This is a genomic window from Streptomyces pimonensis (assembly GCF_041380215.1).
Classification (GTDB): Bacteria; Actinomycetota; Actinomycetes; order Streptomycetales; family Streptomycetaceae; genus Streptomyces; species Streptomyces pimonensis.
The window spans coordinates 1-57671 of the sequence record NZ_JAHWZY010000026.1; the positions used below are offsets into that span (position 1 = coordinate 1).

Sequence of the window (57671 nt, forward strand, 5' to 3'; positions counted from 1 at the left end):
ACGGCGCGGAACCGCCTCCTCGGCGATGGCCTCCGCGGCTTCGGGCGCGGCCTTCAGGACTTCGGAGGCGGTCCCCGGGGCTTCGGCGGTCGCCGTCGGCGAGGTCACGCTGCGGGTCGCGCGACGCCGGGTACGGCGCGGGGCCGTGTCCTCGGACGTGGCGACGGCGGGCTGCTCGGGAGCCGGAGCGGCCTCGGGCGCGGCGGGCGACGCCGGCACGACGGTCTCGGCGGCCTCCGCCGACTCCGGTGCCCCGGCCGGCGCGGCCGCGCGGCGGACCACACGGCGGCGCCGGGGCGCGGCCGGGGTCTCGACGGGCTCGGCCTCCTTCTCGGTCTCGGCCTCGACGCCGTCCTGCTCCACGGGCTCATCGGGCCCGGGAGCCTCCGCGGCCGGTATGGCCGGCGCGACGGTCTCCGCCGTCGTGTCGGCCGCCCCGGCGGGCGGGCCCGCCGGGCGGGACGCGGCACGCCGCCGCCTCGGCGGCAGGGTGTCGCTGGGAGTCTTCAGTTCGGAACCCTCGGTGGGCTCGGTCGGTTCGAGCATGCGGGCGTTTCTCCCGTCAGGCTCCCGGGCGCCGCACCTGGTCCGGCGAAGCCGGTGACGTCCGCGGCTCGCGCAGTGCGCGATCGCCGCCGTCCGGGGCGCGGGCGCCGCACGGGAGCACTCTGTGTCCTGTCTCGCCGGTTCCGTACGCCGAATGCGCACGGCCTGGCGAAAGTCTTCTGGTCGGTGCGCTGCCCCACCCAGGTGGCTCCCGAGTTCGTGGGCGGCGCTTACGACGTCCGTCCCTTCGCGGGACCTTCCTTACGCCGACGCCGTCGCGGCGGCAGTGGCGCCGGCCGGTTGCGGCTCGGTCGCTGCTGCCTCGCGGTCGGGCGCGAGCGGGTCGGTCACCGTGCCGGTCTCTTCATCGAGCAGCCCCTGCGCCAGCCTGGTCACCGCTGCGGGGACCGGCGGCGCCAGGTCGGCCACGGCGCGGAGACCGGACAGGACGTCGTCGGGTCGTACGGCAGGCGTCACGTGCCGAACAACCAGCCGCAGTATCGCACAGGGGTGGTCGGTCGGCCTATCGGCCGACGACGAGTGCGTTTCCGCGCTCTCCAGCCCCACGACCGCCGAGCGGGCGTCGAAGGTGCGGACGCCGTTCTTGGTCCGGCGCTGGACCTCGACGGTCCCGGCCGCGTTGAAGGCGTCCACCGCACGGCGGGCGTCCTCGGGCCCGACGCCGTCCAGCCGCAGCTCCCACACGGAGGCCGTCAGCCGGTCGGCGAGACCCGATGTGCGGGCCTCGACCGCCTCGACGATGTCGAGCCCGGCAGGCATCGACTCGTCGAGCAGGACCCGGAGCCGCTCGGGGTCACGCGGCTCGGTGAGCGCGATCTCCAGATACTCCGCCTCACTGCCCGTGCCGGTGGGTGCGGCATTGGCGTACGACACCTTCGGGTGCGGTGTGAACCCCGCCGAGTACGCCATCGGCACCTCGGCACGGCGCAGCGCACGCTCGAAGGCGCGCTGGAAGTCACGGTGGCTGGTGAACCGGAGGCGGCCGCGCTTGGTGTAACGCAGTCGGATGCGCTGCACCGCGGGTGCGGGCGGCGGGCCTTCGGGCTGTCGCTTGCCCAGTGTCGTTCAGTCCTTCGTGAGAGCGGTCGTACTGCTACCAAGAGTACGTGCCCGCGGTCCGTTGGGTTCCCGTCGGTGCGTGAGCTGCGGTTCCCTCTCCGTACCGACCTGTTCGCCGAGCAGCGTCCGCCGGAGGCCGGCGCGTGCCCGCCGCACCGACGCGCGGGCGGCGGCGAGGGCCTGCCGGGTGACCCGGCCCACCGCGCGGGCGGCGTCCCCGAGAGGCCGCGGCACCACGTCGCACACCACATGCCCCACCGGGGGCAGCACCCTTCGGTACGCCCACCGCACCGGCTCCACGAACACCCACCGGAGGAGCGTCCCCAGACACCGCCCGGCGGCGAGTGGAACGTACCCGGCGACGCGCCAGGCATGCCCGAGGGCGTCCCCGCCCCCGCACGACGACCGCGAGCGCACGTCCCACGGGCGCCGGCACCCGGCGCCATACCGCGAGCGCGGGCAGCACCAGCACCAGCACCAGCACCACGATCCGCACGGGGACGCGGACCCCCACGACGAGACAGCCCGCGACCGCGGACGCGGCGGCGGGCGGGCCGGCTTCCCGAGAACCATGCCTGCGAAGACGCGGGTACGGCCCGTCCGCATCCCACGTCCGAGACGTCGCTCACCTCATACGCTGAACACCGATAGGACATAAGAATTCCGCGACTTATATAAAACAATTTTCTCTGCGGGCGTTCACTCATTCGCCACGCATCCCAGCACAACAGCCGCCGTTAGTCGCTATATGACGAAGGCAAGCATGCCCGGGCTCATCAGGCCCGACGGGGGGAATTCATGGAAATCCGGCCTCGCCGGCCGCCGGATCGGCGAGGCCGGCTGACATGAATCACGAACGCTACGACCCTCTCGTCTACGCGGAATCCATGGAATCGTCCGTACCGCACTGGGACCCGGCCGAGGAACTCGCCTATCTGCTCCAGGAAGCCCGCAGCGAGGAACCCTCCGGGGTCACCGTGCCGCAGCCCCGCGAAGAGGTCCCGGTCACCGCTCCCCCGGCCGGCAGCCCCCTGGGCAACCTGCAGGAGATCACGGCGGAACTGCCGCCCCTGCGCGCCGCGCCACGCGGCCACCGCAAACCCCCACGCCAACGCCCCGACGCGCTGCGCCTCGCCAGCTACACCACCGCCGCCCTGACAGCGGTCACCGTGTCGATGGTCAGCGTCCTCAGCGGCGTCGTCACCTACGACCCCCTGCTCCTCGTCACCACGGCCCACAGCAGCGGCAGTTCCTCCGCCTGGTGGCCCGTGCTGGTCTACGGCCCCTGGCTGGCGGGCTCGTTGTCCGTCCTCCGCGCGGCACTGCACCAACGGCGCGCCCTGCACTCGTGGTTCGTCGTCCTCTCCTTCTCGTTCTTCGCCGTCATGCTCTGCGTGGCCCAGGCCCCCCGGACGATCACCGACACAGCCGCCGCGGCTCTTCCGGGCGTGGCCGCCCTGGCCTGCTTCCAGCAACTCGTCCGCCAGATCACCCTCACCCGCCCGCCCCGCCGCGCCGCTCCCCGCCATCGCGTACGCCAGTACGGCCGTGACCTCCGGTGACCCCGGTGACACGCCGAAGCCCCCTCCGTGTGCGGAGGGGGCTTCGGCGTTCGTCACCGCTCAGGAAGCGGGTGCCGCGTTCTTGACCGTCAACGGCAGCAGCTTCTTGCCGGTGGGGCCGATCTGGATGGCCGTGTCCATCTGCGGGCACACGCCGCAGTCGAAGCACGGGGTCCAGCGGCAGTCCTCGACCTCCGTCTCGTCGAGGGCGTCCTGCCAGTCCTCCCAGAGCCAGTCCTTGTCGAGGCCGGAGTCGAGGTGGTCCCAGGGGAGGACCTCCTCGTAGGTGCGCTCGCGGGTGGTGTACCAGTCGACGTCCACGCCGAACTGTGCGAGGGCCTTGTCGGCGCAGTCCATCCAGCGGTCGTACGAGAAGTGCTCACGCCAGCCGTCGAAGCGGCCGCCGTCCTCGTAGACCGCGCGGATGACCGCGCCGACGCGGCGGTCGCCGCGCGAGAGCAGGCCCTCGACGATGCCGGGCTTGCCGTCGTGGTAGCGGAAGCCGATGGAACGGCCGTACTTCTTGTCGCCGCGGATCCTGTCGCGGAGCTTGGCGAGGCGTTCGTCCGTCTGCTCGGCGGAGAGCTGCGGAGCCCACTGGAACGGGGTGTGCGGCTTGGGGACGAAGCCGCCGATGGAGACCGTGCAGCGGATGTCGTTGGAGCCGGAGACCTCCCGGCCCTTGGCGATCACGCGGGTGGCCATGTCGGCGATCTGGAGGACGTCGTCGTCGGTCTCGGTGGGCAGGCCGCACATGAAGTACAGCTTCACCTGGCGCCAGCCGTTGCCGTAGGCCGTGGCGACGGTCCGGATGAGGTCGTCCTCGGAGACCATCTTGTTGATGACCTTGCGGATGCGCTCCGAGCCGCCCTCCGGGGCGAAGGTGAGGCCCGAGCGCCGGCCGTTGCGGGTCAGCTCGTTCGCCAGGTCGATGTTGAAGGCGTCGACGCGGGTGGAAGGGAGGGAGAGGCCGATCCTGTCCTCCTCGTAGCGGTCGGCGAGGCCCTTGGCGATGTCGCCGATCTCCGAGTGGTCCGCTGAGGAGAGGGAGAGCAGGCCGACCTCCTCGAAGCCCGTGGCCTTCAGGCCCTTGTCGACCATCTCGCCGATACCGGTGATCGAGCGCTCCCGGACCGGGCGGGTGATCATGCCGGCCTGGCAGAAGCGGCAGCCCCGGGTGCAGCCGCGGAAGATCTCCACGGACATGCGCTCGTGGACGGTCTCCGCGAGCGGGACGAGGGGCTGCTTGGGGTAGGGCCACTCGTCGAGGTCCATCACCGTGTGCTTGGAGACGCGCCACGGGACGCCCGACCTGTTCGGTACGACGCGGGCGATGCGGCCGTCGGGGAGGTACTCGACGTCGTAGAAGCCGGGGACGTACACCCCGCCGGTCCTCGCCAGGCGGAAGAGGAGTTCCTCGCGGCCGCCGGGGCGGCCCTCCTGCTTCCAGGCTCGGACGATCCGCGTGACCTCCAGGACGGCCTGCTCGCCGTCGCCGATGACCGCGCAGTCGATGAAGTCGGCGATCGGCTCGGGGTTGAAGGCGGCGTGGCCGCCGGCCATGACGATCGGGTCGTCGAGGCCGCGGTCCTTGGCCTCCAGCGGGATGCCGGCCAGGTCCAGGGCGGTGAGCATGTTGGTGTAGCCGAGCTCGGTGGAGAAGCTCAGGCCGAACACGTCGAAGGCCTTCACCGGGCGGTGGCTGTCGACCGTGAACTGCGGGACGTGGTGCTCCCGCATCAGCGCCTCGAGGTCCGGCCAGACGCTGTAGGTGCGCTCGGCGAGGACGCCGTCCTGTTCGTTGAGGACCTCGTAGAGGATCATGACACCCTGGTTGGGCAGTCCGACCTCGTAGGCGTCGGGGTACATGAGCGCCCAGCGGACGTCGCAGCTGTCCCACGGTTTGACCGTGGAGTTGAGCTCTCCGCCGACGTACTGGATCGGCTTCTGCACATGCGGGAGCAGAGCTTCGAGCTGCGGGAACACAGACTCGGCGGCTTCGGCAGGCATCTCGCGAACCTTTGTGTGCTGAGTGGGGTGACCATTCAGCGTAACGCGGCCGGAGGGGTGTTCCCTACGTCGTCCAGGGCCGGAGGCCCTTGGTGATCGCCTTCCAGGCTTCGGGGAGGGCGGCCTCGACGAGTTCCGCGCGGCGTTCCTCGCGGGCGTGGAGGACGCCGTAGGTGAAGGCGCTCTCGCCCGCGGCGTGGGCGACGGCGGCGAGCTCGCGGAGGGTCTTGCGGGCCATGACGCTGTCCTGGTGGTCGCCGAACAGGTCCTGGAGCGACTTCATGGCCTTGGTGAGGTCGTCCGCCGGTCGGCCGAGCGCGGGGGCGGCGGCCTCGGCGGCGTAGCGGGTGCGCTTGGTCTTCTTGCGGGCCTCGTGCAGGGCGACGTCGCGGTCGGTGCCGGGCGGGAGGTCCAGGGCGCGGGTGACCAGGCCGGTCAGTTTGTCGAGGTCCTTGCGCACGGCTTTGGTGAGGGCCTTCTCCGGTGCGGCTCCGGCCTTCTTGCGCAGGGGCGGGTCGGTGAGCAGGGCGTCCAGGGAGTCGAGGAGGGCGAGGTGGCGGCGGGAGTCGAGGATGCCGGTGAGGTGGCCGTGGGCGCCGGTGTGGCGGGCCTCGGCCCAGGTGGTGAGGCGGTGGCCGACGGGGCCGGCGACGAGGGGGGCGGGCAGGTCGGCGAGGGACGAGCGGAGGCGTTCGGCGAGCACTTCCTGGTCGCGGTCCAGGCCCAGCTCGGCGGCCAGCCATTTCAGGTCGTCGCCGATGGGGTCGGTCACCTCGCGGTCGAGGATGGTGCGGAAGGAGCGGAAGGTGCTGCGCAGGCGGCGGGTGGCGACTCTCATGCGGTGCACGGAGTCGGGGACGTCCTGGCGTACGGCGGGGTCGAGTTCGACGAGGGCGTCGCGCTGGGCGCGGACGTAGGCGAGGACGTGGTCGCCGGCGGTGACGGGTTTCCCGTCCGCCCTCGGCCGGTGTTTCCGCCGCGGGGCGGCCTCCGGTGCGGTGGCGGATGCGGCTGTCGCGGTCGTCGCGCTGTCCGGTGTCGTATCGGCCAGTGCCCTGGCGAGTTTGGAGGCGGACTTCGAGGGGCGTATGCCGGCTTTGCGCAGGCGTTTCTCGACCTTGTCGAGGAAGGCGGGGTCGCCGTCGTCGGCGAGTTCGACCTCGATCTCGGTCCACCGGGCGGTGCCGCCGTCGTCGGTGAGGCGTTCGGCGTGGACGGTGTCGACGCCGACCTCGGCGAGCAGTCGGCCGTCGGCGTCCACCAGATGGCGTACGTCGCGGTCGGAGCGCAGCCGGACGACGGGCAGCAGTGCGCTGCCGCGGACACGGGAGCGCACGAGGGCGGCGAGTTCGTCCGGGAGGGTGTCGCGGAGTGGGGCGTGGATCTCGTCGCGCACTCCGGGGGCGACGGGGAACTTCAGGTGCCAGCCGGCGTCGGAACCGCCGGTGCGGCGGCGCAGGGTGACGGAGGACGCGGCGAGGCGTTGGTCGGCGGTGTCGTGGTAGGTGGCGTCGAGGTGGGTGACGCCCTTGTCGACGACGGTCGCCACGCCGGGGACGCGCGTCAGGTCGGGCAGTTCGCTGTCGTCGGACTCGTACTTTCGCTCGATTTCACGCTTGGTATCCGCCATGAGGTGCGTCTATCCGTCATGCGTGGATCTAGTCGTCACGGGCGCGCAGCGGCGGTGGGCCGCCGCTGCGCGCCCGTGACGGTTCACGCGGACATCGGCCGTTGCATCCGGATGGACTGCAGCAGGCCCACGGCGAGCCAGACGGCGAACATGGAGGAGCCTCCGTAGGAGACGAACGGCAGGGGCAGACCGGTGACGGGCATGATGCCGAGGGTCATGCCGATGTTCTCGAAGGCCTGGAAGGCGAACCAGGCGACGACGCCGGCGGCGACGATCGTGCCGTACAGGTCGGTGGTGTCGCGGGCGATGCGGCAGGCGCGCCAGAGGATGACGCCGAGCAGGCCGATGATCAGTGCGCCACCGACGAAGCCGAGTTCCTCGCCGGCGACGGTGAAGACGAAGTCGGTCTGCTGTTCGGGGACGAACTGGCCGGTGGTCTGGGAGCCCTGGAAGAGGCCGGAGCCGGTGAGCCCGCCGGAGCCGATGGCGATGCGGGCCTGGTTGGTGTTGTAGCCGACGCCGGCGGGGTCGAGCTCGGGGTTGGCGAAGGCGGCGAAGCGGTTGATCTGGTACTCGTCGAGGATTCCGAGCTGCCAGACGGTGACCGCGCCGATCGCTCCGGCGCCGAGCAGGCCGAAGGTCCAGCGGTTGGAGGCGCCGGAGGCGAGCAGCACGCCGAGCACGATGATGACCATGACCATGACCGACCCGAGGTCGGGCATGAGCATCACGATCAGCATGGGGACGACGGCCAGCCCGAGGGCCTGGAGGACCGTGCGGTGATCGGGGTAGGGCTTGTCGCCGGCGTCGACGCGTGCGGCGAGCAGCATCGCCATCCCCAGGATGATCGTGACCTTCACGAACTCGGAGGGCTGGAGGGAGAAGCCGCCGGGGAGCTTGATCCAGGAGTGGGCGCCGTTGATGGTGGAGCCCAGCGGGGTGAGCACCAGCAGGATCAGGAAGACGGAGGCGCCGTACAGCAGGGGTACGGCCGTGCGCAGGGTGCGGTGGCCGAGCCAGAGGACGCCGATCATCAGGGCGAGTCCGATGCCGGTGTTGAGCCAGTGCCGGACCAGGAAGTAGTAGGGGTCGCCCTGGTTGAGTTCGGTGCGGTTGCGGGTGGCCGAGTAGACCAGGAGCGAGCCCAGCAGGGACAGGGCGAGCGCCGAGAGCAGTATCGGCCAGTCGAGGCGGCGGGCCGGGGAGTCGCGGGCGAAGACCCGTGTCCAGCCGGCCCGCTCCGGTCCGTATCCGGAGACCTGGAAGCTGTTGACGCCGCCGGTCATGACGCCGTCCCCCGTGCTCCGGTACGGCCGCACCGGTGGCGTGCGCGGCAGCGGGGGCGGGTGTCGCCGCGTCGTGGTCCGCCGCCGCCCCGCCGTCGCTCGCGGCGGCGGGTGTCGCGGTTGGTGTTCTCCGGTGAGGGGACCGTGCCGGTCTGCTGGAGGTCGGCCGGGTCGCCCTGCGGGGTGGTGGCCTGTGCGCCGGGCGAGGGGGTCGCCCGGTCCTTGGCGGGGTCCTTGGAGATCTTCGGGGACGTGATGGTGCCGTCCGCGCGGACCTTGGGGAGGTTCTTCTGCGGCGTGGACAGCAGCGCCTTCTTCTTGTCGATCTCGCCGTCCTCGGAGACGCCGTACAGGGCGTTGTAGATGTTGCGCACGGCGGGGCCCGAGGCTCCGGAGCCCGTACCGCCCTGGGAGATCGTCATGACGATCGAGTAGTCCTTGGTGTACGTGGCGAACCACGAGGTGGTCTGCTTGCCGTGGACCTCGGCGGTACCGGTCTTGGCGTGCATCGGGATCTCGTCCTGCGGCCAGCCCTCGAACCGCCATGCGGCCGTACCGCGGGTGGCGACTCCTTCGAGGGCCTCGTCTATCTGGCTGAGCGTCTTCTTCGTCATCGGCAGCTTGGCGTGCGCCTGGGGCTCGATCTCCGTGACCGTCTTGCCGTCGGGACTGATGACGGCCTTGCCGACGGTGGGTTCGTAGAGGGTGCCGCCGTTGGAGAGGGCCGCGTAGACGGTGGCCATCTGGATGGGGGTGACGAGCGTGTCGCCCTGGCCGATGGAGTAGTTGACGGAGTCACCCGCGCGCAGCCGGTTGCCTTCGAGGCAGTTCTCGTAGGCGATCTTCTCGGCGTAGGTGCCGTCCTTCTTCCCGTACTTGCACCAGGCGTCCTTGTTGGCCGTCCAGTAGTCGAGCTTCCACTGGCGGTCGGGGACGCGGCCGGTGACCTCGTTGGGCAGGTCGATGCCGGTCTCGGCGCCGAGGCCGAACTGGTGGGCCGTCTTGTAGAACCAGTCGTTGGCGTCCTTCTTCGGCTTGTTGCCGCCGTCGCGCTTCCACTCCTCGTGGGAGAGGGCGTAGAAGACGGTGTCGCAGGACACCTCCAGGGCGCGGCCGAGGCTGATCGCGCCGTGGTCCTGGGACTCGAAGTTCTTGAAGACCTGTCCGCCGATGGAGTACGAGCTGGAGCAGTCGTAGGGGCCTTCGAAGGAGTAGCCGGCGTTGATCGCGGCGGCCGTGGGGATGACCTTGAAGATGGAGCCGGGGGCCGACTGGCCCTGGATGGCGCGGTTGAGCAGCGGGTAGTTGGACTTCTTGCCAGTAAGGGCGGCGTAGTCCTTGGCGGAGATGCCGCCGACCCAGGCGTTGGGGTCGTAGGTCGGGTTGGAGGCCATGGCGACGACACGGCCGGTCTTGGCCTCCATGACGACGACGGCCCCGGAGTCGGCCTCGTAGTTGCGGTTGGTGTTGCGGTCGTGCTGCTTGCGGGCTTCCTTCATCGCCTCGTTCAGCTCGTACTCGGCGATGCGCTGGACGCGCGCGTCGATGCTGGTGACGAGGTTGGCGCCGGGCTCGGCGGGGTCGGACTCGGCCTCGCCGATGACGCGGCCGAGGTTGTCGACCTCGTAGCGGGTGACGCCGGCCTTGCCGCGCAGCTGCTTGTCGTACTGGCGCTCCAGGCCGGAGCGGCCGACCATGTCGGAGCGCAGGTAGGGCGAGCTGGTGTCCTGGGCCTTGGTGATCTCCTCGTCGGTGACGGGTGAGAGGTAACCGAGGACCTGGGCGGTGTTGGCCTTGCCGGGGCTCGGGTAGCGTCGCAGGGCCTGCGGCTCGGCGGTGATGCCGGGGAAGTCCTCGGCGCGCTCACGGATCTGCAGGGCCTGTTTGGCGGTGGCCTCGTCGGTGATGGGGATGGGCTGGTACGGCGAGCCGTTCCAGCAGGGCTGGGGGGTCTCGGCGTCGCAGAGGCGGACCTTCCGGAGGACTTCCTCGGCCTCCATGCCGAGGACTCCGGCGAGTTTGGTGAGGACCGCCTTGCCGTCGTCCTTCATCTTCAGCAGGTCGGTGCGGGAGGCGGAGACGACCAGGCGGGTCTCGTTGTCGGCGAGGGGCACTCCGCGGGCGTCCAGGATGGAGCCGCGGACCGCGGGCTGGACGACCTGCTGGACGTGGTTGCCGGAGGCCTCCTTGGCGTACTGGTCGCCCTCGCGGATCTGGAGGTACCACAGGCGCCCGCCGAGGGTGCCGAGGAGGGAGATGACGAGGACCTGGATGACGACGAGCCGGATCTGGACCCGCGGGCTGCGGCCGGTCTCGGGGATGTTGGTCACGCGGTTTCCTCCTCTCTCAGAGCGCGTACGCGGATGCGGATACGAGTGGTGAACGGCCGGGCCGTGGGCCCGCGTTCCGTCGTCGTTCACTCGTTCCGGTGAAGTTGTGCGAGGTCACAGGCGCTTGACCCCCTTGATGCGTCCGGCACGGGCCACCCGGGCACGGGCCGCCTTGACCCGCAGTCCGTTGCGCTGCCCTCCGATGCGCAGTCCGGTGCCGCCGGAGAGCCAGCCGGAGGCGACGTCGCCGGACTTGGCGGGGTTGGTCTCGGCGAGCGGGTCGTTCTCGGCGCGCCGGGCCAGGGCCATGACGCCGGGGACGACGAACGGCGCGAGCAGCAGGTCGTACAGAGCGGCGGTGAACAGCAGTCCGCCCAGGCCGACATGGCGGGCGTCGGTGTCGCCGACGAGGGCGCCGACACCGGCGTAGAGCAGGGTGGAGCCGACGGCGGCGGCGACGACCACGACCATCGGGCCGGTCGCCGACCTCACCTGGCCGTTCTCGGGCTTGACGAGTCCGGCGAGGTAGCCGATGACGCACAGCACGAGGGCGTACCGCCCGGCGGCGTGGTCGGCGGGCGGGGCGAGGTCGGCGAGGAGTCCGGCGGCGAAGCCGACGAGGGCGCCGCCGACGTGGCCGTAGACCAGGGCGAGGCCCAGGACGGTGAGCAGCAGCAGGTCGGGGACGGCGCCCGGGAGGTGGAGCCGGGCGAGGACGCTCACCTGGACCACCAGGGCGACGACGATCAGCGAGCTGGAGAGCAGGATCCGGTTGACGCGCATGGTGTGACAGCTCCTACTGCTCTTGCTGGTTCAGGCCGTCGGCAGAGGCGGGGGGCGTGACGGTCACCGTCACGGTCGGCGTGGGGGCCGGCTTCGGCTTCTTGGGCAGCACCGTGTCGCGCGGGTCCTTCTCGGGGGCCTGGACGACGACGCCGACCACGTCGAGCTTGCTGAAGCTGACGAACGGCGTGACGGAGAGGGTGCGGGTGAGACCGCCGCCGGAGGGGTCGACGCGGGAGACGACGCCGACGGGAACGCCGGGCACGAACGGCTTGTCCGCCTGGGAGCCGAAGGTGACCAGACGGTCGCCCTTCTTGATCTCGGCCTTGCCGTTGAGGAGTTCGACGCGCAGCGGACGGTCGCCCTGGCCGGAGGCGAAGCCGAGCTCGTCGGTGGTCTCCATACGGGTGCCGACGGTGAAGTCGGGGTCGGTGGCGAGCAGCACGGTGGCGGTGTCGGGGCCGACGGTGGTGACGCGGCCGACGAGTCCGTCGCCGTTGAGGACGGTCATGTCGCGCTCGATGCCGTCGTCGGCTCCGGCGTCGATGGTGATGGTCCAGGAGAAGCCCTGGGCCGCTCCTATGGCGATGACCTGGGCGCCCTTGATGCCGTACTGGCCCTGGCCGGAGATCTTCAGCAGGCCGTCGAGCTGCTTGAGGCGGCTGCGGCTGCGGTCGTCGCTGCCGAGTTCGGCCTTGAGCGCGGTGTTCTCCCGCTCCAGCTCGGCGAGCCGGTCGTGCCGGTCGCCGGACTCGCGGACGGCGGAGACGGCGTTGCCGATCGGGTCGACCGCGCCGGACAAGCCGTTCTCGATCGGGCCGAAGACGGTCGCCGCGGCCTGTCGGGCACCGTCGACCGGTGAGTCCTCCCCGCCACGGATGTCCACCGTGATCAGTGCGAACGCGATGGCGATCAGCAGCACCAGGAGCAGCCGGCTCTCTCGTGTGTCCCTCACGTGCGGCGGCCGTGCCTTCCTCGTCGAGAACGGGTATGAGGTGGGGGTCTGTTCAGGTGTGGTGAAGGCGCTTCGAACGGTGTTTCGAGGCGTGGTGAGGAGATTATGCCTCTATATCAACGATCCGCCGTACGGAGGGTGTTCATCCCGTACGGCGGAACCGAAGCGTCACGTCATCTGCGCGGCTGGGCGTCGAGCACCTGCTGAAGCGCCTCGAACTCCTCGACGCACTTGCCGGAACCGAGCGCCACGCTGTCCAGCGGGTCCTCGGCGATGTGGATCGGCATGCCCGTCTCCCGGCGCAGCCGCTCGTCGAGGCCGCGCAGCAGGGCCCCGCCGCCGGTCAGCACGATTCCCCGGTCCATGATGTCGCCCGACAGCTCCGGCGGGCACTTGTCGAGGGTCGTCTTGACGGCGTCCACGATGGCGTTGACCGGCTCCTCGATCGCCTTGCGCACTTCGGTGGCGGAGATCACCACGGTCTTCGGCAGTCCGGAGACGAGGTCCCGGCCGCGGATCTCGGTGTGCTCGTCGGTGTCCAGGTCGTACGCCGAACCGATCGTGATCTTGATCTGTTCGGCCGTCCGCTCACCCAGCAGGAGGGAGTACTCCTTCTTGATGTGCTGGATGATCGCGTTGTCCAGCTCGTCACCCGCGACGCGGATGGACTGGGCGGTGACGATGCCGCCGAGGGAGATGACCGCGACTTCCGTGGTACCGCCGCCGATGTCCACCACCATGTTGCCGGTGGCCTCGTGGACCGGCAGTCCGGAGCCGATGGCGGCGGCCATGGGCTCCTCGATGATGTGCACCTGGCGAGCGCCGGCCTGGGACGACGCCTCGATGACGGCGCGGCGCTCGACGCCGGTGATGCCCGAGGGCACACAGACGACGACCCGCGGACGAGCCAGGTACCGCCGCTTGTGGATCTTCAGGATGAAGTAGCGGAGCATCCGCTCGGTGATCTCGAAGTCGGCGATGACACCGTCCTTCAGCGGACGCACGGCGACGATGTTGCCGGGCGTGCGCCCGATCATCTTCTTCGCCTCGGAGCCGACCGCGAGGATGCCACCGGTGTTGGTGTTGATCGCGACGACGGAGGGTTCGTTGAGTACGATCCCACGACCCCTGACGTACACCAGCGTGTTGGCGGTCCCGAGGTCGACAGCCATGTCACGGCCGATGAACGACATTGAGTTCCCCATCAGGATTCGTCTGGCCTCCCCACGAGCTTTTCAGGGCTTTCCGGGTCGGCGAGGTGGGTGCGGTGACGTGAATGATTCCATCGTAGACGCGCCTTCGCGAGCACCGCGCGAGGGTCCTTCGTCATTGTCATCAGATGGCGTCATCCCCTGCTTGTGGAGACGACCCATCGGGGGCATCCGTTCCCCCGAACGCCGCGCATACACCAAAAAAGGGCCCGGGGGCAAAGCCCCCAGACCACCCGAGAGACGGCCAAACGCTCCGAACGCGGCCGCGACGTGATCGTTATGCGCGAAGTTACGCGCGATCCGGGAAGAAGATCTTCACCTCGCGCTCGGCGGACTCCTCGGAGTCGGAGGCGTGGATCAGGTTCTCCCGGACGATCACACCGAAGTCGCCGCGGATCGAACCCGGCGCCGCAGCGACCGGGTCGGTGGGGCCCGCCAGTTGGCGCACCCCCTCGATGACCCGCTCGCCCTCGACGATCATCGCCACGACCGGCCCGGAGGCCATGAACCCCACCAGCGGCTCGTAGAACGGCTTGCCCTTGTGCTCGCCGTAGTGCTGCTCCAGCGTGTCCTGGTCCAGGGCGCGCAGCTCCAGTGCGGTGATCTGCCAGCCGGCCTTGCGCTCGATACGGCTGATGATCTCGCCGGTCAGGCCACGACGTACGGCGTCGGGCTTGAGCAGGACGAGGGTGCGCTGGGTCACGACGGAGCTCCTTGTACGTGAAGTGGTGCGGGAGGACGAGGTTACCGGGCGTGTCGGAACATCTGTCACGCAGCGTCAGGCCGGTCCGCCTGCGCGGCGAAACGGGCCTTCGCTTCGTCCACCTTTCGCCCGAAGTGCACCGACGCCCACCACAGCAGCGCGAAGAGCGCCCCCATGAAGAACATCGTCGGGACGAAGACGCCGGAGACGACGAGGGCGGCCTGCAGCGCCCAGCCGAGTGCCACCCCGCCGGGCCGCGTGATCACCCCGCACAGGGCCACGCACAGGAACATCGCGATGCCGCAGACCGTCCACACCGTGCCGGTGGACAGGTCCGCGTCCTTCATCGCGACCAGCCCGGCGAAACCGATGATGAAGAACTCGCCGATCAGGGTCGACGCACAGAGCGTACGCACGGGATCTCAGCCCCTCCCCAGGAGCAGTCGGGCCTCGCCGACGGTGATGACGGAACCGGTGACGAGCACACCGCCGCCCGCGAACTCGCCCTCCTCCTCGGCCAGCGTGATCGCGGCCTCCAGGGCGTCCGGCAGCCGCGGCTCGACCTGGACGCGGTCCTCGCCGAACACCTCGACGGCGATCGCCGCCAGCTCGTCGGCGTCCATCGCGCGGTGGCTGGTGTTCTGGGTGACGACGACCTCGGCGAAGACCGGCTCGAACGCCTCCAGCAGCCCGCGCACGTCCTTGTCGCCGCTCGCGCCGACGACACCGATGAGCCGGCTGAACTGGAACGCCTCCCCGATCGCCGCGGCCGCCGCCCGCGCGCCCGCGGGGTTGTGGGCGGCGTCCAGGACGACGGTCGGCGAACGCCGTACGACCTCCAGCCGGCCCGGGGAGGCGACGGCGGCGAACGCCTTGCGCACCGTGTCGACGTCGAGCGGCTGGGCGTGCCGGGCGCCGACTCCGAAGAACGCCTCCACCGCGGCGAGCGCCACGGCCGCGTTGTGGGCCTGGTGTTCGCCGTGCAGCGGGAGATACACCTCGGGGTACTCGCCGCCGAGTCCACGCAGCGTCACCAGCTGGCCGCCGACGGCGACCTGCCGGGCCACGACCCCGAACTCCAGGCCCTCCCGGGCCACCGTCGCGTCCACCTCGACGGCCTTCTTCAGCAGCACCTGCGCGGCGTCCACCGGCTGCTGCGCCATGATCACCGTCGCGTCCGGCTTGACGATGCCGGACTTCTCGGTGGCGATCTCGGCGGACGTGGTGCCGAGCCGGTCGGTGTGGTCGAGGTCGATCGGCGTCACCACGGCGACGCCGGCGTCGATCACGTTCGTCGCGTCCCAGGTGCCGCCCATGCCGACCTCGACGACCGCCACGTCCACGGGGGCGTCGGCGAAGGCGGCGTACGCCATGCCGGTGAGCACCTCGAAGAAGGACAGCCGGTACTCCTGCTGGGCGTCGACCATCTCGACGTACGGCTTGACGTCCTGGTACGTCTCGATGAACCGCTCGGCGGAGACCGGGGCCCCGTCGAGGCTGATCCGCTCGGTGATCGACTGGACGTGCGGGGAGGTGTAGCGGCCGGTGCGCAGATCGAAGGCGCCGAGCAGGGCCTCGATCATGCGGGCGGTGGAGGTCTTGCCGTTGGTGCCGGTGATGTGGATCGAGGGGTACGAGCGCTGGGGCTCGCCCAGGACGTCCATCAGCGCGGCGATGCGGGCGACCGAGGGCTCCAGCTTGGTCTCGCCCCAGCGGGTGGCGAGCTCCGCCTCGACCTCGCGCAGGGCCTTGTCGACCTCGGGGTCCTCGGGGCGGGCGGGCACGTCCGCCTGCGGCGGGCCGCCCTGGGTGCGCAGGGTACGGCTGCCGGCCTCGATCACCGCGAGGTCGGGGTCGCGGTCGGTCTCGGCCGCGACGATCTCGTCGAAGGAGCCGCTGTCGTTCGGGGGGAGCTCACTCACGCAGACCAGTCTACGTACCCCGCTTCCACGGCCGGCCGCACCGCCTCCGCGGGCAAGTCGTGCCTCCCCCCGGAGCCGCGAGGGTCCGAGAGGTGCCCCGGGGCGGCGCGGGCGGGCGCGGGCGGGCGCGGCGGCGCCTCGTCGGCGCCGAGCGGCGTGGCCCCGCCCCCCGGGCGGCCGAAGACCCCCGGAGCCGTTCGGCTCCGGGGGTCTTCGGCCGGTCGTTTCACTCATCCGCGCCTGCGGGGTGCCACCGCGCCCGCCCGTGCCGCCCGGGCGGCGCGACTGCCCGCAGCTGTGGTGGGGTCACGCCGGAGGCAGGCGGTCGAGTTGGGACTGGATCCGGGTGATGTCCTCCTCCGCCTTCGCCAGGCGGGTGCGGATCTTGTCGACCACGTGGTCCGGTGCCTTCGACAGGAACGCCTCGTTGCCGAGCTTCGCCGTGGCCTGGGACTTCTCCTTCTCGGCGGCGGCGAGGTCCTTGGCCAGGCGCTTCCGCTCGGCGGCCACGTCGATCACACCGGACAGGTCCAGCGCGACCTCGGCACCCGCGACCGGCAGGGTCGCCGTGGCCGTGAAGGACTCCCCCTCCGGCTGGAGGCGCAGCAGCTGGCGAATGGCCGGCTCGTGCGCGGCGAGCGCCGTCCCGTCGAGCGTCAGGCGGGCCGGGACCCGCTGGCCCGGCTGGAGCCCCTGGTCGGCGCGGAAGCGGCGGACCTCGGTGATCACCGACTGGAGCGTCCCGATATCCCGCTCGGCGTCCGCGTCCCGGAAACCGTTGTCGGACGGCCAGTCGGCGATGACAACCGACTCGCCTCCCGTCAGCGTCGTCCACAGCGTCTCGGTGACGAACGGGACGACCGGGTGGAGGAGCCTGAGCGTGACGTCGAGGACCTCGCCGAGGACCCGCTTGCTGACCTCGGCCGGTTCCCCGCCCGCCTGGAACGTCGTCTTGGACAGCTCGACGTACCAGTCGAAGACCTCGTCCCAGGCGAAGTGGAACAGCGTGTCCGACAGCTTGGCGAACTGGAAGTCGTCGTAGTACGCGTCGACTTCGGCGACGACCGAGTTCAGCCGGGACAGGATCCAGCGGTCGGTCGGCGACATCCTCGACGCCTCCGGCAGCGGTCCCTCGACCGTCGCACCGTTCATCAGCGCGAAGCGCGTCGCGTTCCAGACCTTGTTGGCGAAGTTGCGCGAGCCCTGGACCCAGTCCTCGCCGATCGGCACGTCGACGCCGGGGTTGGCACCACGGGCGAGCGTGAACCTCAGCGCGTCGCTGCCGTACTTGTCCATCCAGTCCAGCGGGTTGACCGCGTTGCCGAAGGACTTCGACATCTTCTTGCCGAACTGGTCGCGGACCATGCCGTGCAGGGCGATGGTGTGGAACGGCGGGGTGCCGTCCATCGCGTACAGGCCGAACATCATCATCCGGGCGACCCAGAAGAAGAGGATGTCGTAGCCGGTGACCAGGACGGAGTTGGGGTAGAACTTCGCGAGCGACTCGGTCCGCTCGGGCCAGCCGAGCGTGGAGAACGGCCACAGCCCCGAGGAGAACCAGGTGTCGAGGACGTCGGTGTCCTGGTGCCAGCCCTCGCCGCTCGGGGCCTCCTCGTCCGGTCCGACGCAGACCACCTCGCCGCTGGGCCCGTACCAGACCGGGATGCGGTGACCCCACCACAACTGCCGCGAGATGCACCAGTCGTGGAGGTTGTCGACCCAGTCGAAGTACCGCTTCTCCATCTCCTGCGGATGGATCCTGACCTTGCCCTCACGGACCGCGTCGCCGGCCGCCTTCGCCAGCGGGCCGACCTTGACCCACCACTGCATGGACAGCCGCGGCTCGATGGTGGTCCTGCAGCGCGAGCAGTGGCCGACCGAGTGGGCGTACGGCCGCTTCTCGGCGACGATCCGGCCCTCGGCGCGCAGCGCGGCGACGATAGCGGAGCGGGCCTCGAGCCGGTCCAGGCCCTGGAAGGGGCCGTGGGCGGTGATGACGGCGTGCTCGTCCATCACGGCGATGGACGGCAGGTCGTGGCGCTGGCCGATCTCGAAGTCGTTCGGGTCGTGCGCCGGGGTGACCTTGACGGCGCCCGTGCCGAACTCGGGGTCGACGTGCTCGTCGGCGACGACCGGGATGGAGCGGTCGGTCAGCGGCAGCTTGATGAGCTTGCCGACCAGGTGCTTGTAGCGCTCGTCCTCGGGGTGGACGGCGACGGCCGTGTCACCGAGCATGGTCTCCGCGCGGGTGGTGGCGACGACGATGGTGTCGTCCCCGTCGCCGTACTTCATGGAGACGAGCTCGCCGTCGTCGTCCTGGTACTCGACCTCGATGTCGGAGATCGCGGTCAGACAGCGCGGGCACCAGTTGATGATGCGCTCGGCGCGGTAGATCAGCCCGTCGTCGTAGAGCCGCTTGAAGACGGTCTGGACGGCCCTCGACAGACCCTCGTCCATGGTGAAGCGCTCACGCGACCAGGCGACGCCGTCGCCGAGGCGGCGCATCTGGCCGGAGATCTGGCCGCCGGACTCGCCCTTCCACTGCCAGACGCGCTCGACGAACGCCTCACGGCCGAGGTCGTGGCGGGACTTGCCCTCCTTGGCGAGTTCCCGCTCGACGACGTTCTGCGTGGCGATGCCGGCGTGGTCCATGCCGGGCTGCCACAGCGTCTCGAAGCCCTGCATGCGCTTGCGGCGGGTGAGGGCGTCGATCAGCGTGTGCTCGAACGCGTGCCCGAGGTGCAGGCTGCCGGTGACGTTCGGCGGCGGGATGACGACGGTGTACGGAGGCTTCTCGCTCCCCGCGTCCGCCTCGAAGTAACCGCGCTCTACCCAGCGCTCGTACAGCGGCCCCTCCACATCGGCCGGCGCGTACTGGGTCGGCAGTTCGGTCGTGGGCGCTGGTGGCTCCTGCTGAGCGTTCTCGGTCACGGGGCCCAGTTTAGAGGCGTCACGAGCCTGTCCCGAAACGCGTTTCGTTTGTAACGGTGCGACCCCCACTGGCCTGAACGCATCCCTCCTGGGTCAGGATGTCGGCGACGCGTAAACATCTGGAGGGGGAACTCCGCAATGAGCTACAACCAGCCGGGCCCGTACGGGGGACAGCCCCAGCAGCCGGGGCCGTACGGCCAGCCGGGGCCCTACGGCCAGCCGCCGCAGGCTCCGCAGCCCGGCTACGGACACCCCCAACAGGCTCCCCCGCCCGGACAGCCCGGTTACGGCTACCCGCAGCAGCCCGGCCAGCCGCCGCAGCAGCCCCCCTACGGCCAGGCCCCGTACGGCATGCCGCCCCAGCCCCCCGCCCCGGACGGCGGCGGCAGGAAGGCCGGAATCGTCATCGGCGCGGTCGCGGTCGTCGCGGCCATCGGCGTGGGCGCGTACTTCGTGATCGGCGGGGGCGGCGGCGCGGGCGGCCTGGAGGACGACGGGGCGCACAAGCTGACGACGCCGGCGACCGTGCTCGGCGGCGAGTACAAGAAGGGCGACGCCGCGGACAGCGGCGGATTCGACGAGAGCGACGTCAAGGAAGCCGAGAAGCACGGCGTCAAGGACGCCAAGGACGTCAACGCCGGCTACCAGGCCGGGGACGAGTCCAACCCGCTCGCCATGAAGATGATCAACTTCATGGGGGTCCACGGCGACATCGACGACCCGGAGAAGGTCGTCGACGCCATGTTCGCCGAGATGAGGAAGAACGCCTCCGAGGACGAGGGGGAGGTCGTCGGCAGTCCGAAGAGCTACAAGCCGAGCGACCTGGACGGCGCGGTCCTGAAGTGCCAGGAAACGAAGATCAAGAACAGCGACCCCGGGTCGGGGGACACCGCCGTCGGACCGTCGGAGTTCAGCGTGCCGGTGTGCATCTGGGGTGACCACAGCACGCTGGGCGTCATCATCAACATCGAACTGGCCGATGCCATGGCCGGCAGGGCCACCGACCTGGAGAAGGCCGCCGAGCTGACCGCCAAGTTCCGCAAGGACGTCCGCGTCGAGGCCTGACGTGACGCGTGCACACGCGAAAGGGGCCCCGGCCGATGCCGGGGCCCCTTTCGCGTCGGTGCGGGGCGCCTACGCCGTCTTCTGCTCCCCGGAGCCCCGGCCGCGGGCGTCGCGCGGGATCAGGGTCGGGTTGACGTTGGAGAGGACCACGTCGGCGGTGATGACCACACGGGCGACGTCCTTGCGGGACGGGACCTCGTACATCACGCCCTGGAGGACCTCCTCCATGATGGCGCGCAGGCCGCGGGCGCCGGTCTGGCGCAGGATGGCCTGGTCGGCGATGGCCTCCAGCGCCTCGCGCTCGAAGTCCAGCTCCACGCCGTCGAGTTCGAAGAGGCGCTGGTACTGCTTCACCAGCGCGTTGCGCGGCTCGACGAGGATCTGGAGCAGGGCCTCGCGGTCGAGGTTGTGGACGCTGGTGATGACCGGGAGCCGGCCGATGAACTCGGGGATCATGCCGAACTTGACCAGGTCCTCCGGCATGACCTCCTCGAACTGGTCCTTGGACTCCCTCTCCCGCTTGGAGCGGATCGTCGCGCCGAAGCCGATGCCCTTGGCACCCGCCCGGCCCTCGATGATCTTCTCCAGTCCGGCGAAGGCGCCGCCCACGATGAACAGCACGTTCGTCGTGTCGATCTGGATGAACTCCTGGTGAGGGTGCTTGCGGCCGCCCTGCGGCGGGACGGAGGCCGTGGTGCCCTCGAGGATCTTCAGCAGGGCCTGCTGTACGCCCTCACCGCTGACGTCACGGGTGATCGACGGGTTCTCACTCTTCCGGGCGACCTTGTCGATCTCGTCGATGTAGATGATCCCGGTCTCGGCCTTCTTCACGTCGTAGTCGGCCGCCTGGATCAGCTTCAGCAGGATGTTCTCGACGTCCTCGCCGACGTACCCCGCCTCCGTGAGCGCGGTGGCGTCGGCGATCGCGAACGGGACGTTCAGCATGCGCGCGAGGGTCTGGGCCAGCAGGGTCTTGCCGGAGCCCGTGGGGCCCAGCAGGAGGATGTTGGACTTCGCCAGCTCGATGGCGTCGTCACGGCCCTGGGCGCCGCCGTTCTCGCCGGCCTGGACGCGCTTGTAGTGGTTGTACACGGCGACGGAGAGGGCCTTCTTGGCCGCCTCCTGCCCCACCACGTACCCCTCGAGGAACTCGTAGATCTCGCGGGGCTTGGGCAACTCCTCCCAGCGGACCTCGCTGGTCTCGGCGAGTTCCTCCTCGATGATCTCGTTGCAGAGATCGATGCACTCGTCGCAGATGTACACACCGGGCCCTGCGATGAGCTTCTTGACCTGCTTCTGGCTCTTGCCGCAGAACGAGCACTTGAGCAGATCGCCGCCGTCACCGATGCGTGCCACGGTGTGCTTCCCCTTCGCCTGGGAGACGCGGACGCGGGCGTCCGGCGGCTCCTGGTGCTGCCTTATGTCCGACGGTACCTTGCCGAGCCCCCCGTTCGGGCCCCCCTTGGCACGGTTCACTTTGACGTGGACCGTGCCAAACCGTGCCAAGGGGCGGCAGACGCCACTTCCCGTCCCGCGTCAGCGCAGGCTGGCGTTGTCCATCTTCCGGGTGGTGATGATCTGGTCGATCAGGCCGTACTCCAGCGCGTCCTCGGCCGTGAGGATCTTGTCACGCTCGATGTCCTCGCGGATCTTCTCGATCGGCCGGGTGGAGTGCTTGGCCAGCATGTCCTCGAGCTGCGTACGCATCCGGAGGATCTCGTTGGCGGCGATCTCCAGGTCGGAGACCTGACCGCGGCCGGTCTCGCTGTACGGCTGGTGGATCAGCACGCGCGCGTTCGGCAGCGCCATGCGCTTGCCGGGCGTGCCGGCGGCCAGCAGGACGGCGGCGGCGGAGGCCGCCTGTCCCATGCAGACCGTCTGGACGTCCGGCTTCACGTACTGCATCGTGTCGTAGATCGCCGTGAGCGCGGTGAAGGAGCCGCCGGGGCTGTTGATGTAGACCGAGATGTCCCGGTCGGGGTCCATCGACTCCAGGCACAGCAGCTGCGCCATGACGTCGTTGGCCGAGGCGTCGTCGATCTGGACGCCGAGGAAGATCACTCGCTCCTCGAAGAGCTTCGCGTACGGGTCGTACTCGCGGATGCCCTGGGAGGTGCGCTCGACGAAGCGCGGGATGACGTAGCGGGACTCGGCCGAGGGGCCGGTGTACCGGCCCTCGGAGGCGGCGGGCGTGCGGTCGTGCAGGCCGCTGCCGGGGAAGCTGTTCACGGTGTCTCCTGAAAGGGGCTGAGGCGGTCGGCTGGGGCTGCTGGGGCTTGCTTTCCGGGCCCCCGGGGCCCGGGGGCGTCCACGGGGCCGTGAGGGCCCCGTGAGGCCGCTCAGGCCCCGGTACCGCCGCCGCCCGGCATGCCGGCGGCCGTGGCGATCACGTCGTCGATGAGGCCGTACTCCTTGGCCTCGAAGGCGTCGAACCAGCGGTCGCGGTCGGAGTCGCGGGTGATCTGCTCGACCGACTGGCCGGTGTGCTGGGACGTCAGCTCGGCCATGCGCTTCTTGGTGTGCAGCAGACGCTCGGCGTGGATCTTGATGTCCGAGGCCGAGCCGGCGAGACCGGCGGACGGCTGGTGGATCAGGATCTCGGCGTTCGGCAGCGCGAAGCGCTTGCCGGGGGTGCCGGCGCTCAGCAGGAACTGGCCCATGGAGGCCGCCAGGCCCATGGCGATCGTCACCACGTCGTTCTTGATGTACTGCATGGTGTCGTAGATCGCCATGCCGGCCGTGATGGAGCCGCCGGGGCTGTTGATGTACAGGTAGATGTCCTTGTCCGGGTCGGAGGCAAGGAGCAGCAGCTGTGCGGTGATCTTGTTGGCAATGTCGTCGTCGACCGGCTGGCCGAGGAAGATGATCCGCTCGCCGAGCAGCCGGTTGTAGACCTGGTCGCCGAGGCCACCACCGATGGAGGGCTCGCCGGCGGCGGAGGGCATCAGATTCGTCACGTATCCACCTGCTCGTCTTGCGACGGCGCCGGGCCGTCTCACGTATCCCTGCGGGGGCCCCGGCGGTTCCGCCGTGGTTTCCTGGCTCCCCGTTATTCATGGACCCTAACGCGGTGGCTCCGCCGGAGAATCCCGGTAACGGGGGTGTTCGCCGGGGGCGTAGAGGGGCGCCTGTCCGGTTTACGGGCGGCCGCGGCCCGTGGGCGGCCGCGCACCCACGCGGCGGAGCCGCACACCGGTGCCGCCCCGCGCTCCCGGGAACGCCGTCCCGCCGTACGCCGAAGGGCCCCGGCGTGATCGCCGGGGCCCTCCGTACGCCGGTCAGGTGTGACGCGAGGGTCAGCCCTCGGTCTTCTCCTCGGCCGCGGCCCCGGTGGTCTCGGCCGACTCGGCGGCCTCGTCCTCGGCCTCGTCCTCGAGGTCGACGATCTCGCCGTTGGTGTCCTTGACCGTGGCCTTCTCGACCACGGAGGCCAGGGCCTTGCCGCGGGCGACCTCGCCGACGAGGAGCGGGACCTGGCCCTGCTCGACGACGGCCTGGGCGAACTGGTCGGGGGACATTCCGGAGGAGGAGGCGCGCCGCATGAGGTGCTCGGTGAGCTCCTCCTGGTTGACGTTCAGCTTCTCCTGCTTGACGAGCTCGTCGAGCACGAACTGGGTCTTGATGCCCTTGACCGCGGCCTCGCGGGTCTCGGCCTCGAACTCCTCCTCGGTCTTGCCCTGGATCTCCAGGTACTTCGCGAGGTCGAGGCCCATCTGGCCGAGCTGGTGGTGCTCGAGGTTGTGCTTGCGGGTGTTGATCTCGTCCTCGAGCAGCTTCTCGGGGACCGGGACCTCGACCAGCTCGAGCAGCTTCTCCAGGACGCGCTCCTGGGCCTGCGTGGCCTGGTCGTACTGCTTCATGTTCTCCAGGCGCTTGCGGCTGTCCGCCTTCAGCTCCTCGAGGGTGTCGAACTCGGACGCGAGCTGGGCGAACTCGTCGTCCAGCTCCGGCAGCTCACGGGCGGCGACCTGGGACACCTTGACGGTGACCTCGGCCTCCTTGCCGGCCGCCGAGCCGCCCTTGAGCTCGGAGGTGAAGGTGGCCTCGCCACCGGCCTCCAGGCCCTTCACGGCGTCGTCGATGCCGTCCAGCAGCTCGCCGGAGCCGACGGTGTACGACACGCCGTTCGCGACACCGTCCTCGAGGACCTCGCCGTCGACCTTGGCCTCCAGGTCGAGGGTGACGACGTCGCCGTCCTCGGCTGCACGCTCCACCGGGGAGGTGGAGGCGAAGCGCTCGCGGAGCTGCTCGACCGACTTCTCGACGTCCTCGTCGGTGACCTCGACGGCGTCGACCTCGACCTCGATGCCGGAGTAGTCCGGGATCTCGATGGCCGGGCGGATGTCGACCTCGGCGGTGAAGTTCAGCGTCTCGCCGTCCTTCAGCTCCGTGATGTCGACCTCGGGCTGGCCCAGCGGGCTCAGCTCGGCCTCGTTGACCGCGTCGGTGTAGAACTTCGGGAGGGCGTCGTTGACGGCCTCCTCCAGCACCGCACCGCGGCCGAAGCGCTGGTCGATGACCCGGGCCGGGACCTTGCCCTTGCGGAAGCCCTTCACCGTGACCTGCTGGTTGATCTTCTTGTACGCCGCGTCGAGGCTGTCCTTGAGCTCCTCGAAGGGCACCTCGACAGTGAGCCGAACCCGGGTCGGGTTCAGGGTCTCCACGGCGCTCTTCACGGTTCGGTCTCCTTGTGGCTGACTTCTCGGGTTCTGCCGGACCAGAGAGGCCCGGCCGATTCGCCGCCCGGAGGACTTCAGAGACACACAGGGCGCGCAGTTTGCATAGTAACGGCAGTGGCTACGGCACCCAAAAGGCGATCATCGCTGCATGAGGCAGGTGGCTGGTCGGGGTGGCGGGATTTGAACCCACGGCCTTCCGCTCCCAAAGCGGACGCGCTACCAAGCTGCGCCACACCCCGTCTGGTGCGACACGTAGGGTACATGCACCCGGGCGAAACGGCCGCCGCGTTTCGCGGGCGCGGGGGGCGGGACGGAAACGGGGTGTGCGACGAGGGCGTACGACCCGCTACGATGCCTGTCAGTGCCGCGGCCACCGACGCGCGGCGCGCTCCGTGCGGGCGTAGCTCAATGGTAGAGCCCTAGTCTTCCAAACTAGCTACGCGGGTTCGATTCCCGTCGCCCGCTCTGTACGGCCCAGGGCCAGGTCGGAGGATCGCTCCTCCGACCTGGCCCTGATCGTCTCCCGGGCCCCGCCCGGCCGGTTCCGCTCCTCGACCACCTACGGGCTCGCGGAGGGAAGAGGAGGCCGGGCGGCCGGGGCGGACGGGCCGGGGAGTGGCTCCCGGGCCGGGCCGGATCGTTTCCGCGGGGGCGGGCGGGGTCAGAAGCTGATGGAGTTGATCGTCTCGGCTATCGAGTTCAGGAACCGCTGGATGTCGTCGGCCATGCCGGTGGAGGCGAGGAAGAAGCCGAAGAGGATGGCGACGAGCGCCGGCCCCGCCTTGATGGAGCCGCTTCTCATCAACACCACCAGGATGATCGCCAACAGCAGCACCACAGACAGTGAAATGGCCACAACTGATCACACCCTCGGTCGGTTCCGCTTCCCCGGCCCGGGCGACGCGACCTCGCGCACCCCGCCAGAACCATCGTGCCACCAACACGGCCGCCGTATGCGGCGGCTGACGCATCATCCGTCCCGGTGCGACCGGGCCCGCCCGCACGCGGCCGTCCGCACGGGCCAACCACGCCATGCCGCACGGCAATTCGAAAGAACACCCGCCCAGGAATTCATCCGGATCGTTTCCGCCTCCGCACAATGCGTTCGCGACTGATCCGAATTGCCGCCACGAGCACCCCGACACCCCTTCGGACAATGCGGGAAATGCATATGGAATCTGGACATGTCACCGGAGCCACCTGCCGACCCCGCGCACGGTCCAGTCAGGACCAATCACGACAAATACGTCCTGCGTGACGTCCAAATCCCCTCTCCACGGATCGTGTTGGCCATCACGCCGCTCACGTCGCGAAATTCCCCCGATCCGGAGCACCCGAACCGAATACCGGGTACGACCTCGGGTGTTTTACGAAATCCCGCGGACAACGCTAGGGTGCCTCAGATGTTCCACGCTGCCTCGTCCCCCGCAAGCGCAGCGAGCTCACCGGTCGACTCCCCGGGCCCCCGTCGGGAGGGTCAGTGACGAACTCGCAGCAACCGTACGGCAACCGCAGAACGCCGCTCCCCCCGGCGCAGTCGCCGACGCCCGGAGCGCCGAGCACGGAGTCGGCGTCCAAAGTGCCGAGCCCGAACACGGAGAGCCTGCGCGGCGACCGGTCGGCGCCGTCCGGCAGACAGCGCGACGCGTTCTTCGACAACGCCAAGTACCTGGCGATCGTGCTGGTGGCGGTCGGACACGCGTGGGAGCCCCTCAAGGGCGACAGCCGGGTCCTGGAGGCGGCGTACACGGTCGTGTACTCGTTCCACATGCCGGCCTTCATCATCATCTCCGGCTTCTTCTCGCGCAGCTTCGACATGCGGCCCGACCGGCTGCGCCGGCTGATCACCGGCGTCGCCGTGCCGTACATCGTGTTCGAGACCGCCTACCCCCTGTTCCGGCGGGTCGTCGACGACGCCCCGGAGCAGAAGATCAGCCTGCTCGACCCCTGGTACCTGACCTGGTTCCTGGTCGCGCTGTTCGTGTGGCGGCTGACCACGCCGATCTGGAACGCGGTACGGCACCCGCTGCCGCTGGCCCTCGGCATCGCCATGCTGGCCAGTGCCACCCCCGCCATCGGCGACGACCTCGACCTGCAGCGCGTGCTGCAGTTCCTGCCGTACTTCGTGCTCGGTCTGTGCATGCGGCCGGACCACTTCCACCTGGTGCGCCGCCGGTCGGTGCGGATCGCGGCGGCGCCGGTGTTCGTGGTGGCGCTGGCCTTCGGCTGGTGGGCGGTGCCGCGGATGAACACCGCGTGGTTCTACCACCGTGACGCCGCGCAGGAGCTGGGCGCGCCGTGGTGGGCCGGTCCGGTCATGGTGCTCGCGATGTTCGGCTGCTCGCTGCTGCTGACCGCCTGCTTCTTCGCCTGGGTGCCGGGCCGTCGCACGTGGTTCACGGCGCTCGGCGCGGGCACGCTCTACGGCTATCTGCTGCACGGCTTCGTGGTGAAGGCCGGCGACTACCGGGGCTGGTTCGAGCACCCCGTGCTGCATCGGCCGCTCGGCGAGATCGCCGTGAGCGTCCTGGCGGCGGTCGTGGTGACGCTGCTGTGCACCGCCCCCGTACGGCGGGTGTTCCGGTTCGTGATGGAGCCGAGGATGGAGTGGGCGTTCAAGCGGGACGCCGCGGAAGCGGCCCGCGTACGCGAGCGGCAGGAGAGGAAGGGGACCCGCGAGAAGGTCTCCGTCTAGGAATCGCCCTCCCCCGCCTCGAGACCGAGGAGCGCGCGCATCCGCGCGTACTTCTCGGTCAGCCGTGTGCGGGTCGGCCCGTCCGGTACGGCCAGACGGGCCGGGTCGGCGTTGTGCGCCAGGTCCGCCTCCTTCACCAGCAGCGCGCCGGGCGTGGCGAGGATCCGGGCCGCGTACGTCTCGGGGGACTCCCCGGACCGTCTGGTGACCGCGAGGACGATGTCCTTGGTCCGCCGGGTCAGCGCGGCCTCCTCCAGCCAGCGCTGCGACAGTCCGTCGTCCTCGACGGCGTCGTGCAGCCAGGCCGCCGCGATCTGCTCCTCGTCGCCGCCGCGGGCCCGTACCCCCTCGGCGACGGCCCGGAGGTGTTCGGCGTAGGGCCGGCCCGCCTTGTCGGTCCGGCCGGTGTGCGCGGCGCGGGCGGTGGCCTCGATCTCGGCCAGGGGCAGCGGTGTCGTCCCGGTCATCCGCCCAGTGTGCACGGGTCAGCGGGCCGCCGCGGAGGTCGGGCCCTCCCGGCATATGAGCAACAGGGCCCGGTCGTCGTTGACGTCCTTGGCGACCGCCTCGATGAGGTGCCAGGCGGCTCCGTGGAAGCCGCCGACGACGTAGCGGTCGGCCTCGCCGGTGAGACGGTCGATGCCCTCCACGATGTCCCGGTCGGAGGTCTCCACCAGGCCGTCCGTGAACAGCATCAGCACGTCCCCGGGGCGCAGCGAGCCCTTCACCGAGTCGAACTGGGCGCCGTCGTACACACCGAGCAGCGGGCCGTCGGCCGCCTTCTCCTCCCAGCGTCCGCTGCCCGCGCTGAGCTGGAGGCCCGGCGGGTGCCCGGCGGAGTAGAGCTCGTAGTCGCCTGAGTCCAGGTCGAGCACCAGGTGGATGGAGGTGGCGAAGCCCTCGTCCCAGTCCTGGCGCAGCAGGTAGCCGTTGGCGGCCGGCAGGAAGGCGTGCGGCGGGAGACTGCCGAGGAGGCCGCCGAAGGCGCCCGACAACAGCAGGGCGCGCGAGGCGGCGTCCATGCCCTTGCCGGAGACGTCGGTGAGTACGACCTCCAGGGTGCGCCCGCCGTTGGTGCGGGCCGCGACCACGAAGTCGCCCGAGAAGGACTGTCCGCCCGCCGGACGCAGGGCCATCTCGCGGTGCCAGCCGTCGGGGAGTTCCGGCAGCTTGCTCTGCACCCGGATGCGTTCGCGCAGGTCGAACAGCATGGTGCCGCCGCGCCGCCAGGGCACGCCCACCCGGCTGCGGAACTGGGCGACGAGCAGCCCGAAGAAGCCGCAGGCGGCGACGGTGAGGACCACACCGGGTGTGACGCGGGCCGCGCCCTCGGTGTAGGGGCCGAGCCACACCGACTCCACGATCAGCGCGGTCGCCGCGGCGGCGTACAGGCCGAGCAGGCTCGCCGGGCGCAGCAGCAGGCCGCCGGCGACGATCGGGAGGACCAGAGCGGCGGGCGCGCACCACACGGAGTTGGTGAGCGTCCCGGCCGCGATCAACGGGACGGTGAAAAGCAGTCCGGCGAACGCGACCCAGTCGGAGCCGTCCCCGCGGAAGTAGTCGACGGCGGACCGGCGCATGCCGACGCGGGCCCGGTGCCACTGCTTCTTCAACCGGGCCGTGAACGTGCCGGCCTCCGCGCGCCGCTCTCGTCCTGCTGCCATTAGTTCGGGACCTTATCCATCGGACCGGCCACTTGGCACGGGAGGTCCTGGTTGTCCCCTTGTCGGGGCCGACTTCACAGTCAACTTCACCGGACGCCGTCGTGGGGCCGCACGGGAGAAATTGCCTCGCCCGTCCTGTGCGGCCCTGGTAGGCATGAGCCATGGCGATCGAACAGGTGGACCCCGTAGTCGAGCTTCGAGTGCTACAGCCGGATGAATGGGGCAAGTGGTACGCGAACCTGAGCCGCGCGTTCGGCGGTGCCGAGGAGGCGGACGAGGAACGCGAGCTGTGGAACTCGCTCACCGAGCACGACCGTTCCCTGGGGGCCTGGGCCGGCGACGAGTGCGTGGGGACGGCGGGCGCGTTCTCTTTCCGGCTGACCGTCCCCGGCGGTGACTCCGTGCCGGCCGCGGGCATCACGGGCGTCAGTGTGGCCGCCACGCACCGGCGGCGCGGCGTGCTGAGGACGATGATGCGCCGCCAACTGGACGACGTCCGGTCCTGGGGCGAGCCGCTGGCGGTGCTCACCGCCTCCGAGCCGGCGATCTACGGCCGGTTCGGGTACGGGGCGGCCACCTTCCAGCTGAACGCCGAGATCGACACGAGTCGTACGCGTCTGTCTGTCCCGCCCGGCACGGACGGCGTACGGGTGCGGTACGCGGCCCCCGCCGACGTGCTCGACCGGTGCGAGGCGGTGTACGCCCGGCTCGTGCCGGGCCGGCCGGGGATGCTCGCGCGGCAGCCGGGCTGGGAGCGGCTGGGGACGCTGGACCCGGCGGGCAGCCGGGGCGGGGCGTCGCCGTTGCAGGGCGTCGTCGCCGAACGGGACGGCGAGACCGTCGGGTACGCGTGGTTCCGGGTGAAGGGGGACCACGGTCCGGCGGGGCACGAGGGGTCGGTGGTCCTGAGCGCCCTGGCCGCGCTGGACCCGGCGGCCGAGGCGGCGCTGTGGCGGTTCCTGTTCGGCATCGACCTGACGTCGACGCTGGTGGCGCGCGGCCGGCCGGTCGACGAGGCGTGGCAGTACATGGTGTCGGACATCCGCCGGTGCCGACCGGAGACACAGGACGCGCTGTACGTACGGCTGGTCGATGTCGGGGCGGCGCTCCAGGCGCGGACGTACCGGGCGCCGGTGGACGTCGTGTTCGAGGTGGAGGACGCCTTCTGCCCCTGGAACGCGGGACGTTGGCGGCTGAGCGGGGACGCCAAGGGCGCGTCCTGCGAGCGTACCGACGACCCGGCCGATCTCGCCCTGTCGGTGCGGGAGTTGGGCGCCGCCTATCTGGGCGGTGTGAGCCTCACGGCGCTCGCGGCGGCCGGTCGGGTGGACGAGCTGCGGCGGGGCTCGCTGGCGGAGGCGTCCCTGGCCTTCGGGAGCGATCCGGCGCCGTGGCTGCCGCACGGCTTCTGAGCCTCAGCGGCGCTGGCAGCCGGGGCACCAGAAGAGGTTGCGGGCGGCGAGGTCTGCGGTGCGGATCTCGCCGCCGCAGATGTGGCAGGGCAGGTGGGCCCTGCGGTAGACGTACACCTCGCCGCCGTGGTCGTCGACGCGCGGCGGACGCCCCATCGCTTCCGGGGTGTGTTCCGGGCGGACGGTGTCGATGCGGTTGTTGCGCACGCCTTCGCGCATCAGCGCGACCAGGTCGGCCCAGAGGGAGTCCCACTCGGCCGGGGTGAGGTCCCGGCCCGCGCGGTACGGGTCGATCCGGTGCCGGAAGAGGACCTCGGCGCGGTAGACGTTCCCCACGCCCGCGATGACCTTCTGGTCCATGAGGAGGGCGGCGATCGTCGTGCGGCTGCGGCCGATCCTGCGGTACGCGAGGGACGGGTCGGCGTCCGGGCGGAGCGGGTCGGGGCCGAGGCGGTCGTGGACCGCCTGCTTCTCGCCGTCCGTGATCAGGGCGCAGGTGGTGGGGCCGCGCAGGTCGACGTAGGACGTGGCGTCGGCGAGGCGAAGTCGGACGGTGTCCGTGGGCGGTGGCGCCGGGGCCGGGCCGAAGACGACCTTGCCGAAGAGGCCGAGGTGGATGTGGACCCACTCGGCGGGCTCGGTGTCACCGAAGCCGAGGAACAGGTGCTTTCCGTGGGCGTCGGTGGTGCGCAGCGGCGTGCGGTCGAGGAGGGCGGCGGCGTCGGCGAACTTGCCCTGGGGGCTGGTGACGCGGAGGGGGGCGCCGGCGGCGAAGGCGGCGGCGTAGTCCGCGGCCAGCCGGTGGATGGTGTGGCCTTCCGGCACGGGGGTGTCCTTCCAAGCTCGTGCCCACCGCCCGCCCGGCCCGGGCGGCGGCCCGGCTCGTTCCGGGGGCTCCGCGCCGGACTCCGGCGGGGACCGCGTCTCCCGGGCTCCGTCGGCACCTCGGCGAGCGGACCCGGTGGTGTGCGCCGCGGAGAGGGCGCCCTCCCCCCGAGCCCGTGCGTCGGGAGGAGGGCCCTGACGGCGTTACCGCTGCGGGTGGTGCGGGGGGATGGGCGGAAGGTCGCCCGTCGTCTCGTAGGCGGCGAGCATGTCGATCCGGCGGGTGTGGCGCTCGTCACCGGAGAACGGGGTGCTCAGGAAGGTCTCGACGAACTTCGTCGCCTCGTCCTGGGTGTGCATGCGCGCGCCCACCGCGATCACGTTGGCGTTGTTGTGCTGGCGGCCCAGTGCCGCCGTCTCCTCGCTCCACGCCAGGGCCGCCCGTACGCCCTCGACCTTGTTCGCGGCGATCTGCTCGCCGTTGCCGGAGCCGCCGATCACGATGCCGAGGGCGCCCTCCTCCGCGGCGGTCCGCTCGGCGGCGCGGAGGCAGAAGGGCGGGTAGTCGTCCTGGGCGTCGTAGATGTGCGGGCCGCAGTCGACGGGCTCGTGGCCCGCCGCCTCGAGCCACTGGACGAGGTGGTTCTTGAGTTCGTAGCCCGCATGGTCCGAGCCGAGATACACGCGCATGGTCCGAGTGTGACACGGGGGCAGGCGGGCAGGCGCGTGGGGTCGGCCGACGAGAACGTGAGCAGGGCTGCGCAACCCTGGAGAAGCCCGGGCAAAGATGGAGAACCAAAGGTTCCGCAATCCGTTCGCCTCCGTTTCGCCGGACCGGCTCGCAGACCTCTGCGGAGCGCAGCTCTCCCGGCGCAGAGGAGACCCCGCGGATCGCACTCGCACCCGGTCGAGCCACGACAGCCACCGGCACCTCGCCCGACACCCCGGCCGCCCCGCTGCCCTCGGTACCGACGACCGGCCGGCCCGGGGGACGGACGAACCGCCCGGGCCACCGAACAGTTCGCGGTGCCGGGAGCGGCCGTCGCCTCGATGCCCGCGGCCGGCGCGACCGCGCTGTGGTGGTCGTCCCGGCGGCGGCCCGAGACCCGGCGGGGCCGGCGGCACCACGCGAAGAGGCTCGCCGTCGATGCGACCGGCGAGCCTCTTTCCCACGGACCGTGCGGTCACCGCTTGTCGACGAACTTCCAGGCCGTCGGCAGCACGCCCATCGCCAGGGCCGCCTTCAGGGCGTCGCCGACGAGGAACGGAGTGAGGCCGGCCGCGATCGCGGCGGGGGCGGACATGCCGGTGGCGAGGGCCAGGTAGGGCACGCCGACGGCGTAGATGACCGCCGAGCCGAGCACCATGGTGCCCGCCGTGCGCCAGACGGAGCGGTCGGCGCCGCGACGGGCGAGCGCGCCCACGACGACGGAGGCCAGCAGCATGCCGAGGACGTAGCCGAAGGACGGCATGCCCAGGCCCGACTTGCCCTCCGCGAACCACGGCACGCCGGCCGCACCCACCAGCGCGTACACCGCCAGGGAGGCGAAGCCGCGGCGGGCGCCGAGGGCGGTGCCGACCAGGAGCGCCGCGAAGGTCTGGCCGGTCACCGGCACCGGGGAGCCGGGAACGGGCACCGCGATCTGGGCGGCGAGGCCGGTGAGCGCTGCGCCGCCGAGCACGAGCGCGGCACCCCGGACACGGGAGGCCGGGATGAGGTCCGCGAGGACCTGTCCGGATCGGGCGGACGTGACGGTGGCGGTGCTCATGGGGTCTCCGCGGGGTGAGGGCAGTTGGGGACACCGCGACGCTATACCGGTGTCCACGTGTCGATCACCGTCAGCGGTCGACAAAGGCGTCGCCGCGGACTTGGTGGGCTCCGGACAAAGGGCGGGGAGTCGAGGGACGCGAGGTGACACCGGTCACTGAGGTGACGTGGTTTCGCCAACACGCCGTCCGGGAACAGCGGCTGTGGGGATCCACCAAACGGGCCGGGCGGGCGCGCGGGCGCCGTCTCGTCCGCCGGTCAGGGGACAGCGCGCACCGCACACGGCCACCGGGCGACGACGGCTGCCGGACGCCCCGGAGAGCGGACTGTCACTCTCCGCACAGGACATGTCCACATGCTGGTCGGCCCCTTCGCGCACGCGGGGAGGCCGACCACACTGGGCGCCGTTTTTGCCCTCTCCCGCATTGGACGAGTCGCCCCATGTCCCGCACCACCGTCGAGACGTCTTCCGAGGTGGACGGCGTCTCCCTCGCGCACGGCCTGAAGCAGCGCCATCTGTCGATGATCGCCCTCGGCGGGGTGATCGGCGCCGGGCTGTTCGTCGGCTCCGGGGAGGCCATCGCCGCCGCCGGTCCGTCCGTCGTCGTCGCCTACGCCCTCTCCGGCCTCCTGGTGATGCTGGTGATGCGGATGCTGGGCGAGATGTCCGCCGCGTACCCGTCGTCGGGCTCCTTCTCGGCGCACGCCGAGCGGGCGATCGGCCCCTGGGCGGGGTTCACCGCCGGCTGGTCGTTCTGGGTGCTGCTGTGCACGGCGGTCGGCCTGGAGGGCATCGGGGCCGCGAGGATCGTCACCGGCTGGCTGCCGGGCACGCCCGCGTGGGCGTGGGTGGCGCTGTTCATGGTGGTCTTCTGCGGGACGAACCTGGCGGCGGTGAAGAACTTCGGCGAGTTCGAGTTCTGGTTCGCGGCCCTCAAGGTCGGTGCGATCTCCCTGTTCCTGGTGCTCGGCGTGCTGGCGATCGCCGGTGTGCTGCCGGGTGCGGACTCCCCCGGCGCCTCCCACCTCACCGACTTCCTCCCCAACGGCGGCGAGGGCCTGGTGATCGGCCTGCTCGCCTCCGTCTTCGCCTACGGCGGCCTGGAGACGGTGACCATCGCGGCGGCCGAGTCGCAGGACCCGGTCAACGGCGTGGCGGGCGCGGTCCGTACGGCGATGTGGCGGATCGCGCTGTTCTACGTCGGCTCGATGGCGGTCGTCGTCACCCTGGTCCCGTGGGACTCCCCGGCGGTGGTCGGGGACGGCCCGTACGTCGCCGCCCTGGACCGGCTCGGCATCCCGGGCGCCGGCCGGCTGATGGACGTCGTGATCCTGGTCGCGCTGCTGTCCGCGATGAACGCCAACATCTACGGCGCCTCGCGCATCGGCTACTCGCTGGTGGAGCGCGGGCAGGGCCCGAAGGCGCTCGGCCGGGTGTCGGGCGGGGTGCCGCGGATCGCCGTACTGGCCTCCTCGGCCTTCGGCTTCCTGTGCGTGCTGCTGAGCCACTGGCGGCCGGACGACGTCTTCGCCTGGCTGCTGAACACCGTCGGAGCGGTGATCCTGGTGGTCTGGATCTTCATCGCCGTCTCCCAGCTGCGGCTGCGCCGCCGGCTGGAGCGCGAGGCGCCGGAGCGGCTGAGGGTGCGGATGTGGGCGTTCCCCTGGCTGACCCGGCTGGCGCTGATCGGCATGGCGGCGGTCTTCGTCCTCATGGCCCGGGAGCCGGACACGCGGGTGCAGCTGTACTCGACGGGCGCGATGACGCTGCTCCTGGCGGCCGGGGGATACGCCTGGCAGCGGGCGCGCGCACGCGGCTGACGTGCGCCGCGACGGCCCTCGCGGGAAGGCGCGGGGGCCGTTCCGCGTACCGGGGGGCTCACGGACGGCTCTTTCCGTCGCCGGCGTGCCGTCGCAAGGGTGCCGCAATGAACACTCCACCTCATGATCGCCTTCTCACCGTTCACCCGGCAGGAGGAAAGAGGCGAGCCCCCGCGAGGACGTGACTCGCGGGGGCTTCCCGTATGCGGCGGTCCGGGTCATGGTTACGCAATGGCGACACACAGGACAACCATGGAGTTCTGCTGGACCTGCGACTCGGAACAGCCGCACCGCCGACTCGGCGAGGCGGAGGAGGACGCGCTCAAGGAGCGACTGGGCCGCGTGAGCGTGAGCGAGTTCCGGCTCTGCGTGAACGTGCTGGACCCGGACACCGGAAAGCAGTGCCGCAACCTGCGTACGGGCTGGGACAAGAAGCCCTTCACCCCGCCCATCAAGCTGCCCGTGATCGAGTGACCGTCACAGGTTGCTGAAGTCCGGCCCCTTCGTCCGGGAGCGCTTGATCTCGTAGAAGCCGGGGACGGAGGCCACCGCGAGGGTGCCGTCCCACAGGCGGGCGGCCTCTTCGCCCCGGGGTGCCGGGGTGACGACCGGGCCGAAGAAGGCGATCTCCTCACCGTCGGAGCCGGGGACCGCGATGACCGGGGTGCCGACCTCCTGGCCGACCTTCTCGATGCCCTCCTTGTGGGAGGCGCGCAGCTCGGGCTCGTACGGGGTGGAGTCCCAGTGCTCCATGAGGGACTCGGGCAGGCCGACGTCCTTCAGGGCGGCGGCGACCGTCTCCTTCCCCGGGCCCTCGCCCTGGTTGTGGATGCGGGTGCCGAGCGCGGTGTAGAGGTCGCCGAGCACCTCGGCGCCGTGCTCCTGCTGGGCCGCGATGACCACCCGGACCGGTCCCCAGGCCTTGACCTCCAGCATCTCGCGGTACTCGGCGGGGAGCTCGTCGAGCTTGTCCTCGTTGAGGACCGCGAGGCTCATCAGGTGCCAGCGGACCTCGATGTCCCGTACCTTCTCCACCTCACGCACCCAGCGGGAGGTCATCCAGGCCCAGGGACACAACGGGTCGAACCAGAAGTCGACGGGCGTGGCGGGAGACTTGTCCGACATGTCGCTCCTCAGGAGGGGGAAGTTTCGTCCGGGGGAACAACGTGAGCGGCCCCCGCCATTCCCGGGCGACCCGCGTCAGGGGCGCATGGCAGGATCGGTCCTGTTCATCCATGTCGACGACGCATGAGGAGTCCGTCCGTGCCCGGTGAGAATCTGACCCGTGACGAGGCCCGGGAGCGGGCAGCCCTGCTGTCCGTCGACGGGTACGAGGTGTCCCTGGACCTGCGTTCGGCGGTCGGCGGGCACGGCGGCGGGGAGCCGCGCACCTTCCGCTCCGTCACCACCGTCCGGTTCCGCTGCGCCGAACCGGGCGCGAGCAGCTTCGCGGACCTGATCGCGCCGAGCGTGACGGCCCTGTCCCTGAACGGGCGCGACCTCGACCCCGGCCAGGTCTTCGACGGCTCGCGGATCCTGCTGGAGGACCTGGCCGCCGAGAACGAACTCGTCGTCGACGCGCAGTGCGCCTACTCCCGCACCGGCGAGGGCCTGCACCGCTTCGTCGACCCCGAGGACGGCGAGGTGTACCTGTACACCCAGTACGAGCCGGCCGACTCCCGTCGGGTCTTCGCCAATTTCGAGCAGCCCGACCTCAAGGCGCCGTACCGCTTCGAGGTGCGCGCGCCCGAGGGCTGGACGGTGTGGAGCAACGGGGCCGGCGAACTCGCGGACGGGGTGTGGCGGTTCGCGGAGACCAAGCCGATCTCGACGTACATCACGTGCGTGGTGGCCGGCCCGTACCACTATGTGACCGACTCCTACGAGCGGGTCCTCGAGGACGGCACGCGGCTGGAGATCCCGCTCGGCGCGATGTGCCGCAAGGGTCTGGCCCCGCACTTCGACGCCGACGACGTGTTCCTGGTGACCAAGCAGGGCCTGGACTTCTTCCACGACCACTTCGACTACCCGTACCCGTTCGGCAAGTACGACCAGGCGTTCGTGCCCGAGTACAACCTGGGCGCGATGGAGAACCCGGGGATGGTGACCTTCCGGGAGGAGTTCATCTTCCGGGGCAAGGTGACGCGGGCGTCGTACGAGGGCCGGGCCAACGTCATCCTGCACGAGATGGCGCACATGTGGTTCGGCGACCTGGTCACCATGGAGTGGTGGGACGACCTGTGGCTGAAGGAGTCCTTCGCGGACTTCATGGGCACCTTCGCCAATGTCGGCGCGACCCGGTTCAAGGACGCCTGGATCACCTTCGCCAACCGCCGCAAGGCGTGGGCGTACCGCGCCGACCAGCTCCCCTCCACGCACCCGATCACCGCCGACATCCGCGACCTGCAGGACGCCAAGCTCAACTTCGACGGCATCACGTACGCCAAGGGCGCCTCCGTGCTCAAGCAGCTGGTGGCGTACGTCGGTCAGGACGCGTTCCTGGAGGGCGCGCGGCGCTACTTCAAGCGGCACGCGTACGGCAACACGCGCCTCGGCGACCTGCTGTCGGTGCTGGAGGAGACCAGCGGGCGGGACATGGCGGCGTGGGCGCGGTCCTGGCTCCAGACGGCCGGGGTCAACGCGCTGACCCCGCAGGTGCTGCTCACCACCGACGGGCGGATCGACGAGCTGGCGGTGGTGCAGGATGCGGCTGAATCGCATCCCGAACTGCGTCCGCACCGGGTGGCGGTCGGTCTGTACCGGCGGGGCGGGGACGGCGCGCTGGAGCGGTACGCGCGGGCCGAGGCGGACGTCGGCGGTGCGCGGACGGTCGTCGCGGAGCTGGCCGGGCAGCAGGCGCCGGAGCTGGTGCTGGTCAACGACGACGACCTGACGTACTGCAAGACCCGGTTCGACACGACCTCGCTGGCCACGCTGCGGGACGGGCTCGGTGACCTGACCGACCCGCTGGCCCGCGCGCTGTGCTGGTCGGCGCTGTGGAACATGACGCGGGACGCGCTGCTGCCCGCGCGGGACTTCATCGGCCTGGTGCTGCGGTTCGCGGGGCGGGAGTCGGACATCGGCGTGCTGCAGATGCTGCACGCCTGGGCCGACTCGGCGCTGACCCACTACGCGGTCCCCGCCTGGCGGGAGACCGGCGGCCGGCTGCTGGCCGAGGGCGCGCTGCGGGAGCTGCGGGCGGCGGCCCCGGGCAGTGAGCCCCAGCTGGCGTGGGCGCGCTTCTTCGCGGCGGTGGCCGCCGGCGAGGCGGACCTCGCGCTGCTGCGCGGGCTGCTGGACGGCACCGAGAAGATCGACGGCCTGGAGGTGGACCAGGAGCTGCGCTGGGCGTTCCTGGAGCCGCTGGCGGCGCACGGCGCGGCGGACGAGACGGTGCTCGCCGCGGAGCTGGCCCGGGACGACACCGCGTCCGGCAAGCGCCACCAGGTGCGGTGCCTGGCCGCCCGGCCCTCGGCGGCGGTGAAGGCGCAGGCGTGGGCGCAGGTGGTGGAGTCGGACGCGCTGTCCAACGCCCTCGTCGAGGCGACGATCGCGGGCTTCGCGCAGCCGTCGCAGCGGGAGCTGACCGCGCCGTACGCGGAGAAGTACTTCGCGGCGATCGAGCGGGTGTGGAGCGAGCGGTCGATCCAGATCGGCATGGACGTGGTGCGGGGGCTGTTCCCCGGCCTCCAGGACTCGCCGGAGACGCTGGCGGCCACGGACGCGTGGCTGGCGGCCCACGAGGACGCCGCGCCCGCGCTGCGCCGGCTGGTGCTGGAGGCGCGGGACGACCTGAGCAGGGCGCTGCGCGGGCAGGCCTGCGACGGGGCCGCCGCCGGGTGACGTGTCGCGGTCCGCGGGCGTGCCGGGCCGCGCCGTGGTGCGCGGACGTGCCGGGCCGCGCCGCGCGGAGGGGTGCCGCGCCGCGCTCCGAGGGCGTACCGGCCGTGGTCCGCAGAGGCGCCGGGGCACGGCACTGTGGCCCGCGGACGTGCGCGCCGTGGTGCGCAGAGGCGCCGCGCCGGGGTCCGCGGACGCGCCGCGCCGCGTCGGGACCGCGCGCGACGGCGGCCTGTTCGGGCACGCTGCCGGGACCACCCGTTACACAGCCGGTGCGACCCGTCCCGTGACCCCTGGCCCGCACGTCGGCGGCCAGGGGTTTCCGGCGTCCGAACAGGTGTGCCGAGGAGCCGTCCTGTCCGGATTCGGTGGCGGTCTTGTCACAGGGGTCAGAGGCGGGCCCGGATGCGGGATATTTCGGGTCATGACGCACAACACCACGCTCTCGCCCCGCCCTTCGCACCACCTGGTCGCCGGCCCGGGGCGTGTCGTGACCACCGCCCAGCTCCGCGTGCACGGCGTCACGGCCGCCGGGACCGACGAGTGGTGCCGGCCCGGCGGGCCCTGGCAGCGGCTGCTGCCCGGCGTCGTCCTGCTCCGCTCCGGCCCGCCGACCGCCGACCGCCGAGGAACGGCTGCGCGCCGTGCTGCTGTACGCGGCGCCGCAGCGGACCTCGGGCGGGGTGCCGGTACAGCCCGGTCGCGAAGAGGCCGGTGCCGAGCGGTCCCAGGCGATGATCACCGGGCTGGCCGCGCTGGCCCTGCACGGTGTCGCCGGCGCTCCCCCGCTGCCGTCCCTGGACGCCATCGACGTCCTGGTGCCCCGGCAGTGCCGGCTGCGGTCGGCCGGCTGGGCGCGGATCGTCCGCGCGACCGCGCCGCCGGAGCCGGAGCCGGAGACCGTCACCGGCGTGCCCGTGGCGCCGGTCGCCCGCGCCCTGGCCGACGCGGTGGCGGTGCTGTCCGACGCGGGGTCCGTGCACCGCCTGCTACCGAGGCGGTGCGCGGCGGGCACTGCGAGCCGGCGGCGGTGGTACGGGAGTTGCGCCGGGCGCGGCTGCTGAGCCGGCCGCACGTGGTGGACGCGGTGGAGTCGCTGGTGGCCGAGGGGCAGGCGATCACGGAGGACCGGCTGTACCGGATGGTGCGCGAGTACGGCCTGCCGGACCCGGTCTGGAACGTCGACCTGCGCCTGCCCGGCGGCACCCGCCTCGGCGGGCTGGACGCCTACTGGCCGGACCACGCGGTCGCGGTGGAACTGGACACCCGCGGCCACCGGCAGGGCGACGACGCGTCGGCCTCCCGGTTCGCCCGCAAGCGCGAGCGGCTGGAGCGGCTGGGCGTCACCGTCATCCACCTCACCCCGCGGGGGCTGCGGGACCGTCCGGAGCAGCAGGCGGTGGTGGTGCGTACGGCGCTGATGGCGGCGGGCGACCGGGAGCCCGCCGCGTACCTCGTGGTGCTGCCGCGGTAGGGGGTGTCCACCGCTCCGGTGGAGGTCAGTCCGCCGGAGCGGGAGCGGTCCGGTCGAGGCACTGGTCGCCGTTCATGAAGGCGTGGACGGTGGCTCCCTGGTCCGCCGTGTTGTGCATGGCCGGACCGGTGGGCTGTGCCGCGGGTCCGGGCGTGCGGACCTCGACGCGGTGGCCGTCGCCGGCCCCGACGGGCCGTGGGCGTCACCGCCGATGTGGACGGAACGGTGGGTGGGGCGGGACGGCGCGGCCGTGTTCACCGTGCAGCGGGGCACGCAACACGCGCACGGGGCGCCGGGAGCGGATGGCACCTTGGGGTGAAGCGTCATCCGTTCCCGGAGGACCCGTCGGTGCGGCGGGAGCGGGAACGGTACGCGCCCGGCGGCATGCCCCGGGCGCGTCGGAAGGCGCGACTGAAGGCGTGCGGGGAGGCGTAGCCGACGGCCCCGGAGATCGACTCGACCGGCTCATCGGTGTCGCGGAGCCGGACGGAGGCCAGGTCGACGCGCCACTGGGTCACGTACGCGCCCGGCGTCTGTCCGAGGGCGGCCCGGAACCGCCGGGACAGCGTCGCCCGGGAGACGCTCGCCGCGGCGGCCAGGGTCTCCGTCGTCCAGGGGTGTTCCGGCCGGGCGTGGACGTGCGCCAGGGCGTCGCGCACGACCGGGTCGCGCATCGCGCCCAGCCATGAACCGGACCGCTCCTCCGGATGGCGGGCCAGCCAGGCGCGTACGAACTGGACGAGCAGCAGGTCGACGATGCTGTTGACTGCGGCGGCGGTGCCGATCCGGGGCTGCGCGAGCTCGGCCGTGAGGAGTTCGACCGTCCTTCCGAACTGTGCGTTCTGGTCGGCTGTGACGTGCATCGGCCGAGCGAGGGAGGTCAACACCGGGGTGCTCACCTCCGGGTCCTGCTCGTAGTGCAGGACGATCACTTCCGTCTCCACCGGCGCCGAGCCCAGCCGCAGGGCCCGGCCGTCGCCGAACGCCCGGGCCGCCGCCTCACGGTCGCAGGAACCCATCGTCACGCCGGCGGCGCCCGCTATCCCGTGGGCGGTGCCCGGCGACACCAGAACGGCGTCTCCGGCCCGCACCTGGAGCGGTTCCTCGCCGGTGGCGTGGAGCCAGACCGTGCCGCGGGCAACCACGTGCAGTGCGGCTCCCGGGTAGGAGTCCAGCCACACGCCCCAGGTTCCTCCGGCCTTCAGCACGATCCCGAGCGCTCCCCGCGCCCCCGAGACCCGCAAGACCTCCGCCAGCATGTCCATGGACCCATTCTCGTCCGCCGCCGCAGCGGAGCTTCAGGTCACGTCGAGGACGATCTTCCCGTGCACCTTCCGCGCGAACAGCGCCCGCACGGCGTCGTCCACGTCCCGCCAGTCACCGCGCCGTCCGACCGGTGCCGAGAGCCTTCCGGCGGCCATGAGGCCCAGCAGGTCCGTCAGTTCTCCGCCGGTCGGCGTCATGTCGCCGTAGGTGGCGATACGGCGGGGTTCGCCGAAGCCGAACAGGGTGCCCGCCGGGAACGTGGTGTCCTGCCCCGAGGAGTAGCCGACCAGGTGGATGGTGCCGCCCTCGGCGAGGGCGCCCCACGCCTGGGCGACCAGCGGCCCGCCGACCGTGTCCAGGACGAGGTCGAACCGGCGCTCGGTCCCGGCCAGGTCGGTCAGGACCTCCTCGGCGCCGAGTTCGCGGAGGCCGGCGGCCCGCTCCGGCGAACCCACCAGTGCCGTCACCCGGGCGCCCGCCAGCGCCGCCAACTGGACGGCGAAGTGCCCCACGCCCCCGCTGGCGCCGGTGACCAGGACGTCACGCGCCAGCAGGGAACGCGAGCGCAGCACCCGCAGCGCGGTGACCCCGGCGATCCCCAGCGCGGCGGCGCCGGCCAGTTCCACGCCCTCGGGGACGGTGCCGAGCGAGGCGGGGCCGACCGCCACCCGCTCCGCCCACGCGTGCGGAGCCATCCCCACCGCGACGCGCGTGCCTTCGGGCGGACCCGCACCGTCGGACGCGGCGCGCACCACGACGCCGGCCGCGTCGTGCCCGTGCACAGCGCCGGCCGGCCACTGGTCCACGTAGTTCAGCTCTCCGAAGTTGAGAGCGATGTGCCGTACCTCCACCAGCGCCTCACCGGCGGACGGCACGGGTTCGTCGACATCGGCGAACCGGACGGGTCCGGCCTCGCCGTGAGCGACCACAAGGGCGCGCATAGGGTGTGCTTCCTTCTCTCGGGACAGCGCCGGAACACTCGGCTCGGGAAAACCCTCGCGCAGGACCGGGACGGCGACCAGTCCCGTGCGGATCGATCTGTTGACGATCTGTGTCATCCCCTGGGGGGCCTCACCGGCACCAGCAGCGCGCGCACCGTCTTGCCGACCTCCGCGCGCGGGAACCACTCCAGCCGCGTCGCCAGCCGTGCGACGACCAGCAGACCCCGTCCGCCCTCGCCCTCCGGTTCCTCCTTCACCTCCGGGAACACCCGCACCGGGTCCGACACGTCGACGACCAGCACACCGGTCTCCAGTTCCCGCAGGCGCACCCACAGTTCGTGTCCGGGCAGCCGCCCGTGCCGTACGGCGTTGGCGACCAGCTCCGAGGTGACCAGCACGGCGTCGTCGACCTCCCCGGCCCACGACCACATCGTCAGCCGCCGGCGGACGTGGAGACGGGCGAGGCGAACCGTGCGGGGGGGGGTCATGGGGTAGCCCATGGACCAGTCGTGGACGAGGGTGGTGGAGGGCTGTGGGTCGGGCATGGGATCCCCTTCCGGGAGCGAGCTGTCCCCTCACGGTGACGGGATCGGCCAATGGACATCAATCGAAAACCGTCTGATTAATCAGTCGGAAGCGAGATGGACTACGCCGATTCCCGCGCGACCGCCTGCGCGCACCGCGCACGCGGTGTCACACTCTGTGCACAGCTACAGGCACGACGTGCTGGAGCACGAAGGGGGTGCGCATGGCGGCCAAGCGCGGGCGGACGGCCCAGCGGCTGGAACTGGGACTGCAACTGCGCCAGTTGCGCGAGAACTGCGGCCGGAGCGACCGGGGCGGGGGCCTGACCCGCAGACAGGCGGTCGTGGGCCTGCGGATCTCCGAGGCCTCCCTGCAACGGATCGAGTCGGGTTCCCTGAACTTCCGCAACGTCGGGGACCTGCGCAAGCTGCTGGACAAGTACGGCGTCACCGACGAGGAGGTCGTCGAGTCGCTGATCAGCCTCAACCGGGAGTCCAATCAGCAGGACTGGCTGACCCAGTACCGAGGGCTCATGCCCGCGGGGATGCCGGGCTTCGTCGGGCTCGAACCGGAGGCCCAGGCCATGAAGGCGTACCACCCGACACTGGTGTACGGCCTGCTTCAGACCGAGCGCTACGCACGCGCCGTCCACGACGTGCAGAAGTCGATCGAGGAGTACACGACGGAGTTCATCCGAAGCAGCGTGGAGCTACGGATGAGACGCCAGGAGGTGCTGACCCGGGAAAAGCCCGTCAGGCTGCACGTCATCCTGGGGGAAGCCGCCCTGCGCTGGCCGATCGGGGGCACCGACGTCATGCGCGAGCAGTTCGGGCGGATCGAGGAGATGTCCACATGGGACCACGTCACCATTCAGGTACTGCCGTTCCGCCCCAGTTACCGCTCGGTCAACGACTTCGCGATCCTCGACTTCGGCGGTGACTTTCCGCCGCGCGTCCAGGCCGACAGCGCCTGGGGGTCCGTGTCGACGTCGGACAAGCCACGTGAAGTCGACCGGTTTCAGCGTCGGTTCGACGCCATGACAGCATCAGCGTTGTCTCCCGAGGACACCCCCGATTTCCTCCGCCGACTAGAACGGGAGTTGTGACCCATGACCACACCCGAACACGCCTGGTTCAAGTCCTCCTACAGCGACGCGGGCCAGAACTGCCTGGAGGCGGCCCTCCTCCCCTCCGCCATAGCCCTCCGGGACTCCAAGCACTCCGCCGGCCCCGTCCTCCACCTCTCCCCCACCGCCTGGCGCCCCTTCCTCGCGCACCTCGCCGAGCGCGGCGCTACCCCTTCCTGAGCAGCAGCTCCGTGTTCCGGTCGTCCGCGTCGCCCGCCAGGTCGGTGCGGGCGCCGGGGGCGTTGAGGGAGAGTTCGCGGTAGAGGGCCGCCAGGCCGGTCCGGGACAGGTCGGTGAAGTCGGTGCGCGGGACGGGGCGGCGGATTCGACGAAGGTGGTGAACAGGGACAGCGTGCCGTCCCTGTTGTCCACACAGCTCGATGACGCGGGCGAGCTGGGGGAAGTCGACGTGGGAGGCGGTGGAGATCTCCCAGAAGGCACCGCCGTCGGCACCCTCGTGCGAAGTGATGGCGTTGCGGTGGATGTGTCCGTTGCCCCAGGCCACCACGTTGCGGTGGCGGCCGAGCAGGGCGACGACGTCGGCGCCGGTGTGGCGCTGGAGGCGACGGACGCGTGGCTCACCTCCCACGAGGACGCGGCCCCCGCCCTGCGCCGCCTGGTCCTGGAGTCCCGCGACGACCTGGCCCGTGCCCTGCGCGGGCAGGCCTGCGACGCGGCCGCCGCCGGTCGCTGAGGGACGGATCCGGTCCTCGTCCGGGCGTTCCGGCATCGTTACGGAACACCCGTGACCCCTGGTCCGCACCCGGACGGACCAGGGGTTCCCGGCATCCGAACACACGTCCCCGAACGCTGCCTTGTCCTCGTTTGTCGACGAGCGTGTAACAAGGGTTCGGAAACCGGCCCGAGGCGGGAAATTGCCGGTCATGAACCACAACACCCCGCTCTCCCCCCGCCCCCTGCACCACCTCTCCACCGGCGCCGGGCGCCGGGTGCTGACCCACGCGCAGCTGCGCGCCCACGGCGTCTCCGCCGCGAGGGCCGGCGAGCAGTGCCGCCCCGGCGGCCCCTGGCAGCAGCTGCTCCCGGGCGTCGTCCTGCTCCACCCCGGCTCGCCGACCAGCGAGGAGCGGCTGCACGCGGTGCTGATGTACGCGGCACGGGAGCGGACCGCGGGCGTCCCCGTCCAGCCCGGTACGGAGAGCCCTCCCGCGTCCGCCTACGGAGAGGCGATGATCACCGGACTGGCCGCGCTGACCCTGCACGGTTTCCCGTCCGCTCCCCCGCTGCCGTCCCTGGAGGTCTTCGACGTCCTGGTCCCGCAGCCGCGCCGACTGCGCTCGACGGGCTGCGCCCGTATCGTCCGCGCCCCCGACCTGCCCGTCCCGGACCAGGTCACGGGTCTGCCGGTGGCCCCGGTCCCGCGTGCGCTGGCCGACGCCGTGGCGGTCCTCCGGGACGCGGGCACGGTGTGCCGGCTGCTCACGGAGGCGGTGCGCGGCGGCTTCTGCGATCCGGCGGCGGCGGTGCGCGAGCTGACCGCCGCGAAGCTGCTGAACCGGCCGCACGTGGTGGACGCGGTGGACTCGCTGCTGGCCGAGGGGCGGACGCTGGCGGAGGCCCGGCTGTACCGGATGGTGCGCGACCACGGCCTGCCCGACCCGTGCTGGAACGTCGGCCTGCGGCTGCCGGGCGGACCTCACCTCGGCGGCGTGGACGCGTACTGGCCGGAGCACGCGGTGGCGGTGGAGCTGGACACCCGCGCGCCGCGCCCGGGCCGGCGGCCCGACGACGAGGCCGAGTGGTCGGAGTACGCCCGCAAACGCGAGCACCTGGAGCGCCTCGGCATCACGGTCGTCCACATCACCCCGCGCAAGCTGCGGGACGCGGCGGAGCAGCAGGCGGCGGTGGTCCGCACGGCGCTGATCGCCTCGGCCGACCGCGACCCGACGGCGTGCGTCGTGGTGCTGCCCCGGTAGGGGGCCGGGGCGGCGTCGTCAGGAGGGGAGGGGAGGGGCCGCCGGACGGCCCCTCCCCGTGCGTGCGCCGGGTCAGCGTTTCCTCAGCACCAGCTCGGTGTTGCGGTCCCCCGGATCGCCGGCCAGGTCCGTGCGGGAGCCGGGGGCGTTGAAGGAGAGTTCGCGGTAGAGGGCGGCCAGGCCGGTCTGGGAAAGGTCGGTGAAGTCCGTGCGGTGCGGGGCCGAGGACTCGACGAGGGTGGTGAAGAGCGAGAGCGTGCCGTCCTCGTTGTCCGCCAGCTCGACGACCCGGGCCAGTTGGGGGAAGTCGACGTGGGAGGCGGTGGAGATCTCCCAGAAGGCGCCGCCGGAACCGGTGTGCGGGGTGATCGCGTTGCGGTGGATGTGACCGTTGACCCACGCGACCACGTTGCGGTGCCGGCCGAGGAGCGCGACGACCTCCTCGCCGGTGTGGCGCCGCTCGTCGGGGCGGGCCGGGTCGCGGTGGGTGTTGTTCATCGACGTGCTCGTGTGGTGGCTGAACACGATGGCGTACGCGTCCCGGTTCTCGGTGAGCGTCCGCTCCAGCCAGCGCAGCTGGGCCGTGCCGAGGGAGCCGTTGTAGTGGCCGCCCGGGTCGGTGGTGTCGAGGCTGATGCCGAGGACGTCGTCGGCGATGCGGAAGGCGTAGTACTGGGTGCCCGCGTCGAGGTTCTCCGCGGAGTAGCCGTGGCCCGCCGGGCCGACACCGCGGTACGCCGGGTCCAGGTGCGCCCGGAGGTACTCGGCGGGGGTGAAGGGGGCGCGTCTCTCGTCGGGGGTGACGGAGCGCATGGAGCGGGCGTGAGCCGCCAGGAAGTCGCCGTACCGCACACCCCTGGGGTCCGTGGCCTTCCTGATGGTCTGCTGGAGCCGGTGCGCCTCGGCCGCCGGCAGGTCCATCAGCTTCCGCCCGCCGGCCGCCAGTTCGGTGAGGCGGGGGTCGCCGTGGGAGGCGTAGCAGCCGAGCGGCATCGAGTCGTGGTTGCCTACGGTGGAGTACCAGGGCAGGTTGAGGCCGGGGCTGTTCACCTCGCGGACGGCCGCCGCGAGGAAGCCGTCCAGGTGCGGGAAGCCGAGCCGCTTGTCGGCGTCGCGCAGTGTGGTGTCGGGGTGCCAGTACTGCTCCAGACCGCTGTTCTGCACTCCCTCGTAGTGGCGCGGGTCCCCGGTGTTGGGGGTGACCCGGCCCCCGCTCATCACCGTGAGGAACCACTCCAGTTCCGAACGGCAGTTGTTGTCCGTGTTGTCGCCGGTGGTCATCGCGAAGTGCAGCGGCGACCCGGTGACGGGGGCGCCGCGCAGCGCGTTGACCCGCTCCACGAGGGCGACCGCGCCCTGGACGGTCAGCGCCTCCTGGGGCCGCCAGGCGTGGACGTCCGCCGAGCGCAGGTACTCCAGGCGCAGCGGATGCTGGGTGTCGATGATGTGGAGGTCGGTGAGCTGCACGAACGCGGCGAGGGCGGTACGGCGGTCGGCCCGGCCGGACTGTGCCCCGGCCAGTTCGCCGCGGACCACGCGGCCCCAGCCCGGCCCCTCGGCGAGGCGCCGATAGCCCGCGCCGCGGCGCGGGGCCGCCGATGCGGCGACGGTGGTGCCGCGGGTGTACGGGGCGAGCGGGGCGGCCGGCGCCTGACGGGAGGAGGCGAGCACGGTCTCCTCCGTGCCGGAACCGGAGCCCGCCGCGGCGGAGGACCGGCCCTCGCCGGGCCACAGCGCGTAGGCGGCGCCGGCGGAGAGGGCCGCCGCTCCGCCGGCGGCGAGGAGGGAACGGCGGTGGAGTCCAGTGGAGCCGGCGACTGAGCGTATGCGCGACATGGCGCTTGTCTCCCCGGGTGCGAACGCGTCGGCAGTGGTCGCGGGGCGCTCGCCGGGCGACCGTCCCGCTCGTACTGGATGCTCGGCACCGGGGGTGACCCGGGCGTGAACGAGGCGGCAACGCGCGACGCCGATCGCCGTACGTCGGTCCCGGACCGCTCGCGGACCGCCGCAGGCGTCGCCGACCGCTCCCGCACCGGCCGGGGGGCGGTCACGCCGCGTTCATCTCACGGGGCAGGCCCCGGCTCCCGGCGGTCCCCGTCCGGCCGCCGGGCGTTCCCGCCACGGTCGCAGCCCGATGTCGACCGTGCGGACGGGGACCGGGTCCGGGACGGCGCCAGGGGATGCCAGGCGGCGAGGCCGGTGGAGCCGCCGGTCTCGTCGCACAGGTCGCCGCCGGTGATCCGGCCCTCATGGACCAGCCGTACGCCGTGGTGGTGCACGGAGCGGCCGAACCGGGCGGGGAGGGCACGACGGACGGAGTGCAGGCCGGGCAGCCCGGTGACCTCGATGCGGTGGCCGGTCCCCTCCTCGACCTCCCGCCGCACGGTGCCGCAGGGGTCCTCGCCGTGCTCCATGCCCCGTCCGGCAGCACCCACTCGGGGACGCCGCCGGGCCCGGTGACCGGGCGAGCAGGAACCGTCCGTCGCGCACCACCACGGCGCAGGCCGCCGCCCTCGGGTTCCGTCGCGTCCGGGAACGTCGCCCCGGTGGCCGGCACCGCCTGCGGCGTGTGGGCGACTTGTCGCCTTCAGGGCCCGATCGTCCCATAAGGACATCAAGGGTTTTCCCCATACATCCATTTCGACTTGGCCAACACTGGTCAAACATCCGCCCCTTGCGTAAGGCTCAGCGATCGTCCGGCATCACATCCCGGACCATCGCGACCAGGGTCAATCGACTCCGGTCGCTCCACGATCGTTCCTTTACTCACAAGGGATGCCGATGACCCACTCCCCTCAGCGCGAACCCATACCGGGCGCGAGACGCGTGGCCCGCATCGCCGTGGCCGCCGGTCTCGTCGCCGCGCTCTCCGCGGCCGGGCCGATCCCCCTGGCCATGGCCGCCGACACGCCGCCCGCCGCCCCCGCCGACGCGGACGTCAAGTCCGCGCACGACAAGCTCGGCCCGGACGACGCGGACCTGCTCGCCGAGGCCAAGGCCGACGGCGCCAGGAACGTCACGCTGATGATCGCCACCGCTCCCGGCCAAACCGAGCAGGTCGCCGGGCAACTGGACGCGGTCAAGGGCGGTTCGGTCGGCCGGACCCACGACGAGCTCGGCTACGTCCGCGCCACCGTCCCCACCGGCAAGGCGGACGCTGCGATCGCCGCCGCCACCAAGCTCTCCTCCGTGCACGGCGTCGACCTGCGCGAGGAGATCCCGCTGGACGACCCGACACCGAGCGCGGACACCACGAAGCAGGCCGGGGGCAAGGGCACCGCCACGTACCCGGCGCCGGGGAAGCGGACGCCCGCCGAGAACCCGTACAACCCGTCCTTCGAGACCGGCGCCGTCGAGTTCGTCGAGGACAACCCGAAGGCGGACGGCCGGGGCGTCACCATCGGCATCCTCGACTCCGGCGTGGACCTCGGCCACCCGGCGCTGCAGAGGACCACCACCGGCGAGCGCAAGATCGTCGACTGGGTGACGGCGACCGACCCGATCGTGGACAACGACCGGACCTGGCGTCCGATGGTCTCCTCCGTCGCCGGGCCGACGTTCACCTACGGCAACAAGACCTGGCAGGCCCCGGCCGGTTCCTACCAGGTCAGCACCTTCCTGGAGTCGTACACCACCGGCGGCGACGCGGCCGGCGACGCCAACCGCGACGGCGACACCACCGACTCCTGGGGCGTCCTCTACGACGCGGCGGCCGGCACCGTCCGCGTCGACCTGAACAACAACCAGGACTTCGGCGACGACACCCCGATGAAGCCGTACAAGGACGGCTTCCAGATCGGGTACTTCGGCACCGACGACCCGTCCACCGACGTCGCCGAGCGCCAGCCGTTCGTCGTGGAGATCCGCGAGGACGTCCCGATGGACCCCTACGGCGGCGACTGGATCGGCAAGACGGCCGACTTCGTCAACATCGGCGTCATCGAGGGCTCGCACGGCTCGCACGTCGCCGGCATCACCGCCGCCAACGGCCTGTTCGGCGGACGGATGGACGGCGCCGCCCCCGGCGCGAAGATCGTCTCCTCCCGCGCCTGCACCTGGACCGGCGGCTGCACCAACGTCGCGCTCACCGAGGGCATGATCGACCTCGTCACCGAACGCGGCGTCGACATCGTCAACATGTCCATCGGCGGTCTGCCGGCGCTCAACGACGGCAACAACGCCCGCGCCGCGCTGTACACCCGCCTGATCGACACCTACGGCGTCCAGCTGGTGATCTCCGCGGGCAACTCCGGTCCCGGCGCCAACACCATCGGCGACCCGTCGCTGGCCGACAAGGTCATCTCGGTCGGCGCGTCCGCCTCCAGGGAGACCTGGGCCGCCAACTACGGCTCCGTGGTGGAGAAGAAGTACGCCATGATGCCGTTCTCCTCGCGCGGTCCGCGTGAGGACGGCGGCTTCACGCCGACGCTGGTCGCTCCCGGCGCGGCGATCAACACCATCCAGACCTGGCTGCCGGGCGCCCCGGTCGCCGAGGCGGGTTACGACCTCCCGGCCGGCTACGGCATGCTGCAGGGCACCTCGATGGCCTCCCCGCAGGCCGCCGGCGCCACCGCGCTGCTGCTGTCCGCCGCGAAGCAGAAGCGCATCGACCTCACCCCCGCGGAGCTGCGCACCGCCCTCACCTCCACCGCCGAGCACATCAAGGGCGTGCAGGCCTACGAGGAGGGCGCCGGACTCATCGACATCGAGGACGCCTGGGACGCCATCCGCGACGGCGCCACCGCGCACACGTACACGGTGAAGGCGCCGGTCGACACCGCGATCGACCAGTTCCTGAAGACGCCCGGCTTCGGCACGGGCCTCTACGACCGTGAGGGCGGCCTGAAGGCCGGCCAGAAGAAGACGTACGACGTCACCATCACCCGTACGTCCGGCCCGGACCGCGCGGTCCGCCACGAGCTCGACTTCGAGAACAACGCGGGTCGCACCTTCCGCGTCCTCGGCGACGACGACATCGCGCTGCCGCTGAACAAGCCGGTGACCGTGAAGGTCCAGGCGGCGCCCGGCTCGGCCGGCATCAAGAGCGCGATCCTGGAGGTCGACGACCCCCGCACCGAGGGCGTCGACCAGCAGATCCTCAGCACCGTGGTCGTCTCCGTGCCGCTGGAGCACCACACCTTCTCCTCGTCCGGCACGGCCCAGCGCAACAGCACCACCTCCTACTTCGTCACCGTGCCCGAGGGCGCGAAGACGCTGGAGGTCGCGATGAGCGGGCTGAGGGACAAGAGCCAGACCCGGTTCGTCGCCATCCACCCGTACGGCGTCCCGGCCGACCCTACGTCGACGGTCAACTGCTACCCGAACTACACCAACCCGGCCAACACCTGCCGCCCCGACACACGTTCGTACGAGAACCCGCAGCCGGGCGTGTGGGAGATCGAGGTCGAGTCGCGCCGCACCTCGCCGCTGCTCGACAACCCCTACGAGCTGGACGTCGCCGTGCTCGGCGCGGCCTTCGGCCCGGAGACCGTGACCGTGCCCGAGGCGGAGGTCGGCGCGCCGACCGCCGTCTCGTGGACGGTGACGAACGAGTTCGCCGCGCTGGACGGCAAGCTGGTGGGCGGCCCGCTCGGCTCGTCGAAGACGGAGCGGCCGGCCATCGCGACCGGTGAGACGCACACGACCACGGTCGAGGTGCCCGAGGGCGCCACGTCGCTCGACGTGGCCATCGGGAACGTCTCGGACGCCTCCGCCGACCTGGACCTGACGGTCTACGACCAGGACGGCAACCAGGTCGGCCAGTCCGCCGACGGCGACTCGGAGGAGTCGGTCTCCATCGCTTCCCCGGCGGCCGGTGTCTACACCGTGGAGGTCGTGGGCTACTCGGTCCCGGCCGGTTCCACGGACTACGACTACCGGGACGTGTTCTTCTCCGCCTCGCTCGGCTCCGTCGGCGTCGACGGCTCCGCGCCGGTGAAGCTCGGCACGGGCGACTCGGTCACCGTCTCCGGCGACGTCACCGTCGCCGCGGCGGCCCCCGAGGGACGCGCGTTCTTCGGACGGGTCCAGTTGGTCAACGCGCGCGGCACGGTCGCGGGCGTCGGCAACGTGGCGATCGAGAAGGTCGCTCCGTGAACGGCTGACGTGGGATCCGGGGGCGGGCGCCCCATACGGGCGCCCGCCCCTTCGTCGTGCTCAGTCGCAGGCCAGGGTGCGCGACGCGGGGAGCGAGGCGGTGATCCGGGCCCGCTCGGGGGCGATGTCCGTCTCTCCTACGATCACCGTGTCCGGGTGGACGCCGTCGAGGGGCATGCCGACCATCATCTGGTCGCCCTCGTGCAGCGGGGGGCCGCCTGCGGGGCCCCGGAGGAAGGTGACCTCGCCCTCGCCCTCACCCTTGTAGTAGCGGCTCGCCCTCAGCGTGACGCGTTCCGCCCCGCCCTCCGGCGCCGGGTCCACCGCCAGCACCGTGCCCTCGGCGACGAGGCGGGCGCAGGCGAGGTAGCGAGGGCTGCCGAAGGCGGCCCCGCCCGCCTCCGTGGAGTCCGCCCGCGCGGCGGCGCTCTCCCCGGCCGAGTCGGACACTCCGCCCGGCTGCGTCACGAGCCACCCCGTGCCGGCGACGACGGTGGCGGCGGCCGCGGCGACGAGGGTGCCCAGAGCGACCCTCAGGGGACGGCGGCGGGCGCGGTACGGGCCGTGGGAGCCGCCGGGGCGGGAGGGCAGCGCCCTCAGCCGGGCGGGGGTGACCGGCGGGTGGCCGGTCCCGGCCCCGGGGAGCACGCCGTCCGGGGAGCACGCCCCCGTGTTCCGCCCGGTCCCGTCGTCGGACTCCGGCCGCTCCCCGGACCGGGCGGCCCCGCCTCGCCCCGCCGGGGCGCCGTCCCCCGCACCGGCGGGGACGCCCTCACCGGCCGGGGCCGCGAGCGCGTCCCCGATCACCATCAGCTGCTCCCGCAGGACGGCCAGGTCGGCCCCGGCGGCCCCACGCGCGGCCATGAACGCCGGGTCGTGCCGGGCGGGCCCGGACAGGGGCTCGTCGAGGATGGCGGCCATCAGGGCGTCCATGCCGTCGTACTCCGCGCTCCCGGCGTTCTCGGCGCTCCCGGCCTTCCCGGTGTTCCCGGTGTTCCGGTGCTCGTCGTGAGCGGGCATGTCAGACCACCTCGTCCTCGTGCAGGCGGGCGCGCAGGGCGCGTACCGCCGTGTGCAGCCTGCTCTTGACCGTGCCCTCCGGAACACCGAGCTGCTCGGCGATCGACCGTACCGGCAGGTCGGCGTAGAAGCGCAGCACCACCACCTGGCGCTGCGCGTCGGGCAGCTCGTCCAGGCCCCGGGCGACGGCGAGGGAGAGCAGGCTGGCCTCCTCGCCGGAAGGGGCTTCCGCGGGACGGAGCGACGCGAGGCGCTCGCCGAGCCGCTCCTGGCGGCGCTTGGCCCGGTGCCAGTCCATGGCGAGGTTGGAGGCGACCACCGCCGCCCACGCCGAGACGTCCCGCGGCGCCTCCCGCCCGCTCGCGGCGCGTTCCAGCAGCCGCAGGCGGACCTGCTGCACCCCGTCCGGCAGGTCCGCCTGCGACACCCCGCCCAGGGCGAGCACCGCCCGCACCCGGCGTTCCTGCGCCGCGTCCAGCGGGTCGTCGTCCGCGGCGGCGTACGACGCCCCCCGGCCGCGCCGGGTCCTTCCGCGCAGCACCGGCCACCCCCTCACGCTGTTTCTCCTACGACGCCGCTCCCGCCCGGAACGTTCGACCGGATTCTCCGGATCCGGCCGAGGCGTATGTCACACCTCCGTGTGGCCGGGGCCCGACCGGGCAGGGGACCCTGCGGTCCGAGGCCCCCGGAGGCTGAATTCCTGCTGTTCAGGGGGATGACAGCCGGAGGTCCACGACCGGTGGTCGCCACCGGCGCGTCCCACTCTGCGGGCAGGATCCGCAAAGAACTGGACAGGCGGGCCGTGGTCGGCCGCATGATGGAAGAGCCTCGGCCAGGCATTCAGGTACGAATCAGGACACAGCAGGGAGTCGCCGTGAGGGTCGGAATCGTCGGAGCCACCGGTCAGGTGGGTACGGTCATGCGCAGGATCCTCAAGGAGCGGAACTTCCCGGTCACCGAGCTGCGTCTGTTCGCCTCGGCCCGTTCGGCGGGCACGGAGCTGGACGGCGTGACGGTGGAGGACGCGTCGACCGCCGACTACAGCGGCCTGGACATCGTGCTGTTCTCCGCGGGCGGCGCGACCTCGAAGGCGCTGGCCGAGAAGGTCGCCGCGCAGGGCGCGGTCGTGATCGACAACTCCTCCGCCTGGCGCAAGGACCCCGAGGTCCCCCTCGTCGTCTCCGAGGTGAACCCGCACGCGATCGCCGACCGCCCCAAGGGCATCATCGCCAACCCGAACTGCACCACGATGGCCGCGATGCCGGTGCTGCGCCCGCTGCACGCGGAGGCGGGTCTCCAGGCGCTGGTCGTCGCCACGTACCAGGCGGTGTCCGGTTCCGGCCTCGCGGGCGTCGCGGAGCTGCACGGCCAGGCGCAGAAGGTGATCGACGAGGCCGACAAGCTCACCCACGACGGCGCGGCGGTCGACTTCCCCGAGCCCGGCGTCTACAAGCGCCCCATCGCCTTCAACGTGCTGCCGCTGGCCGGCAACCTCGTCGACGACGGGCTGGGCGAGACCGACGAGGAGCAGAAGCTGCGCAACGAGTCGCGCAAGATCCTGGAGATCCCCGAGCTCAGGGTCTCCGGCACCTGCGTGCGCGTCCCGGTCTTCTCCGGGCACTCCCTGCAGATCAACGCCCGCTTCGCCCGCCCGATCAGCGCCGAGCGCGCGACCGAGCTGCTGGCGGAGGCCCCCGGCGTCGTCCTCACCGACATCCCCACCCCGCTCCAGGCCGCCGGCCAGGACCCGTCCTACGTCGGCCGGATCCGCCCCGACGAGACGGTGGAGCACGGCCTCGCCCTGTTCGTCTCCAACGACAACCTCCGCAAGGGCGCGGCGCTGAACGCCGTACAGATCGCGGAGCTGGTGGCGGCGGAACTGCGCGGCTGACGCCGCCGGCACGGGAGGCGGGCGTCCCCGGGGCGTCCGCCTCTTCCTCGTACCGCCGTGCGGGGAGCCGCGCGGTCAGTCCCGGCGCACCTCGTACAGGAAGCAGCCGTACTCGACGGCCCGTACGTGCACCAGCGCCACCTCGGGGTCGGTGAAGGCCTCGGTGAGGGCGGGTGCGAAGTCCTCCGGCGCCTCGACCAGGCGGCCGCCCAGGATGCGGCCGTCTGCGGAGTAGCGGCGGAGCGTGCGGTGGGCGTCCGTGAAGGGAAGCTCCGCGCCCTTCGGGCCCGCGCACTCCTCGGCGTGGATGAACACGGGGCCCTGTTCGTCGTAGGCGCCGGGGTCCGCACCCGTCTCCGCCGCCCAGCGGCGCAGCGGCGCGTAGGAGACGAGGGCCACGCGTTCTCCGGGGCGGCTGCGGCGCAGACAGCAGCGGAGCGGGGCGCCGCCCTCGTCGTCGGTGACGGGGGCCGCCGGGCGGCCGGCGTCGTCGGTGACCAGCAGTTCCCCCAGGACCGGTGGAGGGACGGGGCGTGCGGTGCGGTGCGTCATGTCCCCAGGCCCGCTCCCCCGCGCCCCGTCCCACTGGCGGATTCCGGACGTCGAACCCCGCCCCCGCCCACCGGACGACACAGGGGTATCCCCATGATCCGGCTCGGTCATCGCCTCATCCCGATGCCACGTGGAAGGATGGCGCAACCCACACATATCGAGGAGATGACCGCGTGCCTGGCACAAACCTGACTCGCGAAGAGGCGCGGCAGCGGGCGAAGCTGCTGACCGTTGACTCGTACGAGATCGATCTCGACCTCTCCGGCGCGCAGGAGGGCGGCACCTACCGGTCCGTGACCACGGTGCGCTTCGACGTCGCCGAGGAGGGCGACGGCGCGGAGTCCTTCATCGACCTGGTGGCCCCCACCGTGCACGAGGTGACCCTCAACGGGGACTCCCTCGACCCCGCCGAGGTCTTCGCGGACTCCCGCATCGCCCTGCCCGGCCTGCTGAAGGGCCGCAACGTCCTGCGGGTGGAGGCCGACTGCGCGTACACCAACACGGGCGAGGGCCTGCACCGGTTCGTCGACCCGGTGGACGAACAGGCTTACCTCTACACCCAGTTCGAGGTGCCCGACGCCCGCCGGGTCTTCGCGAGCTTCGAGCAGCCCGACCTGAAGGCGACCTTCCGGTTCACCGTGAGGGCTCCGGAGGGCTGGACCGTCATCTCCAACTCGCCGACGCCCGAGCCGCAGGGGAACGTCTGGAGGTTCGAGCCGACCCCGCGCATCTCGTCGTACATCACGGCGCTGATCGCCGGTCCGTACCACTCCGTGCACAGCGTCTACGAGAAGGACGGCCAGTCCGTTCCGCTCGGCATCTACTGCCGTCCGTCGCTGGCCGAGCACCTGGACTCGGACGCGATCTTCGAGGTCACCCGGCAGGGCTTCGACTGGTTCCAGGAGAAGTTCGACTACGCGTACCCGTTCGCGAAGTACGACCAGCTGTTCGTGCCGGAGTTCAACGCCGGTGCGATGGAGAACGCGGGCGCGGTGACCATCCGCGACCAGTACGTCTTCCGGTCGAAGGTGACCGACGCGGCGTACGAGGTGCGCGCGGAGACCATCCTGCACGAGCTGGCCCACATGTGGTTCGGCGACCTGGTCACCATGGAGTGGTGGAACGACCTGTGGCTGAACGAGTCGTTCGCCACCTACACGTCCATCGCCTGCCAGGCGGCGGCGCCGGGCTCCAGGTGGCCGCACTCGTGGACGACCTTCGCGAACTCCATGAAGACCTGGGCCTACCGCCAGGACCAGCTGCCGTCCACGCACCCGATCATGGCGGACATCCGCGACCTGGACGACGTACTCGTCAACTTCGACGGCATCACGTACGCCAAGGGCGCGTCCGTGCTGAAGCAGCTCGTCGCGTACGTCGGCGAGGACGAGTTCTTCCGGGGCGTGCAGGCGTACTTCAAGCGTCACGCGTACGGCAACACGCGCCTGTCCGACCTGCTGGGCGCTCTGGAGGAGACCTCCGGGCGCGATCTGAGGACCTGGTCGAAGCAGTGGCTGGAGACGGCCGGCATCAACGTGCTGCGTCCGGTGATCGAGACGGATGCCGAGGGTGTCGTCACCTCCTTCGCCGTCCGTCAGGAGGCCCCGGCGCTCCCGGCGGGCGCGAAGGGCGAGCCGACGCTGCGCCCGCACCGCATCGCGGTCGGCGCCTACGACCTCGACGCGGACGGCAGGCTGGTGCGCGGCGAGCGCGTCGAGCTGGACGTCGACGGCGAGCTGACGGCCGTGCCGCAGCTGGTCGGCAAGCGCCGTCCGGCGGTCGTCCTGCTGAACGACGACGACCTGTCGTACGCGAAGGTCCGTCTGGACGAGGAGTCGCTCGCCGTCGTCACCGAGCACCTCGGCGACTTCGCGGAGTCCCTGCCCCGCGCCCTGTGCTGGGCCTCCGCCTGGGACATGACCCGGGACGCGGAACTCGCCGCCCGGGACTACCTCTCGCTCGTGCTGTCGGGCATCGGCAAGGAGTCCGACATCGGCGTCGTGCAGTCGCTGCACCGCCAGGTGAAGCTGGCGATCGACCTGTACGCCGACCCCGGCGCCCGCGAGTCCCTGCTGACCCGCTGGACCGACGCCACGCTGGCCCACCTTCGGTCCGCCGAACCGGG

The 57671-nt window shown here is 71.6% G+C and carries 44 protein-coding genes, 2 tRNA genes and 5 pseudogenes (1 of these 51 running past the window's edge); 16 read left to right on the forward strand and 35 right to left on the reverse strand.

The window, feature by feature from the left end; all coding sequences use genetic code 11:
• The 3 genes and pseudogenes from KYY02_RS23250 to KYY02_RS23260 all read right to left on the reverse strand — a co-directional run.
• A pseudogene (locus KYY02_RS23250) lies at positions 1-546 on the reverse strand (Rne/Rng family ribonuclease); the annotation flags it as partial.
• 261 nt (positions 547-807) lie between these two features.
• Positions 808-1584: a TIGR03936 family radical SAM-associated protein gene (locus tag KYY02_RS23255; RefSeq protein ID WP_371240921.1), complete on the reverse strand. Its 777-nt coding sequence runs from the start codon at positions 1582-1584 to the stop codon at positions 808-810.
• Between the two features lie 48 nt (positions 1585-1632).
• Positions 1633-2146 (reverse strand): annotated as a pseudogene (locus KYY02_RS23260) (hypothetical protein); the annotation flags it as partial.
• Between the two features lie 325 nt (positions 2147-2471).
• On the opposite strand from KYY02_RS23260, the gene KYY02_RS23265 reads away from it, so the two are divergent.
• On the forward strand, positions 2472-3188 hold the full coding sequence (locus tag KYY02_RS23265) for a DUF2637 domain-containing protein (protein WP_371240923.1): 717 nt from the start codon (positions 2472-2474) through the stop codon (positions 3186-3188).
• Positions 3189-3248: 60 nt separating this feature from the next.
• Here KYY02_RS23265 and KYY02_RS23270 read toward each other — a convergent pair whose 3' ends face one another.
• The 11 genes from KYY02_RS23270 to KYY02_RS23320 form a co-directional block, all read right to left on the reverse strand.
• Positions 3249-5198 carry a TIGR03960 family B12-binding radical SAM protein gene (locus KYY02_RS23270; RefSeq protein ID WP_371240925.1) on the reverse strand — a complete coding sequence of 650 codons (1950 nt, stop codon included), beginning with the start codon at positions 5196-5198 and terminating at the stop codon, positions 3249-3251.
• A 64-nt stretch (positions 5199-5262) separates the two neighbouring features.
• Complete coding sequence (locus tag KYY02_RS23275) at positions 5263-6828, reverse strand: CYTH and CHAD domain-containing protein (RefSeq protein ID WP_371240927.1); 1566 nt, start codon at positions 6826-6828, stop codon at positions 5263-5265.
• Between the two features lie 83 nt (positions 6829-6911).
• Positions 6912-8114, reverse strand: coding sequence for a rod shape-determining protein RodA (gene rodA / locus KYY02_RS23280; RefSeq protein WP_371240929.1), 1203 nt, complete (start codon positions 8112-8114; stop codon positions 6912-6914).
• Positions 8111-10444 carry a penicillin-binding protein 2 gene (gene mrdA / locus KYY02_RS23285; protein WP_371240931.1) on the reverse strand — a complete coding sequence of 778 codons (2334 nt, stop codon included), beginning with the start codon at positions 10442-10444 and terminating at the stop codon, positions 8111-8113. Before mrdA ends, rodA begins: the two co-directional genes overlap by 4 nt.
• Positions 10445-10558: 114 nt before the next feature.
• The gene (mreD, locus tag KYY02_RS23290) at positions 10559-11227 is read right to left on the reverse strand and encodes a rod shape-determining protein MreD (RefSeq protein ID WP_371240933.1); all 669 of its coding nucleotides are present in this window, start codon (positions 11225-11227) and stop codon (positions 10559-10561) included.
• Positions 11228-11240: 13 nt separating this feature from the next.
• Positions 11241-12182: a rod shape-determining protein MreC gene (gene mreC / locus KYY02_RS23295; protein WP_371240935.1), complete on the reverse strand. Its 942-nt coding sequence runs from the start codon at positions 12180-12182 to the stop codon at positions 11241-11243.
• Between the two features lie 173 nt (positions 12183-12355).
• Positions 12356-13375, reverse strand: coding sequence for a rod shape-determining protein (locus KYY02_RS23300; protein WP_371240938.1), 1020 nt, complete (start codon positions 13373-13375; stop codon positions 12356-12358).
• Between the two features lie 307 nt (positions 13376-13682).
• Complete coding sequence (ndk, locus tag KYY02_RS23305) at positions 13683-14096, reverse strand: nucleoside-diphosphate kinase (protein WP_371240940.1); 414 nt, start codon at positions 14094-14096, stop codon at positions 13683-13685.
• Positions 14097-14161: 65 nt separating this feature from the next.
• The gene (locus KYY02_RS23310) at positions 14162-14512 is read right to left on the reverse strand and encodes a DUF4233 domain-containing protein (RefSeq protein ID WP_371240942.1); all 351 of its coding nucleotides are present in this window, start codon (positions 14510-14512) and stop codon (positions 14162-14164) included.
• A 6-nt stretch (positions 14513-14518) separates the two neighbouring features.
• Entirely contained in the window at positions 14519-16018 is a 1500-nt protein-coding gene (gene folC / locus KYY02_RS23315) for a bifunctional tetrahydrofolate synthase/dihydrofolate synthase (protein ID WP_371240944.1), read from the reverse strand.
• 306 nt (positions 16019-16324) lie between these two features.
• A complete protein-coding gene (locus tag KYY02_RS23320; protein ID WP_371240947.1) occupies positions 16325-18949 on the reverse strand; it encodes a valine--tRNA ligase in 2625 nt (874 codons plus the stop codon).
• Positions 18950-19087: 138 nt separating this feature from the next.
• Between KYY02_RS23320 and KYY02_RS23325 the strand changes: the two genes are divergently transcribed.
• On the forward strand, positions 19088-20014 hold the full coding sequence (locus KYY02_RS23325; RefSeq protein WP_371240949.1) for a hypothetical protein: 927 nt from the start codon (positions 19088-19090) through the stop codon (positions 20012-20014).
• A 69-nt stretch (positions 20015-20083) separates the two neighbouring features.
• Here the strand turns inward: KYY02_RS23325 and clpX are convergent, their stop codons facing one another.
• From clpX to KYY02_RS23350, 5 genes are all read right to left on the reverse strand, one after another.
• On the reverse strand, positions 20084-21370 hold the full coding sequence (gene clpX / locus KYY02_RS23330; protein ID WP_371240951.1) for an ATP-dependent Clp protease ATP-binding subunit ClpX: 1287 nt from the start codon (positions 21368-21370) through the stop codon (positions 20084-20086).
• Between the two features lie 180 nt (positions 21371-21550).
• Positions 21551-22243 (reverse strand): ATP-dependent Clp protease proteolytic subunit, encoded by a 693-nt coding sequence (locus tag KYY02_RS23335; RefSeq protein WP_371240954.1) that lies wholly within the window; start codon positions 22241-22243, stop codon positions 21551-21553.
• Between the two features lie 110 nt (positions 22244-22353).
• Positions 22354-22959 (reverse strand): ATP-dependent Clp protease proteolytic subunit, encoded by a 606-nt coding sequence (locus KYY02_RS23340; protein WP_359191959.1) that lies wholly within the window; start codon positions 22957-22959, stop codon positions 22354-22356.
• A gap of 351 nt (positions 22960-23310) precedes the next feature.
• Positions 23311-24690 (reverse strand): trigger factor, encoded by a 1380-nt coding sequence (gene tig / locus KYY02_RS23345; RefSeq protein WP_371240956.1) that lies wholly within the window; start codon positions 24688-24690, stop codon positions 23311-23313.
• A gap of 165 nt (positions 24691-24855) precedes the next feature.
• Positions 24856-24932 (reverse strand) — tRNA-Pro (locus tag KYY02_RS23350).
• Between the two features lie 155 nt (positions 24933-25087).
• Here KYY02_RS23350 and KYY02_RS23355 point away from each other — a divergent pair.
• Positions 25088-25158, forward strand: a tRNA-Gly gene (locus KYY02_RS23355).
• Positions 25159-25354: 196 nt separating this feature from the next.
• On the opposite strand, the gene KYY02_RS23360 is transcribed toward KYY02_RS23355, so the two are convergent.
• Positions 25355-25549, reverse strand: a complete 195-nt coding sequence (locus KYY02_RS23360) for a hypothetical protein (RefSeq protein ID WP_371240958.1) — start codon at positions 25547-25549, stop codon at positions 25355-25357.
• A 723-nt stretch (positions 25550-26272) separates the two neighbouring features.
• Here KYY02_RS23360 and KYY02_RS23365 point away from each other — a divergent pair.
• Positions 26273-27388 carry an acyltransferase family protein gene (locus tag KYY02_RS23365; RefSeq protein ID WP_371240960.1) on the forward strand — a complete coding sequence of 372 codons (1116 nt, stop codon included), beginning with the start codon at positions 26273-26275 and terminating at the stop codon, positions 27386-27388.
• Here the strand turns inward: KYY02_RS23365 and KYY02_RS23370 are convergent.
• Together KYY02_RS23370 and KYY02_RS23375 are read right to left on the reverse strand one after the other, a co-directional pair.
• Positions 27385-27855 (reverse strand): HD domain-containing protein, encoded by a 471-nt coding sequence (locus KYY02_RS23370; protein ID WP_371240963.1) that lies wholly within the window; start codon positions 27853-27855, stop codon positions 27385-27387. The genes KYY02_RS23365 and KYY02_RS23370 overlap by 4 nt on opposite strands.
• Positions 27856-27873: 18 nt before the next feature.
• Positions 27874-29052, reverse strand: coding sequence for a SpoIIE family protein phosphatase (locus KYY02_RS23375; RefSeq protein WP_371240965.1), 1179 nt, complete (start codon positions 29050-29052; stop codon positions 27874-27876).
• Positions 29053-29213: 161 nt separating this feature from the next.
• On the opposite strand from KYY02_RS23375, the gene KYY02_RS23380 reads away from it, so the two are divergent.
• Positions 29214-30464 carry a GNAT family N-acetyltransferase gene (locus KYY02_RS23380; RefSeq protein ID WP_371240967.1) on the forward strand — a complete coding sequence of 417 codons (1251 nt, stop codon included), beginning with the start codon at positions 29214-29216 and terminating at the stop codon, positions 30462-30464.
• A 3-nt stretch (positions 30465-30467) separates the two neighbouring features.
• On the opposite strand, the gene KYY02_RS23385 is transcribed toward KYY02_RS23380, so the two are convergent.
• The 3 genes from KYY02_RS23385 to KYY02_RS23395 all read right to left on the reverse strand — a co-directional run bounded on the left by KYY02_RS23385 (position 30468) and on the right by KYY02_RS23395 (position 33058).
• Entirely contained in the window at positions 30468-31289 is an 822-nt protein-coding gene (locus KYY02_RS23385; RefSeq protein WP_371240970.1) for an Fpg/Nei family DNA glycosylase, read from the reverse strand.
• A 204-nt stretch (positions 31290-31493) separates the two neighbouring features.
• Positions 31494-31979: a ribose-5-phosphate isomerase gene (locus tag KYY02_RS23390; protein WP_371240972.1), complete on the reverse strand. Its 486-nt coding sequence runs from the start codon at positions 31977-31979 to the stop codon at positions 31494-31496.
• A gap of 494 nt (positions 31980-32473) precedes the next feature.
• Positions 32474-33058 carry a biotin transporter BioY gene (locus KYY02_RS23395; RefSeq protein WP_371240974.1) on the reverse strand — a complete coding sequence of 195 codons (585 nt, stop codon included), beginning with the start codon at positions 33056-33058 and terminating at the stop codon, positions 32474-32476.
• Between the two features lie 440 nt (positions 33059-33498).
• On the opposite strand from KYY02_RS23395, the gene KYY02_RS23400 reads away from it, so the two are divergent.
• Both KYY02_RS23400 and KYY02_RS23405 read left to right on the forward strand, forming a co-directional pair.
• Entirely contained in the window at positions 33499-34878 is a 1380-nt protein-coding gene (locus tag KYY02_RS23400; protein WP_371240977.1) for an amino acid permease, read from the forward strand.
• A 231-nt stretch (positions 34879-35109) separates the two neighbouring features.
• Entirely contained in the window at positions 35110-35352 is a 243-nt protein-coding gene (locus tag KYY02_RS23405) for a hypothetical protein (protein ID WP_371240979.1), read from the forward strand.
• Positions 35353-35355: 3 nt separating this feature from the next.
• Here the strand turns inward: KYY02_RS23405 and KYY02_RS23410 are convergent, their stop codons facing one another.
• A complete protein-coding gene (locus tag KYY02_RS23410; protein WP_371240981.1) occupies positions 35356-36003 on the reverse strand; it encodes a mycothiol-dependent nitroreductase Rv2466c family protein in 648 nt (215 codons plus the stop codon).
• A 138-nt stretch (positions 36004-36141) separates the two neighbouring features.
• Between KYY02_RS23410 and pepN (KYY02_RS23415) the strand changes: the two genes are divergently transcribed.
• Positions 36142-38721, forward strand: a complete 2580-nt coding sequence (gene pepN, locus KYY02_RS23415; protein ID WP_371240984.1) for an aminopeptidase N — start codon at positions 36142-36144, stop codon at positions 38719-38721.
• 421 nt (positions 38722-39142) lie between these two features.
• A pseudogene (locus KYY02_RS23420) lies at positions 39143-40192 on the forward strand (serine/threonine-protein kinase).
• Positions 40193-40515: 323 nt separating this feature from the next.
• Here the strand turns inward: KYY02_RS23420 and KYY02_RS23425 are convergent.
• From KYY02_RS23425 to KYY02_RS23435, 3 genes are all read right to left on the reverse strand, one after another.
• Positions 40516-41457, reverse strand: coding sequence for an AraC family transcriptional regulator (locus tag KYY02_RS23425; RefSeq protein WP_371240986.1), 942 nt, complete (start codon positions 41455-41457; stop codon positions 40516-40518).
• Between the two features lie 33 nt (positions 41458-41490).
• Positions 41491-42399: a zinc-binding dehydrogenase gene (locus tag KYY02_RS23430; protein ID WP_371241073.1), complete on the reverse strand. Its 909-nt coding sequence runs from the start codon at positions 42397-42399 to the stop codon at positions 41491-41493.
• A 113-nt stretch (positions 42400-42512) separates the two neighbouring features.
• Positions 42513-42944 (reverse strand): ATP-binding protein, encoded by a 432-nt coding sequence (locus KYY02_RS23435; protein WP_371240988.1) that lies wholly within the window; start codon positions 42942-42944, stop codon positions 42513-42515.
• A 203-nt stretch (positions 42945-43147) separates the two neighbouring features.
• Here KYY02_RS23435 and KYY02_RS23440 point away from each other — a divergent pair, with 203 nt between their 5' ends.
• A complete protein-coding gene (locus tag KYY02_RS23440; RefSeq protein WP_371240991.1) occupies positions 43148-44029 on the forward strand; it encodes a helix-turn-helix domain-containing protein in 882 nt (293 codons plus the stop codon).
• Between the two features lie 3 nt (positions 44030-44032).
• Positions 44033-44230, forward strand: a complete 198-nt coding sequence (locus KYY02_RS23445; protein ID WP_371240993.1) for a DUF397 domain-containing protein — start codon at positions 44033-44035, stop codon at positions 44228-44230.
• On the opposite strand, the pseudogene KYY02_RS23450 reads toward KYY02_RS23445, so the two are convergent.
• Positions 44217-44609, reverse strand: a pseudogene (locus tag KYY02_RS23450) (TIGR03767 family metallophosphoesterase); the annotation flags it as partial. The gene KYY02_RS23445 and the pseudogene KYY02_RS23450 overlap by 14 nt on opposite strands.
• Between KYY02_RS23450 and KYY02_RS23455 the strand changes: the two are divergent.
• On the forward strand, positions 44565-44744 hold the full coding sequence (locus tag KYY02_RS23455) for a hypothetical protein (protein WP_371241077.1): 180 nt from the start codon (positions 44565-44567) through the stop codon (positions 44742-44744). The pseudogene KYY02_RS23450 and the gene KYY02_RS23455 sit on opposite strands and share 45 nt — an antisense overlap.
• Positions 44745-44934: 190 nt before the next feature.
• On the forward strand, positions 44935-45987 hold the full coding sequence (locus KYY02_RS23460; RefSeq protein ID WP_371240996.1) for a hypothetical protein: 1053 nt from the start codon (positions 44935-44937) through the stop codon (positions 45985-45987).
• A 72-nt stretch (positions 45988-46059) separates the two neighbouring features.
• Here the strand turns inward: KYY02_RS23460 and KYY02_RS23465 are convergent, their stop codons facing one another.
• Together KYY02_RS23465 and KYY02_RS23470 are read right to left on the reverse strand one after the other, a co-directional pair.
• Positions 46060-47823, reverse strand: coding sequence for a TIGR03767 family metallophosphoesterase (locus tag KYY02_RS23465; protein ID WP_371240998.1), 1764 nt, complete (start codon positions 47821-47823; stop codon positions 46060-46062).
• A 222-nt stretch (positions 47824-48045) separates the two neighbouring features.
• Positions 48046-48477 (reverse strand): annotated as a pseudogene (locus KYY02_RS23470) (NUDIX hydrolase).
• A 291-nt stretch (positions 48478-48768) separates the two neighbouring features.
• On the opposite strand from KYY02_RS23470, the gene KYY02_RS23475 reads away from it, so the two are divergent.
• The gene (locus KYY02_RS23475; RefSeq protein ID WP_371241000.1) at positions 48769-52083 is read left to right on the forward strand and encodes a S8 family serine peptidase; all 3315 of its coding nucleotides are present in this window, start codon (positions 48769-48771) and stop codon (positions 52081-52083) included.
• 60 nt (positions 52084-52143) lie between these two features.
• Here the strand turns inward: KYY02_RS23475 and KYY02_RS23480 are convergent, their stop codons facing one another.
• Together KYY02_RS23480 and KYY02_RS23485 are read right to left on the reverse strand one after the other, a co-directional pair.
• Positions 52144-53103, reverse strand: coding sequence for a hypothetical protein (locus KYY02_RS23480; RefSeq protein WP_371241002.1), 960 nt, complete (start codon positions 53101-53103; stop codon positions 52144-52146).
• A 1-nt stretch (position 53104) separates the two neighbouring features.
• Positions 53105-53644, reverse strand: coding sequence for an RNA polymerase sigma factor (locus tag KYY02_RS23485; RefSeq protein ID WP_371241075.1), 540 nt, complete (start codon positions 53642-53644; stop codon positions 53105-53107).
• A gap of 333 nt (positions 53645-53977) precedes the next feature.
• Between KYY02_RS23485 and KYY02_RS23490 the strand changes: the two genes are divergently transcribed.
• A complete protein-coding gene (locus KYY02_RS23490; RefSeq protein ID WP_371241004.1) occupies positions 53978-54994 on the forward strand; it encodes an aspartate-semialdehyde dehydrogenase in 1017 nt (338 codons plus the stop codon).
• Positions 54995-55069: 75 nt separating this feature from the next.
• On the opposite strand, the gene KYY02_RS23495 is transcribed toward KYY02_RS23490, so the two are convergent.
• Entirely contained in the window at positions 55070-55546 is a 477-nt protein-coding gene (locus KYY02_RS23495; RefSeq protein ID WP_371241006.1) for a DUF1203 domain-containing protein, read from the reverse strand.
• A gap of 173 nt (positions 55547-55719) precedes the next feature.
• Between KYY02_RS23495 and pepN (KYY02_RS23500) the strand changes: the two genes are divergently transcribed.
• Positions 55720-57671: the 5' portion of an aminopeptidase N gene (pepN, locus tag KYY02_RS23500; protein WP_371241008.1), read on the forward strand. It continues 622 nt past the right edge of the window; the window shows 1952 of its 2574 coding nt (coding positions 1-1952); it begins with the start codon at positions 55720-55722; the stop codon falls past the right edge of the window.

What these genes read in the sequence shown, in the direction of transcription:
- KYY02_RS23370 (WP_371240963.1), bottom strand. Translation starts at nt 27,855, where the DNA reads ATGACCGGGACGACACCGCTGCCCCTGGCCGAGATCGAGGCCACCGCC.
- mreD (WP_371240933.1), bottom strand. Translation starts at nt 11,227, where the DNA reads ATGCGCGTCAACCGGATCCTGCTCTCCAGCTCGCTGATCGTCGTCGCC.
- KYY02_RS23425 (WP_371240986.1), bottom strand. Translation starts at nt 41,457, where the DNA reads ATGGACATGCTGGCGGAGGTCTTGCGGGTCTCGGGGGCGCGGGGAGCG.
- KYY02_RS23480 (WP_371241002.1), bottom strand. Translation starts at nt 53,103, where the DNA reads ATGCCCGCTCACGACGAGCACCGGAACACCGGGAACACCGGGAAGGCC.
- KYY02_RS23375 (WP_371240965.1), bottom strand. Translation starts at nt 29,052, where the DNA reads ATGGCAGCAGGACGAGAGCGGCGCGCGGAGGCCGGCACGTTCACGGCC.
- KYY02_RS23400 (WP_371240977.1), top strand. Translation starts at nt 33,499, where the DNA reads ATGTCCCGCACCACCGTCGAGACGTCTTCCGAGGTGGACGGCGTCTCC.
- KYY02_RS23495 (WP_371241006.1), bottom strand. Translation starts at nt 55,546, where the DNA reads ATGACGCACCGCACCGCACGCCCCGTCCCTCCACCGGTCCTGGGGGAA.
- KYY02_RS23340 (WP_359191959.1), bottom strand. Translation starts at nt 22,959, where the DNA reads ATGCCCTCCGCCGCCGGCGAGCCCTCCATCGGTGGTGGCCTCGGCGAC.
- KYY02_RS23410 (WP_371240981.1), bottom strand. Translation starts at nt 36,003, where the DNA reads ATGTCGGACAAGTCTCCCGCCACGCCCGTCGACTTCTGGTTCGACCCG.
- KYY02_RS23465 (WP_371240998.1), bottom strand. Translation starts at nt 47,823, where the DNA reads ATGTCGCGCATACGCTCAGTCGCCGGCTCCACTGGACTCCACCGCCGT.
- rodA (WP_371240929.1), bottom strand. Translation starts at nt 8,114, where the DNA reads ATGACCGGCGGCGTCAACAGCTTCCAGGTCTCCGGATACGGACCGGAG.
- KYY02_RS23390 (WP_371240972.1), bottom strand. Translation starts at nt 31,979, where the DNA reads ATGCGCGTGTATCTCGGCTCGGACCATGCGGGCTACGAACTCAAGAAC.
- KYY02_RS23325 (WP_371240949.1), top strand. Translation starts at nt 19,088, where the DNA reads ATGAGCTACAACCAGCCGGGCCCGTACGGGGGACAGCCCCAGCAGCCG.
- KYY02_RS23380 (WP_371240967.1), top strand. Translation starts at nt 29,214, where the DNA reads ATGGCGATCGAACAGGTGGACCCCGTAGTCGAGCTTCGAGTGCTACAG.
- KYY02_RS23395 (WP_371240974.1), bottom strand. Translation starts at nt 33,058, where the DNA reads ATGAGCACCGCCACCGTCACGTCCGCCCGATCCGGACAGGTCCTCGCG.
- KYY02_RS23460 (WP_371240996.1), top strand. Translation starts at nt 44,935, where the DNA reads ATGAACCACAACACCCCGCTCTCCCCCCGCCCCCTGCACCACCTCTCC.
- KYY02_RS23445 (WP_371240993.1), top strand. Translation starts at nt 44,033, where the DNA reads ATGACCACACCCGAACACGCCTGGTTCAAGTCCTCCTACAGCGACGCG.
- KYY02_RS23270 (WP_371240925.1), bottom strand. Translation starts at nt 5,198, where the DNA reads ATGCCTGCCGAAGCCGCCGAGTCTGTGTTCCCGCAGCTCGAAGCTCTG.
- KYY02_RS23405 (WP_371240979.1), top strand. Translation starts at nt 35,110, where the DNA reads ATGGCGACACACAGGACAACCATGGAGTTCTGCTGGACCTGCGACTCG.
- KYY02_RS23275 (WP_371240927.1), bottom strand. Translation starts at nt 6,828, where the DNA reads ATGGCGGATACCAAGCGTGAAATCGAGCGAAAGTACGAGTCCGACGAC.
- KYY02_RS23475 (WP_371241000.1), top strand. Translation starts at nt 48,769, where the DNA reads ATGACCCACTCCCCTCAGCGCGAACCCATACCGGGCGCGAGACGCGTG.
- KYY02_RS23440 (WP_371240991.1), top strand. Translation starts at nt 43,148, where the DNA reads ATGGCGGCCAAGCGCGGGCGGACGGCCCAGCGGCTGGAACTGGGACTG.
- KYY02_RS23430 (WP_371241073.1), bottom strand. Translation starts at nt 42,399, where the DNA reads ATGCGCGCCCTTGTGGTCGCTCACGGCGAGGCCGGACCCGTCCGGTTC.
- KYY02_RS23300 (WP_371240938.1), bottom strand. Translation starts at nt 13,375, where the DNA reads ATGTCGTTCATCGGCCGTGACATGGCTGTCGACCTCGGGACCGCCAAC.
- KYY02_RS23435 (WP_371240988.1), bottom strand. Translation starts at nt 42,944, where the DNA reads ATGCCCGACCCACAGCCCTCCACCACCCTCGTCCACGACTGGTCCATG.
- KYY02_RS23265 (WP_371240923.1), top strand. Translation starts at nt 2,472, where the DNA reads ATGAATCACGAACGCTACGACCCTCTCGTCTACGCGGAATCCATGGAA.